Genomic DNA, 56557 nt, shown 5'->3' with positions numbered 1-56557 from the left:
CTGACCCGTGTCGCGCCGCGCGACTGCACCACGGCGAGAATCCGCTGCCGCCTGAGATCGACCGGTTCGCGCATGATGGTGGCCCCCTCGCAACCCGCTGTTCGTTTGAGTGTTTTTCTGAACGGTTCGGCGGCAGCATAACCAGGGGACCGGGGGCGGGGTCAGCCCCCGGCGGACTCGGGTTCCGGCGGGAGCGTGTCGAGAACGATGCCGAAGTGCTGGTCGTACGCGGCGAGCACGGCGGCGTCGGTGTCGAGGGTGCGTTGTGTGCGCTGTCCGGCATCCGTCGTCGTGAGCGTATGACCGCTCAAGGTGATGCGTCCGGTGTCGGTGGGGCGTGAGCAGACCAGGGACTGGGTGAAGTGCGAGGCGGGGGAGGTGCGGTGGTACCAGGAGCCCGCCTCGAAGTCCCGCAGCTCACGCGGTCGCTGGTCGAGCAGGTACTGCGGGCTGCCGTCCTGGAGCACGAGCAGATCGCCGTGCGCGGCGTCCTCGATGCGGAAGACGCCGCCCGGGTCCTGCTGCTCGCCGCGCTCGTCGTACACCAGCGGCTCGGCGCAGAACGCGCCGAAGCCGACGTCCGCGAGCCGGTCCGCGCCGTCCGCCGTGCGCACGCGCAGCGCCATGTGGTCGTAAGGGATGCCGGGCCGGCCGTCCTTGCCGACCACACGCGCTTGCAGCAAGGTCACGGTGAAGCCGAGGGCATCGAGGAGCTCCGCGAACGCCCCGTTCAGTTCGTAGCAGAAGCCGCCGCGGCGCCGGTCGACCACCTTGGCGACGAGCGCCGCCGGCTCCAGGACGACCTCCTCGCCCCTGTGCACCGACAGATTCTCGAACGGCACCGACCACAGGTGCGCCCGGTGCAGCGCGCGCAGCGCCCCGGCGGTCGGCGCGGCGGGGCGCTCGGCCCCGATGCGGTGGAGGTAGGCATCGACCCGGCTGTGATCCATGGGACCAGTGTGGCGGACGCCCGGTGTGCCGGGGCCCGACGTCAAGGGGATGTGTCGTGCGGATCCAGGTCGTAGATGCGCTCAAGCAGCCACGCCTCGTTGCCCGCGAGGCCCGCTCTGCGCAGCGCTTCGTCCGCCTCGGCGATCGGCACGGCGAGCACCGAGGCGGTCGCGGGCGGCTCCGAGCCGGAGAGCGCGGCGCGCGCGGTGTGCAGCAGCCGCAGACAGGCCTGCGCCGCGGCCAACTCGTGGTGCTTCGCCGATCGGCCGTGTGTGTCGAGATTCCAGGTTCCCTGCATGACACCACTCTTGCGCACGGGTCTGACAATCCCTCGCCAATGGGGCGGGACTAGGCTCGCGTGCGGTTGAAGAGTCCATCGAAAACGGGTCCAGGACCTACGGAGACGAGGAGGAACGCACTCGTGTCATCGCACGCACTGCCGCTGTTCGATCCCGCGGCGGGGCAAGGCGCGCGGCAGTTCGCCGAGTTGGGGCTCGCCCTCGTCCTGTCGACGCTGATCGGCGCCGAGCGCGCCGTCCAGCAGAAGAGCGCGGGCCTGCGCACGCACACGCTCGTCGGCGTGGGCAGTGCCCTGTTCATGGAAGTCTCCCAGCACGGCTTCAACTCCCTGCTGGGCATGGACGGCGTCGCTCTCGACCCGTCCCGGGTCGCGGCGCAGATCGTGTCGGGCATCGGATTCATCGGCGGCGGGCTGATCTTCGTGCGGCGGGACGCCGTCCGGGGCCTCACCACGGCCGCGACCGTCTGGCTGACCTGCGCCATAGGGATGGCCTGCGGCGGCGGACTGCCGCTTCTCGCGATCGCCGCGACGGCCTGTCACTTCCTCGTGGTCCGGGGCTATCCCTGGGTGAGCCGCCGCATCCCGGCCATGACCGCCGAGCGGCGCACGGGGCTGCATCTCGCGTACGAGGTGGGCAGCAGCGTCCTGACGCGCGTTCTGGAAGAGTGCACGGGCCGCGGTTTCCGCGTCCTCGAAGTGCGCACCGACCGCACCGACTGGGACGGCGGTTCGGGCCGGCGGGGCACCATCGCCGTCCGGATGGAGATCGAGGGCGCGGCGGAGGTGCCGGGCCTCGTCGCGGTGCTGGCCGAACTGGACGGGGTGCTCGACGTCGCGTCGCTGGAGACCGCGGCGGACGAGTAGCGGGGCCGCCGGCCGGGGACGGCGATGACGGTGCGGCCGCGCAGATCCGGCGTGCCGGGAGCACCGCCGAAGGGGGCCCCGCCGTCGTCGGAGCCCCGATACGTGTCATGGTCACTCATGCGCGCACCCTGACCAGGCACGCGCGGGCTACCGCCGGGTGAGGTTCAGCCGCAGCCCCTGGGGCATCAGCGTCAGCCGCTCCGTCACCTTGAGCCGGTAGGCGGGCTCGGGCCGCAGGTCGTAGCGGCGCAGCAGCAGACCGAGCACCAGCGTGGCCTCGTGCAGCGCGAACTGGCGCCCGATGCAGGCCCGCGCACCCGTCCCGAACGGTTTGAAGACATGTCCCGGCCGGGCCCGCACGGCCTGCGGCGCGAACCGGTCCGGGTCGAAGGACTCCGGATCGTCGCCCCACGCCACCGGGTCGCGGTGCAGCATCGTCGTCAGGACGAGCGCCCAGGCGCCGCGCCGCATCGGATGGGTCCCGCCGAGCGTCGTGTCGGATACCGCCTCGCGCGCGAACGCGGGCGCCGTCGGCCACAGCCGCAGCGACTCGTCGAGGACCCGCCGCAGATAACGGAGCTTGGCGACCTGCTCGTACGCGGGTACGTCCACGGCGCCCCAGACCCGGTCGACCTCCTCCCGCGCCGTCGCCAGCACGCCGGGGTTCTGCGCGAGGTAGTGCAGGGCGAACGAGAGCGCGCCGGACGTCGTCTCGTGCCCGGCCACCAGGAACGTGATGACCTGGCGGCGGATGTTCTCGGGCGCGAGCCGCTCGCCCGTCTCCGGGTGCGCCACGTCCAGCATCCGGTCGAGCAGATCGCCGGGGCCGCCGCCGGAGGCACGGCGCGCGGCGATCACGTCGTCGACGGTGCGGTTCAGATAGGCGCGGTCCGCTGCGTTGCGCTTCTCCGCGCCGCGCTGCAGTGCCGAAAGGAGCGGCGGCACCACGTTCCGGCGCTGTGCGAACGACAGCGCGCCGACCATGGCGGTCACGAACGGATGCAGCTTCTCCCGCTCGAAGGACCCGAAGTCGTGCCCGAATCCGGTGCGCGCGATCGTCTCCAGGGTCAGCTTGGTCATGTCGCCGGGGACGTCCACCGAACGGCCCGCGGCCTCGCTCGCGTCCCACGCGTCCGTCAGCTGCCCCGCCACGTCGAGCATCAGCGGGTGATAGCCCTCCATCGCCTCCCGGCTGAACCCGGGCGCCAGGATGTCGTGCGCCAGCTGCCAGTTGGGCTCGCTGTTGTACGCGGTGAACAGGCCGTCCCCGGCGAGAGGGCGCAGATTGGCGACGCCGAGACCGACGTGCTTGGCGAACCGCGACTCGTCGGCCAGCTCCGCCGCGAGCTGCGCACCCCACACGAAGACGATCTCCTTGCCGAACGCCTTGCGGCGGAAGATCGGCCCCAGGTCGGCGGCGATCCGCATGGAGTCCTGCAACGGCGTACGGACATTGGCGCCCACGACATCACCGATGAGCGGCACCCGGTGCGGCGGGTGCGGGATCCGGTCCAGGCGCGGCCAGCCCTGCTCGGCACTGCGAAAGCCCCGAGGCAGCGTGGCGCCGGCCGACTGTGTCATCTGAGCCATCGAGCCCATCTCCCCTGCGCCACCGATGGATTGAGGCACCGAAGGCAGCTTGTTAGACGTGGATTCAATAATGCGCCTCAGTGTGCGGCTGTTATTGAACTCACGTCAAGTAAGCAGCCGTTCGTCCAGTAGGGTGCGGCCATGACGGCAGAGCGGACGACCCGGCGCAGAATGAGCACCGAGCAGCGCAGGGAGCAACTCCTCTCCGTGGGCGCCTCGTTGTTCGCGCAGAGTCCGTACGACGACGTGTGGATCGAGCGGGTCGCCGAGATCGCGGGCGTCTCCCGCGGGCTCCTCTACCACTACTTTCCGAACAAACGGGACTTCTTCTCCGCGGTCGTGCGCCGCGAGAGCGAACGGATGCTGCGGCTGACCGCCGCGGTGCCCGGCATTCCGGTGCGCGAACAGCTCGGCGCGGGGCTCGACACCTTCCTCGGCTATGTCGCCGCGCACGCCGAGGGCTTCCGCGCCTTCCATCGCGCCGAGTCCGCGGGCGACCCCACCGTGCGCGCCGTCTACCGCGACGGGCTCGCCGCGCAGGAGCAGCAGATCCTGGCCGCCCTCGCCGCCGACCCCGAGATCACCGGCACACTCCCGGAGCCGGCCGCGCTGCGCCTGGCCGTGCGCGGCTGGCTCGCCTTCCTCGTCGCCGTCTGCCTGGACTGGCTCGACGAACCGGAACTCACCCGCGAGCAGGTCCGCGACCTCTGTGCGCGGGCGCTCCTGGGCGCGCTCTCGGGCGGACTGTGAGGTCGTAAGGAAAACTTGCAAGGCTTCCTGTCTATCTCCTACGGTGGAGACATGTCAGGAACGCAGGGACCCGCAGCACCCGAGCCGCCCGGCGAGCGCGTCGCCGCCGATCTCGCCACCATCGTCGGCCGGCTCTCACGGAGGCTGCGCACCGCGTCGCCGGACAGCCTGCTCACCCCGACCCAGCGCACCGTGCTGGCCCGCCTCGACACGGACGGTCCCGCCACGACGGCGGCACTCGCCCGCTCCGAGTACGTGAAACCGCAGTCGATGCGGCTGACCCTGGGCGCCCTGGAGGAGCGCGGCTTCGTCGCCCGCACCCCGGATCCGACCGACGGGCGGCAGTCCGTCGTCTCCATCACCGACGGCGGCCGCGCCACCCTCGACGCCGTCCGCGCGGCCAAGCACAGCTGGCTCGCCCAGGCCCTGGCCGCCGAGTTCGACCCCGCCGAGCGCCGCCTCATCGCCGAGGCGATCGTGCTGCTCGGCCGGCTGGTGGAGCGGTGAGCGGTGACATAGCGGCGACGGCCACCACCGCACCCGCCCCCACCGGCGGCGGATTCCGCGCCCGCCTCACCGCGCCCCTCCTGCTGGGCTCGGTCCTCAACCCGCTCAACACCACGATGATCTCCACCGGCCTGGTGGCGATCGGGCACCACTTCGGAGTGGGTGCCGCCGACACCGCGTGGCTCATCTCCGTGCTCTACCTCGCCAGCGCCGTCGCCCAGCCCGTGCTCGGCAAGCTCGCCGACGCGCTCGGCCCGCGCCGCGTGTTCCTCACCGGCCTCGTCGTGGTCTGCGCCTCCGGCCTCGTCGGCATGTTCGCCACCGCCTTCGGCTGGCTCGTCGTCTCCCGCCTGCTGCTCGGCATCGGCACCTCGGCCGCGTACCCCGCCGCGATGGCCGTCCTGCGCGACGAGGGCCGCCGGGTCGGCCGCCGCCCGCCGCGACCCGTCATGGCCCGGCTCTCCTTCGCGGCGCTCGGCAGCGCGGCCGTCGGCCCCACGCTCGGCGGACTGCTCGTCACCGTCGTCGGCTGGCGCGGCATCTTCGCCGTCAACGTCCCGGTGTCCGTGATCGCGTTCTGCTGCGCCGTGCTGTGGATCCCGGCCGACCCTCCCCGCGGCACGGACGGCGAGCCCGCCCCCAGGCTCGCCCTCGACCCGCTCGGCATCGGCCTGTTCTCCACGGCCCTGACCGTCCTGGTCTTCTTCCTCCTCGACCTGTCCCACCCCCTGTGGTGGCTGCTCGCCCCGTTCGCCGTGCTCAGCGCCGCCCTGCTGTGGTGGCAACTGCGCTGCCGGACGCCCTTCATCGACGTGCGGATGCTCGCCGGGAACGGACCGCTCGCCCGTACCTACCTCCGGCACGGCCTGAGCTATCTGCTCATCTACTGCGTCATGTACGGGTTCACCCAGTGGCTCGAGGAAGGCCGCGGCTACTCCTCCGGGCACACCGGGCTGCTGATGCTCCCCATGTCGCTCGCCGCGCTGGTCTGCTCCTTGATCGGCGCCCGCACCAAGGGGATCCGCGCCCCGCTGATCGTCGCGAGCGCACTGCTGACCGCGGGAGCGGCCCTGCTCGCCTTCGTCTCCGGTGCCACACCGCTGGCCGTGCTGCTCCTCGCGGGCGCCTGCTTCGGCATCCCGCAGGGCCTCATCGGCACCAGCAACCAGGCGGCGGTCCAGGAGTACGCGCCCGCCGCAGACATCGGCGCCGCGGCGGGCCTCCAGCGCACCGCCCAGTACATCGGAGCCATCACCGCGTCGAGCCTGATCGCGCTCGCCTACGGACAGCGCGCCGACGACGCGGGACTGCACCTGATGGCGACGGTCTCGGCCGTCCTCGGCGTCCTGCTCGTCGCCCTCACCGTGACGGACCGGGCGCTGCGCAGACAGCGGTGAGCGCCTCCGCCCTCCGTCACCCGGTGAAGAAGAGGCCGCCCGTCGGCTCCTGGTGCCCGTCGGCCTGGTGCCAGTAGTCGCGGGTCTCCACCACCAGACCGTCCGCCCGGAACCGTACGAACACACACCCGGCCAGCGTCGTGGGCCTGCCGTCCTCCTCGGCGAGCACCCGGAACTCGGCCACCGCGACCGGCCCGGGACCCACCACCGGCGCCGCGAACCGCACCTCCACCGGCAGCTCCTGCGCGAACGACCACCGCAGGTAGTCGGCCAAAGCGTCCCGCCCGCGATGCGGCTCCCGGAACGGCATCGACCGGTGCACGCAGTCCGGCGCGTACAGGGCGAGCAGCGCCGCCACGTCGTGCCGCGCCCAGCCGTCCTGCCACACCTCGACGAACCGGCGCGCGGCGGCCCCGGCGCTCTCGTTGTCCATGCGCTGCTCCCGGTGTCGCCCCCGCCGTCCCGTCGCCCGCCACAGTAGCGGGGGAACCGGAGGGAGCCGTCCGGTGGCGGGTCCGGTGCGGTAGTGTGACCGGGCCCCACTGCGCCACGAGGGAACGAGGAGGTGAGCCCGATCTTCGCTGTACCAGGTCAGGAGCTCCCTGCTCGCGCCGCCCGCCACGACCGCTCACGCTGAGCCGGTCCGCCGCGCGACGGCCGGGAGCCCCGTCGGCGTCCCGAGAGGTCACACCACACCCATGTCGCTCCCCCCGTCACCCGAACCGCCTCCACCCGCCTTCCTGGTGTCCGCGCTGCGCGCCGCCGGCTGTGTCTTCGCCGAGGACGAGGCCCGGGTCCTGCACGGCTCCGCCCGCGACCACGCCGAGCTGACCGCGATGGTGGAGCGGCGGACCGCCGGACTCCCGCTGGAGCACGTCGTCGGCTGGGCCGAGTTCTGCGGGCTGCGGATCGCCGTCGACCCCGGGGTCTTCGTGCCGCGCCGCCGCACCGAGTTCCTGGCCCGCCAGGCCCTCGCCCGTACCCGGCCCGGCGCCACCGTCGTCGACCTGTGCTGCGGCACCGGCGCCGTCGCCGCCGTCCTCGCCGCACGCGCCCCGGGACGGTTGCACGCAGCCGACCTGGACCCGGCCGCCGTCGAGTGCGCCCGCCGCAACCTCGCCCCGCTGGGCGGCGAGGTCCACGAGGGCGACCTCTACGACCCGCTGCCCGCGGAGCTGGCGGGCCGGGTCGACATCCTCATCGCCAACGGCCCCTACGTCCCCACCGGCGACCTGCCGCTGCTGCCGTCCGAGGCCCGCGACCACGAGCGGCAGCTCGCCCTCGACGGCGGCAAGGACGGCCTCGACGTGCTGCGCCGGGTGGCCGAGCAGGCGCCGCGCTGGCTCGCACCGGGCGGCCGGCTCTTCGTGGAGACCAGCGAGCGGCAGGCCGACACCGCGCTGGCGGCGGTACGCTCCGCCGGCCTCGCGGCCCGTCTGGTCGAGGACGACGACCTGTACGCCACGGTCGTCGTCGGCACCCGTCCGGCGCGCTGACCCCGGCTCCGCGCAAAGGCGTGGTCCCGGTACCCGGAGTGCTCCGGGTACCGGGACCACGGTGGGGGAGGCGACGGCCTCACGTCCGTGCCCGAGCGGTCAGGTCCCGTACGAGACCTTCACCTTCTCGAACCCCAGTGAATGCAGCAGCCCCTCCAGCATGTCGGTGGTGTTGCCCTCGGCGCGGCCCGTGAGACCGCTGTCCTTCGCGGCGTCACCGATGTGCCGGGCGGCCAGCTTGCGCACCGCCTTCTCGTCGTTGGGGTTGTCCGAGAACAGGTCGCCGAGCCGGTCGAGCAGCCCACGCTGCTTCGACACCGCGTAGGACCGGTCCGTGTCCAGAGCGGGCTTGCCGAGCTGGGCGTGCGGCAGATGCAGCGTCGCCGACGTGCGGTCCTTGTTCACCTGGACGTCTCCGGGGTCCACCTTTCCGAGATCGACGTACGCGTCGACGGTTCCCGCCCCGATGTACAGGGTCCGGGTCCCGCGGATCGCGTCCGGCAGGTACTTCGTGTCCTTCTCCAGGTCGACGACGACCTGGAAGTTCCCGGATGCGGCGTCGTAACGGCTCATGTCCCGCACCGACTTGAGCAGCGCGGGACCGGACCGGTCGTGGGTCTCGGTGCCGAAGAAACCGTCGAGACGGTTCATCAGGCGCAGCCCGGTGGCGACGAGCGCCACCACGACGACAACCACGACGGCGGCCTTCGCCCACGGGGGGAGCGCAGCAACAGCCCTCGGCTTCATGAGGGAAACCTCCTTCCCATGGAGCCCGAGTTCCCGCGACGGACCCAGATCACGCCTGTCGCGGTGCCGCCTTCCCGGAGCAGGTTCCCCGATGGAGCGGTTCGTACGAAAGGTCCCGCGGGCTGCGCGTGCCGCTTCGGTCGTGCCCCTGCCGCCGTCCTGACCGCGCGGGGTCACCTCCGTACGGGCCGGTCGCCCGACACCCGGGACCACCAGACGCCTTCGCCGTGGGTGAGTCCCGGCAGGGCCGGCTCGATCTCCCGCACCGCGCGCGCCGTCAGCTCTCCGGTGATCAGCCAGGACGTGTCGCCGCCCGTGATCCGCCCGAACTCGGCGCCCAGGGAGGCGAGGTGGGCGCTCACCGGGGCGAGCGCGTCCAGGGGGACCTCCGCCTCGAAGGTGTGCACGGGCTCGAAGACCCGGGTGCGGGCCCGTTCCAGGGCCCGCCGCAGCACGAGCGCCGTCACCGTGCGGAAGTCGCCCGCCACGCTCACCGGTGAGTCGAAGCCCGAGCGGATCAGGGTGACATGACAGTCCGTCACCGGCCAGCCGAACGGTCCGCCCGCGCCGAGCCCGGCCCGCACCGTGTCCTCGACGGCCTGGTGGAACGCCCGGGGCAGGGCGCCCAGTTCGGTCTCGTACGTGAAGACGCGGCCGGATCCGGGCGGCCCCGGCGCGACCCGCAGGCCGACGGTCGCGGGCAGCCCGGTCGTGCTGCGGTGCCCCATCTCCTCGACGCTCTCGCCGCTGCCCACCGGCCGCTCCACGCACCGGATCCGGCTCGGCTCGAACACCGCCTCGATGCCGAACTCCTCGGCCAGCGTGGCCCCCAGAACCTCCTTCTGTACCTCCCCGTACAGCAGCAGCCCCGTCGCGCCGGCGGCGGCCGGACGGGCGTGGATCAGCGGATCCTGGTCGGCGAGGTCGAGCAGGGCCGCGCGCAGCGCCGCACCCTGTCCGGGGCGCACGGCCCGGGCGACGGTCTCCAGCGTGGGCGGCGCGAACCGGGAGCGGTCGCCGTCGGTCCGGCCGAGCCGGTCGCCGACCCGGATGCCCGCGACGCCCCGGACCTCGGCGATCCGGCCGGGCCCCGCGACATCGCCCTCCGCCCCGACGACCCGCAGCCCGGTGAGGCGCGCGGGCACCGACTCGGTGCCGCCGTCGGCGTCCCGGCGCAGGAACGTCACCTTCTGCCGGGCCCGCAGCTCACCGTCGTACACGCGCAGGCTGCCGACGCGTTCACCGGCGGGTCCGCGCCGCACCGCGAAGACGGTCGCGGCGGGCGGCGCCGACGTGTCGGTCCCGCCGGACGCGGGCAGGAACTCGAGGATGGCGTCGACGAGTTGCCGCACGCCCTGGCCGCCGAGCGCGGACCCGAACAGCACGGGATGTGCCCGGCCCTCGGCCGTCCGGGCGACCAGCGCCCGGCGCAGTGCGTCGGGGGTCGGCGGCGGCCCGTCGACCAGCGCGGCAAGGACCGTGTCGTCCACCTCCGCGAGGGTTCGGGCCGCCGCGTCGTCCAGGTCCCGGTCGGTGACCTCGGCGCGAGGGGTGCCCGCGTGGCGGACCCGGGACAGCGGGACCACGTACGGGGTGAGTCTGCGGCGGATGTCGTCGAGCAGCGGGCCGGTCCGCGCGCCCGCCCGGTCGACCTTGTTGACGAACACGAGCGTGGGCAGCCCGAGCCGCCGCAGCGTCCTGAGCAGCACCCGGGTCTGCGCCTGCACGCCCTCCACCGCGGAGAGCAGCAGCACGGCCCCGTCGAGCACGTCGAGGGCGCGCTCCACCTCGGCGATGAAGTCGCTGTGGCCCGGGGTGTCGATGAGGTTGATCTGGGTTTCGCCGACGGTGAACGCGGCGACGGCCGAGCGGATCGTGATACCGCGCCGCCGCTCGATCGTGCCGGTGTCGGTGCGGGTGTCACCGGCGTCGACGCTGCCGAGCCGGGCGATGGCACCGGTGTCGAACAGGAGCCGCTCGGTGAGGCTGGTCTTACCGGCGTCGACGTGGGCGAGAATGCCGATGTTCAGGGTGGTGCGAACCTGCGGGGTCTGCATGGAAGGTCGAGTCCTCGAGAATCGTCCGGCGTGGGCGCTGAACTGCTTCGAGGAATCGGCGCATTCCGTTCTCCTGCTCAGGTGAGGGCTGTGACCCGGCCATACTGCTCACCTCGCCGGGGGAGCGCGCAACTCATTTTCCCGGCGGCTCGAACCGGCGTACGTAGCGCTTCTGCCACGGGGTCTCCACCGCGTGCGGGCTGTAGTGGCGTCGCACGTACGTCACCGCCTCGGGTGCGGGGACGCCGTCGAGCACCGCGAGGCACGCGAGCGCCGTCCCGGTCCTGCCGCGCCCGCCCGCGCACGCCAGCTCCACCCGCTCGTCCACGCTGCGCCGCCACGCTTCGGCCAGCACTTCGCGGGCCCGCCCGCGGTCGGCCGGCAGCCGGAAGTCCGGCCAGCGCAGCCAGGTGAACTCCCATTCGGTGGGCGGGGGTTGCTTACCCAGCAGATAGACCCCGTACGAGGGGTGCGGGCCGGGCGGCAGCGGTACGCGCAGCCCGCGTCCCCGCACCAGCCGCCCCGACGGGAGACGAAGGACGCCCGGCGCGTCCGGATCCCAGGTCATCGCGCGTCCCGTGCGGCCGAGAGCAGGAACGCCGCCAGCCTACGGGCGCGCCCGAACGCGTCGGGGAACACGTCGAGGCCGTCCGAGACGAGCGCGCCCTCGTGCAGCAGCATCAGGGAACGCCCCAACTCCCGTGCCGCGTCCGGCGACACCTCGTGTGCGAGGCGGATGAAGAGGTCCAGCATCCACTGCTTCTGGCCGGTGATGACGGCGTACGCGGGGTGGGCCGGATCGCTGATCTCGGCGTGCGCGTTGACCATGCTGCAGCCCTTGCCGCTGTGTGCGGCCATCCACTCCCGTGACGCGTCGAACACCGCCAGCACCCGCTCCGTGGGGGTGAGAGCCACCGGATCGTGGTGTCCGGCCAGAAAGGCACGCCAGCGGGCGTCCCGGGTGGCCAGGTAGTCGACGACGATCTGCTCCTTGGAGCCGAACCGGTCGTAGAGCGTCTTCTTCGTGACCCCCGCCTCGGCGGCGATCAGATCGACGCCCACCGCGTGGATCCCGCGCTCGTAGAACAGCCGCGACGCGGTCTCCAGGACCCGGCGCGCGGCGGGGGTGAGATCGGGGCGGTCCGGATCGACGGCCGAGGCGACGTGCGGGGCGGAGGGGGCCGGCGGGACAGGCATACCGCAAGACTATACCGATCTGTATAGTCGCGGTCATGGTGCTGAGGTAAACAGATCTGTCTACCCGTCTTCGCCGTCCCGCCCGCTGCCGTCCCGAGGTGGTGTCCCGACCATGAACGTGTTGCTGTCCATCGGCTTCGTCCTGACCTGGAGCTCCGGTTTCATCGGGGCCAGACTCGGCGCCGCCGAGGCGAGCGCCGTGACCACCCTCATGTGGCGGTTCCTGCCGCTGGCCCTCGTGCTCGCCGCCGTCGGGGGACGCCGGGCGCTGCGCGAGCTGACCGCGCGCGGCCTCGCCCGGCAGGCCGTCGTCGGGGCCCTCTCGCAGAGCGGGTATCTGCTGACCGTCTACTACGCCATCCAGCTCGGCGTCTCCAGCGGTACCACCGCTCTCATCGACGGCACCCAGCCCCTCGTGGCGGGCGCCCTCGCCGGGCCGCTGCTGCGCCAGTACGTCACGGCACGCCAGTGGGCGGGCCTCTGCCTCGGCCTCGCCGGCGTCGTGGTCGTCACCACCGCCGACGCGACCGCCGTGACAGGGGTGCCCCCATGGGCGTACGGCATTCCGTTCCTCGGCATGATGTCGCTGGTCGCGGCCACCTTCGTGGAGAGCCGCTCGACCACGCGGGTCGAGCCGATGGTGGGACTCGGCGTGCACTGCGCGACGAGCGCGGTCGTCTTCACACTCCTCGCCGTGACCACGGGGAACGCGACGCCGCCCGCCGCGCCGTCCTTCTGGCTCTCCCTGGTCTGGCTGGTCGGCCTGTCCACCTTCGGCGGGTACGGCCTGTACTGGATCGTGCTGCGCCGCGACGGCCTCACCCGCGTGAACACCCTGATGTTCCTGATGGCGCCGGTCACCGCCGTGTGGGGCGCCCTGATGTTCGGCGAGCCCTTCGGGGTGCGGACCGCGCTGGGCCTGGCCCTCGGACTCGCCGCCGTGGCCGTCGTCCGGCTAGGAGACCGTGGGCGGGACCAGGTGCCGGTTGGGGCGGATCGCGGCCTCCGCGAGCTCCGGGACCTCGGCGACGACGACACCCGCCTGCGCCAGGACACCGATCCCGTCGGCGCCCGGCACGAACGTGTCGGGTTCGCGCCAGGCGGTCACCACGCGTCGTACGCCCGCGTCGACGATCAGCCGCGCGCACGGCTTCGGCCGTGAGGCGCGGCGGGCACACGGTTCCAGGCTGCTGTAGACGGTGGCCGCCACCAGGCGCGGATCGTCGACGGGGAGCTTGGCGAGCGCGGCCTCCTCGGCGTGCACGACGGGGTCACCGCCCTCCCGGGAGTGCCCCCGCGCCAGCTCCGTGCCGTCGGCCGCGACCACCACCGCGCCCACGCTGAACGCCGTCCCCGACGGCGGGCAGTCCGCGGCCAGGTCACAGGCGAGGCGCAGCCAGTGCCGGTCCGCCGCCGTGGGCACGTCCGTGGCGCCGGGCACCGTCGGCGCGTACCGCGTGACGATCACATCGCCGACCCGCTCCGTGCCCAGGACCCGCATCCGGCTGCGCGGTCCGCCCGGATAGGCGCCGGGACCGAACAGGCGCGGCGCGTCCGGCTCGCCGACCACCAACGGGGCGACGGCGAGCCGCAGTTCGTCCGCGAGGCCCAGCTGGAGCAGCTGGGTGTGCACCCGCGCCCCGCCCTCGACCATCAGCCGCCGCACGCCGCGTCCGCCCAGATCGTCCAGGAGCGCCGCCCAGTCGACGGCCGCCCCCAGCGCCACCACGTGCGCCGCGTCGCCGAGCCGGCCGCGGGCGACGGCCGCGCCCCGGTCCGTGGAGTAGACGAGGCGCTCGCCGCCCGTCGTCCAGAACGGATCACCGGGGTCGAGTCGGCCCGATCCGCTGACCGTCACCTTCAGCGGGAACGCGGGCCGCCCGGCGGCGACCCGCTCCGCGCGGCGCGCCTCGGAGTTGACCAGCAGCCGGGGCCGGTCCGTGCGCAGGGTGCCCGCGCCGACCAGGATCGCGTCGCTCGCCGCGCGGACCGCGTCGACCCGGTCGAAGTCCTCCGCACCGGACAGGAGCAGCCGCCCCTCTCCGGTGTCGTCGAGGCACCCGTCGAGCGACACGGCGGCGGACAACAGCACATGAGGGCGGGGCATGGCGACTCCGTGACCAGGCGGAACGTACCCCCCGACCCTACCGAGGGGACGGCGGTGTCCCGTCACCGAAGGGCCGGCCGCCGAGCCGCTCCCGCCCGTGCGGGGCGGCCCAGCCCGACGGGTCGGGGCCGAGCGGCACGATCCCGGTCGGATTGATCCCGGTGTGCACCTGGTAGTAGTGCCGCTTGATGTGGTCGAAGTCGACCGTGTCGCCGAAGCCCGGCGTCTGGAACAGATCCCGCGCGTACGCCCACAGCACCGGGTCCTCGGTCAGCTTGTTGCGGTTGCACTTGAAGTGACCGTGATAGACGGCGTCGAACCGCACCAGCGTCGTGAACAGCCGGACATCCGCCTCCGTGATCGTGTCCCCGACCAGGTACCGCTGCCCGGACAGCCGCCGCGACACGATGTCGAGCCGGCCGAACACATCGCCGTACGCGGCGTCGTACTCGCTCTGCTTGGTCGCGAACCCGGCGCGGTACACGCCGTTGTTGACGTCCTGGTAGATCTCCTCCATGACGTCGTCGATCTCGTCGCGCAGCGGCTCCGGGTACAGGTCGGGGGCGCCGGGACGGTGCAGTGCCGTCCACTCGGTCTCCAGGTCGAGGGTGAGCTGCTGGTAGTCGTTCGTCACGAGTCGCCCGGACGGCACGTCGACGATCGCGGGCACGCTGACCCCGCCCGGACTGTCCTTCTCGCGGGCGTCGTAGGCCTCGGCGAGATAGCGGATGCCGAGCACCGGGTCGCGGCCGTCGGGGTCCAGCGTGAACCGCCAGCTGCGGTCGTCCTGGATCGGGTCGGTGACCGCGAGCGACAGGGCGTCCTCCAGGCCGAGCAGCCGCCGCACCACCAGCGCCCGGCTCGCCCAGGGGCAGGCCAGACTGACGACGAGCCGGTAGCGGCCCGCCTCCACCGGCCAGCCGTCCCGCCCGTCGGCCGTGATCCGGTCGGCGAAGTGACTGCGGGAGCGTGAGAAGCCCTTCTTGCCGAGCGAGGCGTTGCCGTCCATGAGACATCTCCCTGAAGAACCGGAAACGGACGTCCACGAGCCTGCCCGGGAAACGCGGGACGTACCACCGATGCGGCAAGAGGCGACGCCCCGTGCGCGGTGAGAGGCTGGAAACGGCTCATGGGACGCCCCGGACACCCCGGATCCCTCCAGAACGCTTCGGACCGCGGAAGGCGTGCGCGCATGACGACCCTGACCGGCGACTACCTGACCCTCGACGACGGCCGCCCCGCCGTGCGCCTCACCCGCACCTACCGGCGTCCGGTCGAGAAGGTCTGGAGCTACGCGAGCGACCCCGCCGAACTGGCCCGCTGGTTCCCCTCGACGTTCGAGGTGGACGAGCTGCGCCCCGGAGCCGTGATCCGCTTCTACGACGACCCCCACCTGCCCGAGTCCACCGGCACCGTCCTCGCCGCCGACGCCCCGCACCACCTCTCCTACACCTGGGGCGCCGACGAACTCCGCCTCGACGTCGAACCGCTCGGCGACGGCGACACCCGGCTGACCCTGATCAACGTGCTGGAGCGCGCCGACACCGCGGCCCGCAACGCGGCGGGCTGGGAGGTCTGTCTGCACGCCCTCGACGCGGCCGACCGGGGTGAGGCGGAGGCGCCGTCGGGGCCCGCCTGGAAGGAGCTGTACGACGCCTACATCGTGGCGGAGTTCCCGTCGGGCGCGCCGGTCCCCGGCCTGGACGACGCCACCTGAGGCGGCCACACCCCGGGCAGCAGAATGCCCGACGCGTAGGCGCGCGCGACCAGTTCCGTACGGTTCGCCGCGCCCCACCGATGGGACAGCCGCCGCAGGTGGTACGTGACCCCGTCCGTCGTCAGCCCCGTCTCGCGCGCCGCCCGCGCGGTCGTCGCCCCCGCCGCGAGCAGCGCCAGGATGCGCTCCTCGTTCGGGTGCAGCGCCTCGGACGGCGGTGACGGCGCCACCGGATCGACCGTCGGCGCGGCGATGCGCAGCATCACGAGCAGATCCGGCAGCGCGTCCGGGGCGTCGCTGACCGGGTCGACGATCAGCTCGCCGTGGCGCCGCGCGCCGTGCGTGTCCCGCCAGGTCACGGACACCGTGTAGCGGGAACGACGGCGCAGCTTCAGGGCCTCGGCGATCCGCTCCACCTGGGTGGCGTCCAGCGGCGGAAACAGATCCAGCATGTCCCGGCCCTTGAGCCGGCCCGGTGTGGTGCCCCATTCGGCGGCCAGCGTCGCGTTCGCCAGACGCACGGAGCCGTACGGATCGCACACGGCGACCGGCATCGGGATCCGGTCGAACAGCACCATCGCGCGATTGCGCCACACCACCGCGTCCACGGACCACCACCTCCCGCCGGGCATGTCACGGACCGGCGTCCGGCACAACCCCGGCACGCCGTCGGTCACTACACAATCATGTAGTGGACCTGCGACGACCGGCGGGGGAGCGGCAGCAAGCTGGAAGCTCCGATCCACCGCTCCGCGAAAGGCAGTTGTCGCACCATGCCGCACAACGCGCTGCTCCCGCCGCCCCCCACCGACGGCCTTCCGCTCATCGACATCTCCGCCACCGGCCCGGGTCCGGCCCCGCTCCAGCAGGTCATGGGCCTGATGCGGGAACACGGCCCGGCGGTCGTGCGCCGACTGCACGGCCGCGACGCCCTGTTCGTCGCCGACCTCGACCTGGTCACCGAAATCGCCGACGAGGACCGCTTCGCCAAACACGTGGGCCCGGCCCTGCAGAACGTACGGGAGTTCGCCGCCGACGGCCTGTTCACCGCCTACAACGACGAGCCCAACTGGGCCCGCGCCCACGACATCCTGATGCCTGCCTTCGCGCTCGGCTCCATGCGCGCGTACCACCCGGTGATGTACCGCGTCGCCCGCCGCGTCATCGACAGCTGGGACCGCGCGGCCCGCGACGGCAGCCCCGTCGACGTACCGGGCGACATGACCCGGATGACGCTCGACACCATCGGACTCGCGGGATTCGGCTACGACTTCGGGTCCTTCGACAGCGCGGAGCCCCACCCGTTCGTCGAGTCGATGGTGCGCTGCCTGGAATGGAGCATGAAGCGCCTCGCCCGCGTCCCCGGCGGGGACCACGCGGCCGCCGACGCGGCGTTCCGCACCGACGCCGACCACCTCGCGCAGGTCGTCGACGACGTCATCGCCGCCCGCGTACGAGGCGCGGCGGCCGGCGACGACCTGCTCGGCCTCATGCTGAGCGCCGCACACCCCCGGGACGGCTCCACGCTCGACCCGGCGAACATCCGCAACCAGGTCATCACCTTCCTCATCGCCGGACACGAGACGACGTCCGGTGCGATGTCCTTCGCCCTGTACTACCTCGCGAAGCACCCCGCGGCCCTCGACCTCGTCCGCCGGGAGGTCGACGGCCTGTGGGGCGACACCGCCGACCCCGAGCCCGGCTTCGACGACATCGGGCGCCTCACCTACACCCGGCAGGTGCTCAACGAGGCGCTCCGGCTGTGGCCGACGGCCGCCGCCTTCAGCCGGCAGGCCCGCGAGGACACCCTCCTCGGCGGACGCATCCCGCTGCGCGCCGGGCAGGGCGTCACCGTTCTCGCGCCGATGCTGCACCGGCAGCCCGTCTGGGGCGACAACCCCGAGGGCTTCGACCCGAACCGGTTCACCCCCGAGGCCGAGGCGGCCCGCTCCGTACACGCCTTCAAGCCGTTCGGCACCGGTGAACGCGCCTGCATCGGGCGGCAGTTCGCCCTGCACGAAGCCACCATGCTGCTCGCGATGCTGGTGCACCGCTACCGGCTGCGCGACCACGCCGACTACCGGCTCACGGTGAAGGAGACCCTCACCATGAAACCGGACGGCTTCACCCTCACCCTCGCCCCGCGCACCCCCGCCGACCGCCGCCACGGCCCACTGCCCGGCGCGGGTATCGCCGCCGGTGCCGAACGGGCGACCGAAACCGCCGAGTTGCCGGTGCGCGTGCGGCCCGGAACGAGCGCGCTGTTCCTGCACGGCAGCAACTACGGCACCTGCTCGGGACTCGCCCGGCAGCTCGCCGACGAGGCCGGAGCGCTGGGCTGCACGACCGAGGTCGCCCCGCTGGACGTCTACGCGGGCGCCCTGCCCACGGACCGCCCGGTGATCATCGTCGCCGCGTCCTACAACGGCCGTCCCACCGACGACGCGCGCGCGTTCGCCGCCGCCCTCGACGACATCCCCGACGGCGTCGTCTATGCCGTGCTCGGTGTCGGGGACCGCAACTGGGCCGCGACCTATCAGCACGTCCCGACCCGCATCGACGACCGCCTCGCCGCCGCGGGCGCCGACCGCCTGTGCGAGCGCGCCGCCGCCGACGCCTCCGGCGACCTGAACGGCACCGTGCGCACCTTCACCGCCCGGCTGCGCGCCGCCCTCCTGGAGCGCTACGGCGACCCCGACGCCACCGGCGCCGCACCCGCGCCCTCCGCGCCGTACGAGGTCCGCGTCCTGACCGGCGGCCCGCTCGAAGCGGCCGCCGCCCGGCACGGCCTCGGCGAGCTGACCGTCACCGAGTCCTACGACCTGACGGCGGCCGGACACCCCCGCGCCAAGCGGTTCCTGCGCCTCGCCCTCCCCGAGGGGACGACGTACCGCACCGGCGACCACCTCGCCGTGCTTCCCTCCCACGAACCCGCCCTGGTGGACCGGGCCGTGGCGGCGCTCGGCCTCGATCCGGAGACCCTGCTCGACCTGCGCGACCACCGGCCCGGGCGGACCGGACTCGCCGTCGACCGCCCGCTGACCGTGCGCGAACTCCTCACCCGGCACGTCGAGTTGCGCCACCGGCCCGCCCCTGACGCGGTGGCCGTGCTGGCCGCCGGCAATCCGTGCCCGCCCGAGGCGGCCGCCCTGAAGGCGCTCCCGGCGGACGATCCGCGCACCTTCGTCGAACTGGTCGAGGACCACCCGGCGCTGCGCGGCGCGCTCACCTGGCCGGCACTCCTGGACGTGCTTCCGCCCCTGCGGCCGCGCCACTACTCGATCTCCTCCAGCCCCGCCACGGGCAAACCGGGACACATCGACCTGATGGTGTCCGTCCTCGACGCGCCGGCCGCATCCGGCCGCGGCCGCCACCGGGGTACCGGCTCCACCCATCTCGCCGGACTGCGGCCCGGTGCGGTGGTCCTCGGCCGCGTACAGCCGTGCCGCGACGTCTTCCGCATCAGTCCCGAGGCGCCCGAACCGGTCATCATGGTCGCGGCCGGCACGGGCCTCGCCCCGTTCCGCGGCGCCGTCGCCGAGCGCGCCGCCGGGCTCCCGCCCGCGCTCGTCTACTTCGGCTGCGACCACCCCGACCGCGACTTCCTGCACGCCGACGAACTGCGCGCGGCGGACGCCGCGGGGGCGATCTCGCTGCGGCCCGTCTTCAGCGAGGCCCCGGTCGACGGCCACGCTTTCGTACAGCACCGCATCGCCGCCGAGGCCGCCGAAGTGGGCCGGCTGCTGGACGCCGGGGCGCGGGTGTACGTCTGCGGCGACGGCGCCCGCATGGCGCCCGGGGTGCGGGCTGCCTTCCGGGCGCTGTACCGGGAGCGCACGCCCGGCGCGGACGAGAGCGCGGCCGAGGAATGGCTCGCCGGTCTCGTGGCCGAGGGGCGCTACGTGGAGGACGTCTACGCGGGCTGAGGACCTTGGCCGAAGCCTGACGTAGCGGGATCGTCACAGAGGGCCCAGAATCAGATACATGTCCTTTATGTCCGCGGGTGTGACGTGGCTGGGACTGGGCCTGACGGTCGGTGTGGCGGGCCTGGTGACCTACGGTCTGGCGACCTTGCCGTGTTCGGCGACGGTCCGCCAGGAGGATGCCGAACTCGTCTGTCGCCCCGCCCGGCGCCTGGCGCTGGGTCTGGGAGCGCTGGCGGTGTCGGCGGTCGTGGTCGGGACGGTGCTGCTGGTGTTCGCCGTCACGGACTTCCGCTGAGGCCCTCCGGGCCGCCGCACGGACGGCCCGAAGGGATGTGCTCAGCCGGCGTCAGGCGCCGTCGCCGCCCCCGTAGGGGCGGGTGATGACCTCCATGCCGTGGCGCACGGGATCCATGAAGTAGACGCCACGACCGCCGTCGTTGTGGTTGATCTCGCCCGGCTGCCTGCCGTGCGGATCGGCGTAGTAGGTGATTCCGGCGTCCTCGATGCGCTGGAAGATGCCGTCGAACTCCTCCTCGGTGACGAGGAAGGCGTAGTGCTGCGTCACGATGGACTCCGCCGGGATCGACGCGAAGTCGAGGGTGACGCCGTTGCTGAGTTCGAGGGCGATGAACGGGCCCCACTCGGCCCCCACCTCGAGACCGAGGATGCGGGCCAGGAACTCGGCCGACTCCCGGTTGTCCCGGGCGTGGACGATGGTGTGATTGAGCTGGACGGACATGGTGGATTGCCTCCAGAAGGCAACTCCGGCACCTCCATGCCTCACCCGGTCGGTGACCGGCACGCGATGCGGCCGGGAGTATAGGCACATCCCGGTGCGCCCGGCCACCGACGGGGCGGAGCGGTCAGTCCAGGGCCAGTTCGGGGTTGTACATGTCCAGCCAGAGCGCCAGGTCGAGCGTGCGCTCCAGACCGCGCCGCGACGCCTGGGTGATCTGCGGGGCCTCGCGGTGCGCGGCCCGGTGCACCCGGTCGCGGTCGACGAGGTCGAAGACCCGGTGCGAGGGGCGCGCCAGCAGGTCCTTGGTGTGGTCCTGGAGCGCGATCGCGTACTTCGGGTCCTGCGTGGAGGGGTACGGGCTCTTCACCCGGTCGTACACCGACTTCGGCAGCACGTCCGCCGTCGCCTCCCGCAACAGGGACTTCTCCCGGCCGTCGAAGGACTTCAGGGCCCAGGGCGTGTTGTACACGTACTCGACGAGCCGGTGGTCGCAGAACGGCACGCGCACCTCCAGGCCCACCGCCATGCTCGCCCGGTCCTTCCGGTCGAGCAGCACCCGCACGAAGCGGGTCAGGTGCAGGTGGCAGATCTGCCGCATCCGGTACTCGAAGTCGCTCTCGCCGTCGAGCCGCTGGATGCCGCGCACGGCGCCCGCGTAGTTGTCGGCGACATAGCCGCCCAGGTCGAGACGGCGCGCGAGGTCCGGCCGGAGCACGTCCGCGTCGTCGCCCATGTGCCGGCCCATGCTCACCAGCCACGGGAAGGTGTCCGCGGCGCGCGCCTCCTCGTCGAAGAACTGCAGATAGCCGCCGAAGACCTCGTCGGCGGACTCGCCGGACAGCGCGACCGTCGAGTGCTCGCGGATCGCCTTGAACAGCAGATACAGCGAGGCGTCCAGGTCACCGAAGCCGGCGGGCAGGTCACGGGCCCGGATGACCCGGGCGCGGACCTCGGGGTCGGCCAGTGCGTGCGAGTCCAGCACGATGTCGCGGTGGTCGGTGCCGGACGCCTTGGCCACGTCGTGCACGAAGGGGGTGTCGGGCGTGCCGCGCAGCTCGTCGGCGACGAAGTTCTCCGCCTGCCCGAGGAAGTCGACGGCGAAGCTGCGCACCGTCTCGCCCCGCCCGGCCAGCTGCTGCGCCGCGATCGCGGTCATCGCCGAGGAGTCCAGGCCGCCCGAGAGCAGCGTGCAGCGCGGGACGTCCGAGACGAGCTGGCGGCGCACGATGTCGTCGAGCAGCTCACGCACCGTGGCGATGGTCGTGTCCCGGTCGTCGGTGTGCGCCTTCGTCTCCAGCGTCCAGTACGCGCGTGCCCGCAGCCCGGACCGGTCCACGGTGACGACCGTGCCCGGCTCGACCTCGTGCATCCCGTCCCACACCGCCTGACCCGGAGTCTTCACGAACGTGAAGAGCTCGCGCAGTCCCTCCAGGGAGACCCGGCCCCGGGCGAGCGGGTTGGCGAGGATCGCCTTGGGCTCGGAGCCGAACAGGACGCCGTCCGGGGTCTCGTAGTAGTAGAAGGGCTTGATGCCCATCCGGTCGCGGACCATGACGAGCCGGTCGACGCGGCCGTCCCACACGGCGAACGCGTACATGCCGTTGAGCCGTGCGGGCAGCTCCTCGCCCCACTCCAGGTAGCCCCGGAGCACGACCTCGGTGTCCGAGTCGGTCCTGAACCGGTGCCCCTTGGCGGCCAGTTCGGAGCGCAGCTCGGTGTAGTTGTAGGTCTCGCCGGAGTACACCATCGCGACCGTGCCGCCCGGTGTCTCCACGGTCATGGGCTGCCGTCCGCCCGGCAGGTCGATGATGGCGAGCCGGCGGTGGCCGAGCGCCGCGGGGCCGTCGATCCACGTGCCGCGGTCGTCGGGGCCACGGCACTCCATGGTCGCCGTCATCGCATCCAATGTGTCGTGCGAGGTCCGCAGGTCACGGTCGAAGGAGACCCAGCCGGTGATGCCGCACATATGCTTCCTCCCGCTTGCCGTTCCGCCGTGTCGCTCCGGTGCGGCCCGTGTGACCTGCGGGAAAGCAGGGGTGAATGCCATCGGGCCGAATCGGTTGTACACGGCATCTATATGTCGAGCGTGTGTCATGGCGGCGGGGCCGGTCAATGTGCCCGTAACGCGGCGAACGGGGTCACCCCGTCGGTTTCGGCCGTGCGTCAAAAAGGTAAAGCGACTGGTTCCCTTAGCAAATCCGCAGTGTGCGGAGTTGTGGATGATGGTTGCCTTGGGCGACCGAGTAGATCCGGCCAACGGCAAAGATTTGATCAATCCTCAGATCCAGCCGCGGCGCTGCGCGATCACACCCGCCTGGAACCGGTTCGCCGCGCCGAGGAGGTGGTGCAGACGGCTCGTACGGCGGCGCATGGTGCGTACCGACCACCCCAGCTGCCGGGCGATCGCCTCGTCCTTCAACCCGCTCACCAGGAGCGAGAGCATCAGCCGGTCCTCGGCGTCGAGCGGGCCCTCGGCGGGCGCGTCGAGCGGCTCCGCCACCCGCCAGCACAGCTCCCAGTGGTCGATGAGGAGATCGAGCAGCGCCGACGGACGGATCACGGCGGCCCGCACCTCGGACGACAGATCCAGCGAGAGCGGCATCAGCGCCACCCGGTCGTCGGCGATCGCCAGCTTCACCCGCAGCCCCGGCAGCACCCGGGCCTGCTCACCCAGACCGACCAGGCGCCGGATGTCGTCGAGGACACCCGGCCACTCCAGCGCCTCGGGCGCGTACACCGCCCGATAGGTGAGGCCGTCGGCGAGCGAGGTCTCCTCGACGGGGTTCGCCGTCGTCAGCGCGTAGGGCGGCCGGTCGAGTGTGCGCACCTCGTCGCGGGCCTCCTGCTGCAGGCGTACGAACCAGCGGCCCAGCGCCTCACTGCCGTGCACGACCTCCACCTGCTCGCCGCCGTCGTGCCGCCCGGCCGTGAACAGCCGGGACAGCTCGGCCGCGGTGGACCGGACCCGGTCGAGCTCGGCCGCGCGCGTGCGGACCAGGGCGTCCACGGCGTGCTCGGGATCGATCGCCGCGTACCGCCGCCGGGTTCCGGACAGCCGTCCCACCAGACCCAGGTCGTGCAACCGGTGGAGCGCGCGGCCCACCCGGTCCGCGGAGCACGCGAGTTCGTCGGCGAGTTGTCCGGGGGAGGCCGCCTCGCGGGAGAGCAGGGCGCGGTAGACGGCCTCGTCGAAGCGGTCGACGCCGACCGCGGAGAGCTGTTCGGTCATGCCGGGATCCTGGCCCATGTGTGCCACCGGCAGCAATGGGCCGCCGAGATCCGTTGTGCGCGCCTGCTCCGCCCGACTACCAACTCCCAACATGGGCAACCACATACGACTCACCCGTCTCGCTCCCCGCGGTGTGCGAAGACCTCTGCATGCCGTGCTGACCGCCGCCGTGCTCGGCGGCCTCATGTCGGCGACCGCCGTCGCGCAGGCCGCGGCCACCCCCGCGCGCACCCGCGTGATCGTCGAACTCGACGGGGCCACCGCTTTGGCGGCGCCCGCGGGCGCCGCCCGTGACGCACGTGCCGCCGATGTCCGTGCGGCGCGCGAGCGCATCGACACCCGGCAGGACGCGGTCGTCGGGGCCGCGAAGGACGCGGGCGCCGCCCCGAAGTCCGTACGCCGCATGGGGCTTGTCCTGAACGCGGTCTCGATGACCGTCGACGAGGACACGGTGTCCCGGCTGCGCGCCCTGCCCGGGGTCCGCGCCGTCGTCCCGGACACCCGCATCAAGGTGCAGGCCACCGAAGCCGCACCGGAGCAGGAGCTGGTCAACCTGCCCCAGGTGTGGGAACGCTCCGCGCCCGGCGGTACGAAGGCCACCGGCAAGGGCGTCACCGTCGCCGTCGTCGACTCCGGCGTGGACTACACGCACCCCGACCTCGGCGGCGGCTTCGGCGAGGGCCACAAGGTCGTCGGCGGCCACGACTTCGTCAACGGCGACGACGACCCGATGGACGACAACGCCCACGGCACGCACGTCGCCGGGATCATCGCGGCCGAGGCGGCCCGCCCGGGCGGCGTGACCGGCGCGGCGCCGGACGCCGAACTCCTCGCCTACAAGGTGATGGACGCCGACGGCTACGGCGACACCTCCACCATCGTCGCCGGCATCGAGGCGGCCATCGACCCGGCCAACCCGCACCGCGCCGACGTCATCAATCTCAGCATCGGCGGCCCCGGCGACGGCACCGACCCGCTCGGACTCGCCGCGAGCGCGGCCGTTGACGCGGGCGTCGTGGTCGTCGCCGCCGCGGGCAACGACGGGCCGGGCCCGTACAGCGTCGGATCGCCCGCGGCGGCCCGCGGTGTCCTCGCGGTCGGCGCCTCCACCAGCGGCATCGCCGTGCCCGAACTCCGCCTCGCGGGACAGCGCGAGACCCTGGAGACGTACCGGGGACTGGTCTCCGCCAACCCGCCGAGGCGGCCGGTCACCGGCGCGCTCGTCGACATCGGCCAGGGCAGCGCCGACGACTGGGAGAAGGCCGGCGACGTCCGCGGCAAGATCCTCCTGTACGCCGCGCCGCCCGCGCGCACCGAGGGCGACACCGTCTACGCGGAGGATCTCGCCGTCTACGAGGAGGCCGAGAAGCGCGGCGCGCTCGCGCTGATCGGCGGTGTCGGGGGCGGCGGCGGACCCGTCGTCGCGCAGCAGCCCGGCGACGGCGTACCCGTCGCGTCCGACAGCGGACGGAGCCTGAACGGCTCGGGCGGCGATCTGCGCATGGACCGTCTCGTCGTCATCGGCGTCGACAGCGTCCAGGCCCAGGAGCTCACCGAACTCGCCGCCCAGGACGCGAAGCTGACCCTGTCCGGCCGCGACTCCACCGACGAGATCGCCTCGTTCTCCTCGCGCGGCCCCGACCAGAACCTGAACCTCAAGCCCGATCTCGTGGCCCCGGGCGTGGAGATCCGCTCGACCGTGCCGACCTCGATGGTGTCCTCCGGTACCTGGCGCATGTCCGGTACGTCGATGGCGTCACCGCTCGTCGCGGGCTCCGCCGCGCTGCTGCGCCAGCTCAGGCCGGAGAGCACCCCGGCGCAGATCGGGGCCGGTCTGACCGGAACGGCCCACCGCCTCAAGGGAGTCGACGCCATCGCGCAGGGCGCGGGCCGGCTCGACGTGGCCGCCGCGGCCGACGCCGCGCTGACCGCGTCCCCGGCCGCCGTCTCGCTCGGCCTCGCCGACATGGGCGGCCCGCGCGTCACCGGAACGCGCACCGTCACCTTGCGCAACGGCTCCAGGAAGACCGTCAGCGGGACGGTCTCCGTCGACGGCGACGCGGCGCGGGTGAGCCCCCGCCGGGTCACCGTGCGCGCGGGCGGCTCGGCCACCGTGCGCCTCACCGTGGACGCCCGCCGTCCCGACACGACCGTGCACTTCTCCGGCGCGGTCACCGTCACCGACCACGGGGACACGCTCCTGACGGTGCCGTACCTGCTCGAAGCGATTCCGCTGTACGTCGACGCGACGCCCGACCCGTCGTCCGGCGCGAGCACCGCGTACGTCTACACGCCCACCGCGCTCACCGCGCCGCCCGCGCTCACGGTGGATCCGCCGAAGGGGCGCACGTACACGAAGACGACCAAGGCCACCGGGGACCCGCACTACTTCGCCGTCGTCCTGGACGGACCCGACCCCGGCACCTACCGCGTCACGGCGCGCGCGAAGGCGACCGGTGGGCAGCACCAGTACGGCACCGGCGGGTTCGAGGTCACCTCGCCCGACGCGCACGGCACCGCGTGGCGGCCCGTCGGGCCCAACAGCGCCGACGGCCGGGTCACCCTGGCGTCGAGCGACCCGAAGCAGGCCGTCATGACCCAGTCGGGCAAGCCCGGCGCCTGGCTCACCACCGACGCGGGCAGGACGTGGGCGGAGCGCGCCCGCACCCCGTTCGTGGGCGCCGCCACCAACGAGCCCTCGATCGTCGTGGACGCCCACGACTCCAGCCGCTGGTGGTCGGCGATGCAGGCCTTCTCGTGGTCCGTCGGCAACGGAGGCATCCTGCGCACCACCGACAAGGGCCGCACCTGGGAGCGCCTGAACGCCCCCGACCTGTCCTACAAGAACCTGGTCAGCGACGCCGACAACCGGGTCCTGGTGGCGCAGACGGACGAGGGCGCGCTCCTTGTCAGCCGTGACGACGGCGACAGCTGGCAGACCGAGGAACTCGGGCTGCCGGCCGACGTCTACGGCGTCGCCATGGGCGGCGACGACCTGTACGTCTGGGCCGGACGCGCCGTGTGGGTGGTGCGCGACATGGTGGGCGGTGGACCGAAGAAGGCCGAGCGCGTCTACGCGGCGGCCACCGACGGCAGCCAGGCGTTCGCCGGGTTCTCCGCCGACGACCAACTGGTCGCCGTGAAGATCCTCGGCAAGGGCGGCGGCCTGTTCATCAGCTCCGACGGAGGCCGCAACTGGGGTGTCGGACAGGGCGACGGCCGCGGCCTCGTCACCGTCAGCCGCGGCGAGATCCTCCTCGACGACTCCGACGGGAAGACCCGCCTCAGCAAGGACGCGGGCGCCACCTGGCAGGAGATCGGCAAGCCGAACCCGGGCACGGTCCTGTACGACTACGACCGCTGGGCCGACGGCAGCTACACCGTCAGCGCCGCCTCGGCGGGCATCTACCGTGGCGGACAGAGCGGTTCGGGTCAGCGGCGGATCGGTGTGCAGGGCGAGAGCGTGCCCGCGCTCGCCGTGGCCGACGGATCGTTGCTCGCCGGGACGAGCGTCGGCATGTACCGCACCGCGCTGCCGGCCGCCTCGCCCGAGTGGGGCCCCGGAGAGCACGAAGGCACCACCGGGACGCAGGTGACGGCGATCCAGCCGTACGCCCGCGACAGCAGGATCGTGTGGCGCACCTTCGAGAGCCTCGCCGGGCTCTCCGTGCAGAAGAGCACGGACGGCGGCCGTACCTGGGAGGAGCGGGGGCAGCTCGACGGGAACACGCTCGCCCTGGTCGTCGACCCGCGCGACCCCGACCGGGTCGCCGTCTCCTACGCTCGCATCGACGGCCCCGGCGTCTACACGACGGCGGACGGCGGCGAGCACTGGAAGAGCCTGCGCAAGAACGACGAGTACCGTGCGCTGGCCTTCGACCCGGGCCGTGCCGGACGGCTCTGGCTCGGCGGATACGGCGGCCTGTCGTACTCCGACGACTTCGGCAGGACGCTGACCAAGGCGGCCGACGGCGCGGTCTCCGCGCTGGGCGCCGACGGCTCCCGGCTGATCGTCGGCGGTCAGACGCTGCGCTGGTCGTCCGACGGCGGCCGCACCTTCCACACCGCCGACCACGGCGCCCTGCGCATCCAGGTCTCCGGGATCGTCAAGGCCGGCGGCGCCTGGTACGCGGGAACCACCGGACGCTGGATGCCGGGTGAAGTCCCGTACGGGGCCCGAGGCGTTCTGAAGTCCACCGACGGCGGCCGCACCTGGCACAACGTCTCGGGGACGCTCCAGAACACCGACGTCCTGTCGATGGCCGCGACCCCGGACGGACGCGGCCTGTACGTCGGCACACAGCTGGGAGGGGTGCACCGGCTGACGCTGAAGTGAGCCGGGGAAGGGGGCCCGTGCGAGGGGAGGGGCCCCCTTCCTCACTTCCCGACTTCCTCACGTCCCGCTTCAGTCCGTGGTCTTGAGGTCCCCGTCGAAGGTCGCGGCCGCCAGGCCGAAGGACAGGGTCATCCCGACGCCCGACGTGACCGAGATCGCCCGCACGCCCGTCGCGACGTCCCGGACGAGCAGCGGTCCGCGGGGGCTGCTCGCGTACACGCCCTGCCAGCGCTCCGTGACCCGTACCTCGCGCACGCCGAGCACCCGGGCCGCCTCGCGCAGCAGCAGCGCCGAGACCGCCTCGTCCTGGAACGGGATCTCTGTCGCGTCGTACGCGTGCGAGTCGCCGACCAGGACCGTGCCGTCGGGCAGCCGCGTGAACATCACGTTGGCGACCACGTCCAGCAACTCGGGACTGTGCGCGGTCACTTCGGCCCGCAGCGCGCTCGCGGAGGGAGTCGCCGTGAACGCGTCGTAGCGCAGCATCGAGGTCGCCGTGAGCACCGCCGCGTCCGTGCGGAACGCCTCGGGTGCCGCGATCCGTGCCATCGAGAGGCGGCACCGCTCGATGCCGTGCGCCTCCGCCTCGGCCGGGTGCAGCCGGTCCAGGTCGTGGCCGACGCAGAGCAGCACCCGGTCGCCGTGGACGTCGCCGCGGGCCGTGTGCACGACGCCCTCCTCGACCCCGGTGACGTTCGTGCCCCACACCACCGTCGCCCCGGGCTGCTCCGCCAGCCAGGACGCGAGCCGGGGCGCCGCCTCGCGCGGGTTCACCCGCAGGTCGGCCGGGAGCAGGGCGCCGCCCATCAGGTCGTCGCGCGCGTCCGCGGACCGGCCGAGCGCGTCCGCCACCTGGTCCCGGGTGCGCAGTCGCACCGCGTCCGCGCCACGCGTCCGGCGCAACTCCTCCAGGACCGCCAGCTCCGTCGCCGAGCGGGCCACCACCAGGGCGCCGGCCTCCGGCGCCCAGAGTCCCGCCCGCCCGGCGGCGTCCAGCCAGCCCGTGCGCGAACGCTCCGCCAGGCCGAGCAGGTCGCCCTCCTGTGCGGTGATGCAGCAGTGCCCGAAGTTCCGCACGGAAGCGCCCACCGGGCGCCGGTCCCGCTCGACGACCGTGACGCTCAGGCCGCGCCGCACCGCCTCGACGGCGTGGGCGAGCCCGACGATGCCGGCGCCGACCACGACGAGGTCGCTGCGTCCGCGCGGCAGGTCCGTGGCGGGGGAGAGTGCTGTTGCGATGCTCATGCCGACCAGCCTGCGGAGACGTGGCCACCCACAGCAAGAGCTGTCTATACAAGTTTCCCGATTGTTTACCGGCTGGAGATCAAGCGGCCCCTTGTCCTGTTCGGTGCGGAACTGCAAGACTCAAGTTGTGAAGACAAGTGCGGAGAGCGGGCCGCTGCACCAGCGGCTCGGCGCCGAGTTCCGGCGCCGGATCGAGGCGGGGGAGTGGCCCGAGGGCCGGCCCGTGCCGAGCGAGGCCCAGCTGTGCGAGGAGTTCGGCACCTCGCGCGGGCCGGTGCGTCAGGCGCTCGCCCAGTTGCGCGCCGAGGGACATCTCGTGGGCGGCCGGGGCAAGCCGCCCGTGGCCCGCAGGGTCACCCCGTCCCAGCCGTTCGCCTCGCTCATGTCGTTCACCCAGTGGGCCCGTTCCATCGGCCGCGTCCCGGGCCAGTTCACCGTCGAGGTCGCCCGCCGCCGAGCGGGAGCGGAGGCGGCGGCCCGCCTCGGCCTCGACGAGGGAGAGCCGGTCGTCGACCTGATCCGGCTGCGCAAGCTGGACGGCGTCCCGGCGATGGTGGAGCGCTCGACGTTCCTGCTGGACGCGGGCGTCCACCTGTTCGCGGTCGACCCCGACGCGGGCTCCGTCTACGAGGCCCTCATCGCCCGGGGCGTCGACCTGCACCACGCGCGCCACACCATCGACGCGATCGCCGCGGGATCGCAGGACGCCGACCTGCTGGGCGTCGAGATCGGGCAACCCCTGTTGCGCGTAAGGCGGTTGGCGTTCACCCGCGACGGCACGCCCGTCGAGTACGCGGACGACCGCTATCTGCCCGCGATGGCCACGTTCACCATCGAGAACACCGTCGGGGGCCGCACCGTCGCGGCCCGGGAACGCACCGACGACGCTTCGCCCCACCCCACGCTTCCCCACCACACGCCTAAGGACACCCAGTGATCGAACTCGCCGTCTTCGACATGGCAGGAACGACGATCGAGGAGCACGGCGCCGTCTACGAGGCGCTGCGCCACGCCGTCGAGGCGACGGGCGTCACCGTCGACCGGGCCGACCTCCAGACCTGGATGGGCACCGACAAGCGGGAGGCCATCGCCGCGCTCGTCCGCATCGGCGGCGGCACGCCGGACGCGGAGCTGGTGGAGCGGCAGTACGAGGTCTTCCGCACGTTCCTCAAGCAGCGGTACGAGGAGGTGCCGCCGGAGCCGATCGCCCACGCCGACAAGGCGTTCGACGAACTGCGCGCCCGCGGCGTCAAGATCGCGCTGACCACCGGGTTCAGCGACGACGTGGCGCTGCCGCTGCTCGCCTCGCTCGGCTGGTCCGTCGGTGAGGGCGGCAATCTCGACGCCGTCGTCACCTCCGACGAGGTGCGCCGGGGCCGCCCGGCCCCGTACATGATCCACCGGGCGATGGAGAAGTGCGGGGTCCTCGACGTGCGCACGGTGCTCGTCGCGGGCGACACCGCCGTCGACCTGGAGGCGGGGACGCACGCGGGTGCGGGTGTCGTCGTGGGCGTGCTCACGGGCCAGCTGACCCGTGAGCAGCTCGAAGCGAACCCGCACACCTACGTGGTGGACAGCGTCGCGGACGTCCCCGGCCTGCCGGAGACCGCTAGCTGAGCGCCGCGTCGACGATGGCCTGCGCCTCGCTCTGCACCTGGGCGAGGTGCTCCGGCCCCCGGAACGACTCGGCGTAGATCTTGTACACGTCCTCCGTGCCGCTGGGCCGCGCCGCGAACCACGCGTTCTCGGTGGTCACCTTCACGCCGCCGATCGCCGCGCCGTTGCCCGGCGCCTCGGAGAGCCGGGCTGTGATCGACTCGCCCGCGAGGGTGTCCGCCGTGATCGCGTCGCCGGTGAGCTTCGCCAGACGGGCCTTCTGCTCCTTGGTCGCCTTCGCGTCGATGCGCGCGTAGGCGGCGCCCGACGCACCGTGCTCGGCGGCGAGTTCGGCGTAGTACACCGACGGCGTCCTCCCGGTCACCGCGAGGATCTCGGCGGCGAGGAGCGCGAGGAGGATGCCGTCCTTGTCGGTGGTCCACACGCTGCCGTCCTTGCGGACGAAGCTCGCTCCGGCGCTCTCCTCGCCGCCGAAGGCAACGGACCCGTCGACGAGCCCGGGCACGAACCACTTGAACCCGACGGGGACCTCGACGAGCTGCCGGCCGAGCGAGGCGGCGATCCGGTCGATCACGGCGCTCGACACCAGCGTCTTGCCGATCGCGGCGGACGCCGACCACTGCGGCCGGTGGCTGAACAGGTAGTGGATGGCGACGGCGAGATAGTGGTTGGGGTTCATCAGACCCGCGTCGGGCGTGACGATGCCGTGCCGGTCCGCGTCGGCGTCGTTGCCCGTCAGCAGGTCGTAGTCGTGGCGGCGGGCGAGCACGGAGGCCATCGCGGGCGCCGACGACGGGTCCATCCGGATCTTGCCGTCCCAGTCCAGCGTCATGAACCGCCAGGTGGGATCCGTCTTCGGGTTCACCACGGTCAGGTCGAGGCCGTACAGCTCGGCGATCCGCGACCAGTAGTGGACGCTCGCCCCGCCCAGCGGATCGGCGCCCACGCGCACGCCCGCGGACCGGATGGCGTCCACGTCGATGATGTCCTTCAGGTCCTCGACGTAACGCTCGCGGAAGTCGTACGGCTCCCAGGCCGAGTCGTCACCGGTGGCCGCCTGCCAGTCGGCGTCCTCCAGCAGCTCGTTGGCGCGGGCGGCGATCCACGCGGTCGTCGTGGAGTCGGCCGGACCGCCGTGCGGCGGGTTGTACTTGAAGCCGCCGTCGCGCGGCGGGTTGTGGCTGGGCGTGATCACGATGCCGTCGGCACGCTCCGGGCCGCTGCCCGCGGTGCGGTTCCAGCGCAGGATCGCGTGGCTGAGCGCGGGCGTCGGCACGAAGTCGCCGTGCGCGTCGGCCATGACGCGCACGCCGTGCGCCGCGAGCACCCCGAGCGCCGTCTTGAGCGCGGGCCCGGACAGGGCGTGCGTGTCGGGGCCGATGAACAGCGGGCCGGTGATGCCCTCGGCCGTGCGGTGCTCCACGATGGCCTGGGTGATCGCGGCGATGTGCTTCTCGTTGAAGGCGCCGTCGAGGCTCGAGCCGCGGTGGCCACTCGTGCCGAAGACGACACGCTGCTCGGGGCGCGTGACGTCCGGCTCCCTCGTGTAATAGGCGTCGATGAGGGCGTCGATGTCGACGAGGTCGTCCGGCCTGGCGGGGGTTCCTGAGCGGTCAGTCATGGAAGTATTTTCCCACTCGTGTCCGTGGGGCCCGGCCGGACCACCTCGTTTTTTCCTGTGGGTTCAGGCTTCCATCGTCAGCGCGGCGAGGGCGGCCGTGATGTCCGCCTCGGACGCCTCCTTGGTGACGCCGAGCGACGACAGCAGCCCCGTGCCGTTCTCCTGCTCCAGCAGCGCCAGCAGGATGTGCTCGGTGCCGATGTAGTTGTGGCCCAGGCGCAGCGCCTCGCGGAACGTCAGCTCCAGGGCCTTCTTGGCCTCCGCGTCGAACGGGATCAGGGCGGGGGACTCGCCGGCCGCCGCCGGCAGCCGGTCGGCGGCGGCCTGCCGGACGGTGTCGAGCGGCACGTGCTGCGCGAGGATCGCCCGGGCGCCCAGGCCGTCCGGCTCGCGGAGCAGTCCGAGGACCAGGTGCGCGGTGCCGATCGTGGTGTTCTTCGCGGCGTGCGACTCCTGCTGCGCCCCCACCACGACGTTGCGCGCGCGAGCGGTGTAGCGGTTGAAGCCCTGGCTGGGGTCGAGGTCGTTCTCCGAGCCCTTCGGCACGAAGCGCTTCTGCGCCGCCTGGCGCGTGACGCCCATGCTCTTGCCGATGTCGGTCCAGGAGGCGCCGGAGCGGCGGGCCTGGTCCACGAAGTGGCCGATGAGGTGGTCGGCGATGTCGCCGAGGTGGTCCGCTGCGAGGACCGCGTCCTGGAGCTGGTCCAGGGCGTCGGTGTGGACCTTCTTGATGGCGTCGATGAGGTCGTCGAGGCGGACGGACGAGGTCATGCCCGCGGGGTTCACGGCATCCGATGGATTCGTCATGAGGCAACCGTAGGTTGACAGTGCAGGGGTGTCAACCTCCAGTTGACACCCCTGCCGTGCTGTCGTCCTACGGGAGCTGGTTGATCTTGAACGTGGACGTCGTGTTGCGGACGTCCACCGCGTTGTCGCTCAACTTCAGGTTGTGGAAGGTCACTTCACCGACCGCCGGACCCTGCCCGGCCTCCGGCATCTCGTTCGCCCACAGTCCGAACCCGGACTTGGCGTCATAGGCGTCGCCGCTCTTGTGCGCGCCCGAGATCGTGACGTCGGTCAGGATCGTGTCCTTGATCGGGAACTGCGGCTGGCCTCCCACGTAGTTGGTCTGGAACATGATGCCGCTGTACGTCGGGTCGAGGATGTCCACGTCGTTGACGCGGATGCCCTGGAACACCTTGGACGCCGAGAACATCCAGATCCCGGGGAAGGTCTGTCCGCCCCAGAAGTGCCCGCCGGAGCGGATGATCGAGGTGTTCTCGATGGCCGTCGGACCCGTGCCGAAGCCGTTCATCGGGTAGCCGAAGTCCAGCGAGCTGATCGTGACGCCCGAGTAGACGAGTGTGTCCGCGATGAGCATGTTGCGGAACGTGTTGTCGTACCCGCCGTAGACCGCGATACCGGCGGCCCGCCAGGTGAGCAGCGACGTCAGGTTCTCGTACACGTTGTTCTTCTCGTCCGCGCCGCCCGAGTCGATCGCCGAGAACAGCGCGAAGCTGTCGTCACCGGTCGAGCGCGCCTCGTTGTTCACGACGTGGTTGTCCGTCGAGCCGTTCGTCATGTTGACGCCGTCGGCGAACGTGTCCCGGATCCGGGAGTTCTTGATGGTGACCCGGTCGGTGTTGGCGCCCCAGTACAGGCACACCGTGTGCTCGTTCCAGATGTCGTCGATGGTGATGTCGGCGACGTTGGAGAAGTCGAACACCTTGCCGGGACCGTCGATGCGCGAGGTGTAGTTCCCGAAGAAGGAGAAGTGCGCGAACGTCGATCCGTTGGCGCTCGCTTCCGCGCGGAAGCCCGCGTCGGTGTTCTCCTGCGACGACGGTGTGTGGAACCGGGTGTACCAGGGACCGGCGCCGACCACCTTCACGGCCTTGCCGTACACCTGGAACTTGTTCGACGTCTCGTAGTCACCGGCCGGCAGATAGACGCCGACGAGCTTGCCCGTCGTGTCCATCCGCACCTTGTCCAGGGCGTCCTGCACGGCCTGCTGCGAGAAGCCGGTGGGCACGGTGTACGTGGCCGGGTCCGGGTTGGCCAGCTGGGTGGCCTCCTCCAGGTTGACGTAGTCGATGGTGTACGTGGATCCGTTGGCGGCGTCCTTCTGCAGCCGGATCTTGCTCCCCTTCGGCACCGTCGTGCCGAGCAGCAGGTTCGCCTCGTCGTAGATGTGCCGCGGACCGCCCGCGCTCGGCGTGTTGCCGGGCCCGGTCTCGTTGCCGTACAGCCACGCGTACTTCGACGTCAGGTCGATGGCCTTGAGGAACGTGCCGTTGACGTAGACGTTCAGCGTGGAGTTGGTCCCGCCGCCACCGGCCGAGTCCGGCATCGAGAAGCGGGTGACGAGGGTGTTCGTCGGCGCCTTCGTCGTCCACTCGACGTACGAACCGGTCGAGCCGAGGGTGACGGCCTTGCGGCCGGACGCCTCGCCCGCCAGGTCACCGACCGTGCGGTTCGGACCGACGGGCTTCGCGCCGCCGCCCGCCGTGCCGTCCTCCGCCTCGTACATGTCGTACGGCATGCTCGCGCCGCGACCCACGAACAGCGGCTGCGACGAGGTGTTGTTGGCGCGCTTGACGGCCAGCTCGTTGGCGTCGTCGGCGATCACCGTCTTCACCGTGAACTTGCCCTTGCCCGCCGTCCAGGTGCCCAGCTTGACCGGGTCCGTGGTGCTCCCGGCCGCGATCGCGCCGCTCGCCGAACCCGTGAGCGTCTTCACGACCGTGCCGTCGGAGTCGGTGACCGTCAGCGTGACGCCGTGTGCCGCGGTCGAACTCGCCTGGTTGCCCTGGTTCTTGATGGCGACGGTGAAGTTGACCGTGTCGCCCTCGGCGGGCGCGCTCGGCGACCACGCCACCGGCGAGGCCACCAGGTCCGCGCTGGTCACCGGCTTGACGACCAGCGAGGTCGGACTCGTGTAGCTGTTGTTGCCCTCGTTCTGCTCGATCACGAGCCCGCTCGGGTCGACGACCGCGCCGACCGTGTACGTGCCCGCGTCGCGCGCCCCGATGTCCGCGCTGACGGTCGCGGTGGCGCCTGCCGCGAGCGCGCCCACGGAAGCGGTGCCGACCTTCTGCGAACCGAGCAGGAAGTCGAGGTCGGTGGCGTCGGCGGCCTGCGTGCCCGCGTTGCGGACCGTCGCCGACAGCGTGATCTTGTCCGACTCGACCGGCGCGTCCGGCTTCGTGATCCCGGTGACCACGAGGTCCGGGTTGGGCGCCGGGGTGCCGAGAACCTGGAACTCCGCGACCTGCGCGCCCGAGGAGCCGGAGTTGGCGGTGATGGAGAGGCGCACGTCCGCGACGCGGCCGCTCAGCGGGATGCTCACCTTGTTGCCGCTCGCGGGGGAGAAGGAGTAGTCCTTCGCCGCGACCAGCGTCGTGAAGCCCGACGCCTTCTGCTCCCGGCCGAGCACCTCGATCTTCTGCGTCCGCGCCGACCAGGCCGCGTCCGGGTTGAGCTTCACCACGACGGACGACAGGTCCGCGTTGGAGCCGAGCTTGACCGTCAGCGTGCCCGGGTACGCCCCGGCGGCGCCCTCCCAGTAGGTGCTGGTGTCGTCGTCCACCGCGTTCTCGGCGACGTAGGTGAAGGTCGACGACGAGGCCGTCACCGGCTTGCCGACGGCCAGGTTCGCGTCGTTCGACGTGGAGCCGTTGCGTGTCACGGAGTTGCTAGCCGCCGACACGTTGCCCGCCGCGTCCTTCGCCCGCACGGTGTACGTGACCGTCGCCGACTGCGGCTGCGTGTCGGTGTAGGTCGTGACGTCACCGGCCACGGACTTCAGCAGCTGACCGTTCGCGTAGATGTCGTAGCCCGTGACCTTCACGTTGTCGGTCGAGGCGCCCCAGGTCAGCTTGACCTGGCCCGCCGTCGCCTCCGTGAACGCCAGGTTCGACGGCGCGGTCGGTGCCTGCGTGTCGCCCGAAGCCCCGGTCCGCGTCACGGAGTTGCTGTTCGCCGACTGGTTGCCCGCCGCGTCCTTGGCCCGCACGAAGTAGGTGAGGGTGGCCGACGCGGGCTGGTTGTCCGTGTACGTGAGCGTGTCGCCGTCGACCGAGGCGCGCAGCTGGTTGTTGGCGTAGATGTCGTAGCCGGTGACCTTGACGTTGTCGGTGGCCGCCTTCCACGTCAGCTTGATCTGCCCGGTCGCGGGCTCGGTGTAGGCGAGCGAACTCGGCGCGGACGGCGCCGTCGTGTCCCCGCTCGTCGGCCCGTACACCTCCAGCTCGGAGAGCTGCCCGGCCTGCTGCACGGTGTTCCCTGTGACCTTCACCCGTACATAGCGCGTCGTCACCGTGTTGAACGACAGCGTCTGGGCCTGCCCGTTGGTGGCGTTGAACTCGTACGCCTTCGACGCGACGAGATCCGAGAAGTCGCTGCCGTTCGTGCTGCCCTGCAGCGTCAGCGTCTGCGACCGGGTCTCCCACGTCGACGGCAGCCGCAGCACCACCCGGTTCACCTGCACCGACGAGCCCAGGTCGACCTGGATCCACTGCGGCAGCGCGTTGTTCTGGCTCTCCCAGTAGGTGGCGGCGTTGCCGTCACCGGCGTTCGCCGCCAGATACGTCTGCGTCGTCGAGCTCGCGGTGAACGTGCGGCCGCGTGCCAGGTTCGCCGACGAGTCGCTGCTGCCGTGCACCTCCAGCTCCGACAACTGGGCCGACTGCCAGCCCGAGTTGGCCGTGATCGCGACGCGCACGTAGCGGGTCTGCGTCGCGCCGAACGAGATCGTCACGGTGTTCGACGACCCCTGCGCGAAGGAGTACTGCGCCGACGCCTTCAGGGTGTCGAAGGTCTGCCCGTCCGCGCTGCCCTGGACCGACAGCGTCTGCGTGCGGCTCTCCCACGCGGCCGGCAGTCGCAGGACCACCTCGTCGACCCGGGCCGCCGTGCCCAGGTCCACCTGCACCCACTGCGGGAAGTCGGAACCCGAACTCTCCCAGTACGTCGAGGCGTTGCCGTCCGAGACGTTCGCCGCGCCGTATTCCGCCTTGGCGCTGCTCGCCTTGGCGGTCGCACCCGCGGCGAGATTCGGCCCGCCCGCGGCCTGCGCCGATACCGCCGGAAGACCGAGAAGCGCCAGGGTGAGGGCGAGCACCGTCACCGCGAGGGCACGCATTCCACCCCCCGCTCTTCGTCTGCCGGATCTCGGCACGAACTGTCCGATCATGACTCCCCTGTCCCCGCGCCCGTCGGCGCGGTGAAGCGAGTGAGGCGAAGGATCACCATCGCGTTCTTGCATTCAGTTGTTGGAGAATTGCAGAGTGATGTTGTGGAGTCCACCGTTTGCGCAGAGGGAGTTGCGATGAGGGAGAATCCACGACCATGCCCCACGCACAGGCGGCCGACGGCGCCGCGCTCCACTACGACGTACGCGGCAGCGGCGCCCCGCTGTTGCTGCTGTCCGGACAGTCGAACAGTCACCGCTGGTGGGACTCGGTGCGCGACCGGTTCGCCGCGCACTTCACCACCGTGGTCATGGACTGGCGCGGCACCGGCGAGAGCGACGCCCCGGACACCGACACGTACAGCACGGAGAATTTCGCCCGGGACGCCGTCGCCGTCCTCGACGCCGCCGGTATCGACCGCGCCCATGTCTACGGGACGTCGATGGGCGGCCGTGTCGCCCAGTGGCTGGCCGCGGACCGTCCCGCCCGCGTCGACCGCCTCGTCCTCGGGTGTACGTCACCGGGTGCGCCGCACGGCGTCGAGCGCGGCCCCGCCGTGCGCAAGGCCCTCGCCGACCCCGACCCGGACGCGGCCCGCGCGGCCCTCCTCGACCTGATGTACACGCCCGCGTACACCGCCGCGCACCCCGGCCCGTTCCACACCCTCGGCGACCCGGCGATGCCCCCGCACGCCCGCCGCCGTCACCTGCGCGCCAGCGCCCGGCACGACGCCTGGGACGCCCTGCCGCGGATCGCCGCGCCCACCCTCGTCCTGCACGGCACCGACGACGACTTCAATCCCACGGCCAACGCGCCGCTGCTGGCGGAACGCGTCCCCGGCGCCCGGCTGAGCCTGATCCCCGGCGGCCGGCACGCCTACTTCGAGGAGTGCGCCGACGTGGCAACGCCCCTGGTCACCACGTTCCTCGGGGGCTCCTGACGGCCCCGGATGCCGCGCGGCGGCGAACTCCGTAGGCTGCCGGTGGCCCGAACACCACGGAGGAGTACGACATCATGCCCGCCGCCCACGTCACCCTCGCCGACGTCCTCTCCGCCGCGGACGCCGGCGCCACCGGAGCGCTGTGGCGCCTCGACGGCGCGGCCCGGCAACTGGACGCCAATCTCGTCCGGCTCCGCCCCGGCAGCCGGGGCACGCCGCACGTCGAGCCCGACCTCGACGTGCTGCTCCTCATCGTCGAGGGCGGCGGAACGCTGTGGCGGGCGGGCGCGGAGGAGGAACTGTCGCCGGGCACCCTGCTGTTCGTGCCGCGCGGCGAGGGGCGCGCCGTCAGTGCGGGCGACGACGGGCTCGCCTACCTCACCGCGCACCGCAGGCGGCCCGGCATGACCATCCGCCGGGCCGCCGCCCCGGTCACCGCGGAGGGCGGCGAGGCGCCTTGTCTGCTGCCGCGTGTCTGCGAGGACTGCGGCCGGGTCACCGACGATGCCGCCGCCCGGTACTGCGCCCGGTGCGGCAAGCGCTTGCCCGGACAGGACCAGGGGCGGACTTCAGGCCTTACTTGAGACGGCGCGTTCACGCCAGACGGAGCTGTTCGCGACAGCGGCTCCGCGACGCCGCAAGGGGCTCGACGCGTCGCCGCCGTCACTTTTCGCCACTGATTCAACACACAATGTTACCGAAAGCCGGGGGTGCGGGATGAGATCCCGGCCGCCGCGCGGCAGACTCTGGCCCGCGGCGGCCGCTGCCGACTCCCGGGCCGGCCGTCAGAGGTGGGGGAGCACCACCGGGGAGTCCGGGCGTGTGGGGCGCGCGGACTCCCCGCCCCCGGGCGGGTCACCTCACGCCGACGGCACGGTGTCCTCGAACGCCTTGCCCGCCGAGCGGTAGGCGGCCACCTTCGCCGCCACCTGGGCCGGGGTGAGCACCTGGTCCTTGACGTGCAGCACGTAGTCGACCTGCTCGTCGTAGGCGCGTGCGCTGGTGCTCGTGTTGCCGGCCAGGTCGATCAGCCACTGGTTGAAGTTGATCGACATCGGCCGCTCCGGCAGGTACGCGGCGTCGTGCGTGCCGAACAACTGGCCGTCGACGTAGTAGTGGATGGAGCTGTTGTCGATGGTGAGCACCAGGTCGTGCCAGCCGTCGTAGCTCCGCCGGCCCTCCGTGTGCTGGTTCACCGCCTGCCACGGATCAGGGTTGTAGGTCTCCCAGGACGTCGTGTAGAGGATGTTCGACGGCTCGCCCCAGCCGCCGTTGGGCAGGTACTCGAAGTCGTACTCGGCGTAGTCGTCGGCCATCGGCGCCTTGAGGTCGTTGATCGTGAAGAACGTCTGGACGAGGTGGTCCCCGTCGGGCCCGCTCTTCGGCGCGTCCGCGAACTTGACCCTCGCCGCGTAGGTGCCGTTCTTGAACTTCGTCGCCTTGGTGAGCACTTCGGTCTGCTTCGTGCTCTCGCCCGTGCCCGCGGTGGACGTCTCCAGGTTCATCACGGTGTTGCCCGACACGACCGGGAACGTCACCTTCTCCGGCGCCCAGGTGGCACCCGGCACACCGGGCCCGCCGGAATTGGAGCGCACGCTCCAGCCGTTGGCCGCGATCCGTGGGTCGTTGTACGCCGTGTAGGAGAAGTCGTCGAAGAGGGTCGCCCCCGCGCCCGGCGGGTCGGTCGGGTCCGTCGGATCGGTGGGGTCCGTCGGATCGTTGCCCGCCGGGGCCGTGCCCCACACCGTGGCGCCCTTGAGCTGCGCCGTCACCTTCGACCAGTTCCCGTACGCGGTCTGCGCGGCGCCGAACGAGTAGTCGTCGGCCTGGTTCAGCGGCTGCCAGTCGGCGCGGTAGAAGCGCAGCTGCATGTCGCCCGTGTCGGCGCCGGCCGCGAACGTTCCCGCGTCGGACGTGAAGCCGATCTCCAGGTACCGGTCGGCCGTCGCGGTCGGGTGGGCGAGGGTGCCGAAGGTGCCGGTGATCCGGGCGCAGCCCTTGACCGCCCAGGAGCAGGCGAAGTGATAACTCGCGCTCGCCGAGTCGGACTTGAAGTAGTAGCGCAGTTTGACGTCGCTCAGGGCGACTCCGGAGGAGCCGGTGTTGCGCACCTTCAGCCAGGGCTCCGCCTGATCGCTGCCGGTGCTGCCCGTGTGGTACTGCACGCTCAGCGCTCCGTCGGCCGCGGCGGCGCCCTGCGGGAGCGCGAGCAGGCTCGCGCAGCCGAGCGCGGCGGCGACGGCGCACGCGAGCGCCGTGCGCGTACGGGGAGACGTGGTCGTCCTGTTCGTTCTGGGGGTCGTTCTCATGACTGTTCCCTTCCGGAACGGTGGGGGTCGGGGACGTACGGGTCGAGCGGCCCGTGCCGCACGCCGAGTGCGGCGAGCCGGGCGCCGTGCGCGCCGAGGCGGGCACGGAAGTCCTCCCAGGACGGGGAGCCGTGCCAGGCGCGGTCGGCGAGCGCGGACAGGCGGGGGAAGACCCTGCGGTCGATGTGGTCGACCGTGGGGGCGTACTCGGTCCACAACTGCGCCTGCACACCGAGCAGGTGACCGGCAGTCTCCGGATCCGTCGGCGGCTCGTGCTCGTGCACCGTGCGCACCCCGACCACCAGGCCCGGCTCCGCGTGCGGCTCGTCGGGCGAGTCGGTCTGCGCGTAGTCCAGGTACGACGCGCGGTGCTGGCAGCTGATCACGGGGTGGCCGCGCTTGAGCGCGATCCGGGTGTGCTCGGGGTCGCGCCAGGACATCACCGCGAACTCCGCGGGCAGCCCCTCCCCGGTCTCGGCCCACACCACCGGGACGCGTCCGCGCCCGACGAGGTGGGCGCCGATCCGGCCCAGGAACCAGTCCCGCAGCGCGTCCGTGTGCGCCAGCCCCTCGGCGGCGGCCCGGGCCCGGGCCGCCGGGCTCGCCGCCCACTCGGTGGTGGGGCACTCGTCGCCGCCGATGTGGATGTGCCGCGACGGGAAGACGTCGGCGACCTCGTCGAGCACGGTGCGGCAGAAGTCGAGGACCGGCTCGTGGACGCCGAACACCGTGTCGCACACGCCCCAGAGCGGCCACACGTCGAGTCGCCGGCCGGGGACGTTGCCGAGCTCGGGGTACGCGGCGAGCGCCGCGCGCGCATGGCCCGGCATCTCGATCTCCGGTACGACGGTGACACCGCGGGCGGCCGCGTAGGCGACGAGGTCTGTCAACTCCGCGGTGGTGTAGGCCCCTTCGTGCGGGACGGGACCGGCGCGCCGTCCGCCGACCTCGGTCAGCAGCGGATACGCGGCGACCGGCATCCGCCACCCCTGATCGTCGGTGAGGTGCAGATGCAGCACGTTGAGCTTGTGCAGGGCGAGCAGATCGACGGTGCGGCGCAGGACGGACACCGGCTGGAAGTGACGGGCCACGTCGAGCATGAAGCCCCGCCAGGCGTGCCGGGGCACGTCCGTGATCTCCACGCAGGGCAGCCGCCACGCGATACCCCGTCGGCGTGATCCGGAAAGGGCTTCGAGCGGCAGAAGTTGACGCACCGTCTGGATTCCGCGCAGCAGCCCGGTGACGTGCGCGGCGCGCAGGAGGACCGCGTCCGGGGCGACCGTCAGGCCGTACCCCTCGGCGCCCAGACCACCGAGATCGGGATCGAGCGCGAGCACGAAGGAGCCGTCGGGGGAGACGGGCAGCGGCAGCCCGGTGGCAGGGGCGAGGAGGGTGCGGAGCAGATCGGCGGCGGCTCCGGCGCCGGGGGAGACCCGGACCGCGGTCTCGTCGGACAGGGTGAAGTGACCGGGCCGATGGGTGAGCTGGGTGGGGAGCGGGACGAGTGCGGGCAGGTGTGCGGGCACGGGGGAACCTCCGAGGCGAGGGGGTCAGCCCTTGACGGCGCCGGCCGCGAACCCCGACGTCACATGCCGCTGGAGCAGCAGGAAGATCGCCAGGGCGGGCAGCGCGAACAGGGTGGAGGCGGCCATCGTGGCGCCCCAGTCGGTGCCGAACGTGTTGTGGAACGAGGACAGCCACACCGGCAGCGTCCGGTGGTCCTGTTCCTTGATGATGAGGAAGTTGGCGTACGCGAACTCGTTCCACGCCGTGATGTAGCCGAACAGCGACGTCGCCATCAGACCGGGCGCGAGCAGCGGAAACGCGATGTGCCGGAAGGCGCCGGCCCGCGTGCAGCCGTCGACCTGCGCCGACTCCTCCAGCTCGGCGGGGATCGTCGCGATGAAGCCGCGCAGCACCACGATCGTGAACGGCAGCGTCATCATGAAGTAGACGAGGGTCAGGGTCGGCAGCCGGTCCAGCATGCCGGTGTCCCGCGAGATGATGTACACGGGGATGATCAGGGATTCCCACGGTGCCATCTGCGCGACGAACACCATCAGCATGAACTGCCGCCGCCCGCGCCAGCGCATCCGGGCCACGGCGAACGACGCGCCCAGAGCCACGAGCAGGGCCAGCGCCACCGCGCCGAGCGTGACCAGCACGCTGTTGCGCCAGAACAGCGCGAACCCGTCCGCGTCGATCGCCCGCCGGAAGTGGTCGAGGGTCCAGCTCTGCGGCAGCAGCTGAGGGTTCTCCGACTGGATGTCCCGGGACGGCTTGAAGGCGGTCGTCACCATCCAATACACGGGGAACAGGCACACGACGACGGTCACTGTCGCGGCGACGTTCAGCGGGAGGCGGCGCAGCGCCCGGGGCGTGCTCACAGCTCGGCCTCCTGACGGAACATCTGCCGGAAGTAGGCGACGAGCACCCCGGACATCAGCACCACCGTGATCATCGACGCGGCCGCCCCGAGGTCGTAGCGCTGTCCGGCGAGCGCTGTCTGCACCGCGTACACGGGCAGGATCGTCGTGGCGTCACCGGGGCCGCCGCGGGTCATCACCCAGATCTGCACGAACGCCTTGAACGTCCAGATCACTTCGAGCGAGACCACCAGCATGAAGATCGGGCGGACGATCGGCAGCGTGACCGAGCGGAAGACACGCAGGCCGGAGGCGCCGTCGATCCGGGCCGCCTCGTACAGCTCGGCCGGCACGGTGGTGAGCGCCGAGTACAGGGTGATCGCCGCGAACGGCACCGACTGCCACACGATGAGCGTCACCAGGATGGCGAAGGCCGCGGGCCCGTGCGCCAGCCACGGATAGCCGTCGAAGCGGCTGAACCCCAGACCGGTCAGCGCGTGGTTGACCACCCCGAACTCGGAGTGGAACAGCCACTGGAAGACCGTCGTCGCCGCGACTACCGGCATCGCCCAGGTCAGCACCAGCGCGCTGAGCACGGCGGTGCGCCCGAACCTGCCGAGCCGCTCCACCATGAGTGCCACCAGTGTGGCGAGCACCATGATGAGGACGACGTTGATCGCCATGAACAGGAACGTGCGGCGCACCACCGTCCAGAACTCCGGCGCGCTCAGCAGCGTCCGGTAGTTGTCGAACCCGGTGAAATGGGCGTCGCCGAGGATGAGCTGGCGCAGCCCGAAGTCCTGGAACGAGATCAGGACGGCCCGCGCCAGCGGATAGACCAGCAGGTACAACATGCCGAGCACGGCGGGTGCGACCAGCAGATAGGGCCAGACACCCGCCATGGTCGTGCGACGGGCCGGGCCGCGCGGCGTGCGCCGTGGCGGCCGGGCGAGAGGGCGCGGGGCGGTGCGTTCACGGACGACCGACACGGCGCACGCTCCTTTCGGACGGGAGAAGCCGGACAGGGGAGCCGGAGAGGCCCGCGGTCACGAACCGGAGGACATCGCCGAGGTGATGGCGTCGGACGCCTTCTTCGCCTCCCGCCTCGGATCCCCGCCCGCCAGCACGGCCGTCAGGTAGTCCTTGATCGGGTTCTTCGCCTCGACGGCCGCCCACCCGGGCGTGTTCGGCGTCGCGTGCCCGACGGCCGCGCCGACCGCCATGGTCGAGGCGCCCGGGTCCTTGGCGACGGCCCCGGCCAGCGTCGTCTTGTTCGGTACGTAGCTCATCGCGAGGGCGAGCTTCTTCTGCCAGGCGTCGCCGGTCAGCTCCTTGACGAAGGTGTACGCGGCGTCGTGGTGCTGCGACACGGTCGGTATGACGAGGTCCGAGCCGCCGGTGAACACCGCCCCGGGCGTGTCCGCGCTCTTGCCGGGGATCGGGAAGAAGCCCAGCTGGTCCTTGAGCTCGGGATTGTTCTGGGCGACCACCGCGGCGCCGCCGGGCACGCTGATGACCTGGGCGACCTTGCCCTTCGCCATCACCTCGGCCTGCGGGGGCTGCGCCTCGTCCGAGTCCTTGGGGCCCTTTCCGAGCGCCTGGAGCTTCTTGTAGAAGGCCATGGCGCGCAGGGCCTCGGGGGAGTCGAGGGCGCCCTTCCACGTCCCGCCGGACTCGGTGGCGAGGTCGCCGCCCTCGTCCCAGACGAAGCCCGACAGGGCGTACCAGTTCTGCCCGGGCAGATAGATGCCCTGCTCGGACCCCTTGTTGAGCTTGCGCGTCGCGGCGATCCACTGGTCGCGCGTCTTGATCTTGGTCGCGTCGACGCCGGCCTTCTCGAACAGGTCCTTGCGGTAGACGACGACGCGGTTCGCCGCGTAGTACGGGATCCCGTACTGCTTGCCCTCATAGGCTCCGGGCTCTGCGAGGCCCTTCAGCCAGTCCTTGCCGCCGAGATCGTCGACCTTGTCGCTCAGGTCCAGCAGGCCGCCGCTCTGCGCGAACTGGGCGACCTGCGTGTTGCCGGTCTCGATGACGTCGGGCGCGTCATTGCTGGCGAGGGCGGCCGTGACCTTCTCCCCGATGCCGTCCCACTCCTGGATCTGGACGCGCACGTCGATGTCGGGGTGCGCGGCCTCGAATCCCTTCTCGAAGTTCTTCTGGAAGGCCGCCGAGACGCTGTCGCGCATCAGCCACACATCGAGGCGGGTCCGGCCGCCGTCACCGGACCCGCCGTCGGCGGAGTCGGACGAACTACAGGCACTGAGCCCGGTCACCGCGACGAGCGCGGACACACCGGCGAGCAAGCGGAGCTTCACGGTTCACCTCTGGGGTGCCGGACCTGACCAGTTCTCCAACTGGTCAGGTGACCTCTGGTGGTGGAGAAAGCTGGCATAGACCACTGGATGCGTCAACCCCCCAGTTCAGCTTGGGTAGTTGTCGATCAACGGACTCGCGTGGTGAACTGGTCAGGTAACTGGTCGTACGACACGAGGGGGCGGGAGTGAACGCCGAGGTGAACGCAGGCACCCCGGGAGCGGTGCTCAAGCGGGAGCGGGTGCGCGACCACATCCTCGAACTCATCGAGTCGCAGGCCCCCGGAGACCCGATCCCCTCCGAGCGCACGCTCTGTGCCGCGCTCGGCGTCTCCCGGCCCACCCTGCGCGCGGCCGTCGGCGAACTCGTCGCCGCCGGCCTTCTCGTCCGCGAACACGGACGCGGGATGTTCGTCGCCCCGGAGAAGATCACCCAGGAGCTCGTCGCGCAGGAGCAGGCGCTGACGGTGCCCCAGGCCGCGGGCGCCTGGTCGAGCCGCCTCCTGGAGTTCACGACGATCCAGGCGGGCGCCCGCGTGGGCCGCAAGCTGCGCCTCTCACCGGCCGCGAAGATCGTGTACGTGGCCCGGCTGCGGCTCGTCGACGGCGCGCCCATGGCCATCGAGCACCTGCACATCGCCGCCGACCTCGTCCCGGGCCTCAGCGCGCAGGAGCTGGAGAACGGCGACCTGTACGAGCATCTGCGGGCCCATCACGACGTTCACGTCCGCGAAGCGACCCAGGCCATCGAGCCGACCGTCGTCAGCCGCGCGGAGGCCGACCTCCTCGACGTGCCGGAGCTCTCCCCGGCCCTGCTGTTCGAGCGGCTCACGTCCGACACCACCGGCCGGCCCGTCGAGTACGTCCACTCGCTCTACCGCGGGGACCGCTACCGCATCGTCTCCCGGCTCACCCTGGGGCCCACGGCCACCGCGGCCGAGCCGTCGGGGGCGGGGCACCACCCGGGCATCCCGCCCGGCGACTTCGCCCACCGCGACACCCTCGCCTCGTCCACCCGGGGCGACGTCCAGGGGCCCTGACCGGGGCGGGCCCGCCGCGCCGGTGCCGCCTGCGCGGTGTGCGGCCCGGCCCTGGTTACGGTTCCGCCATGGCCGACTACCGCATCGAAACCGTACGCAACGGCGAGCGCGACTGGACCGCGCGCAACGACCGGGGCGCCGAGGTCCGTATCGCCCCCGCCGACTCGGCGGGCGCCCAGCCGTCCTTCACCCCCGTGGAGCTCCTGCTCGCCGCGCTCGGCGGCTGCGGCGGCCTCGTCGTCGACCGCACCGCCCGCACCGTGCCCCACGACGACCTGCGGATCGTCGTCGAGTCGGTCTCCCGCCCCGAGGACGACGGCCGCGTCGGCACCGTCCGGGTCACCTATGAACTCGTGCTGCCGGAGGGTGACACGGCGGCGGCGGACACCTTCGAGCGTGGTGTCCGCCTGACTCACGAGAAGTACTGCACGGTCAGCCGCACGGTCGAGCACGGTGCCCGCGTGGAGGCCCTGGGGCCCGACGGGACGATGCTCTTCCTGGGCGGCTGACCGCTTGCGCCGTGGCTACGGCAGGCTGTGCACCTTCGGTCCGACGGAGTTGGACCACGCGCTGCCCGCCGTGGCGTCCCAGTTCGTGGACCAGGTCATCGCGCCGCGCAGCCCCGGGTAGGTCTTCGCGGGCTTGAACGAGCCGCATCCGGTGCCCCGCGCGAGGCAGTCGAGCGCGTTGTTCACCACGGACGGGTCGACGTAGCCGCTGCCCGCGCCGCGCGTGGACGCCGGGACACCGAGCCCGACCTGCGACGGGTCGAGGCCGCCCTCCAGCTGGATGCAGGCGAGCGCGGTGAGGAAGTCCACCGAACCCTGGCTGTAGACCTTGCCGTCGCAGCCGAGCATCGAACCGCTGTTGTAGTACTGCATGTTGACGACCGTGAGAATGTCCTTCACGTTCAGCGCCGTCTTGAAGTACTCGCCGGACGTGGACTGCATGTCGATGGTCTGCGGCGCCATGGTCAGGACGAACTTGGAGCCCGCCTTCGCCGCCAGGGCCCGCAGCGCCTTCGTCATGTAGGTGGAGTTGAGGCCGTTCTCCAGGTCGATGTCGACGCCGTCGAAGCCGTACTCCTGCATGAGCGCGTAGGCGCTGTTGGCGAACGCCGTCGCGGAGGCGTCGCTGTTGACCGAGATGCTGCCCTTCTCACCGCCGACCGACAGGATCACCGACTTGCCGGCCGTGTGCTTGGCCGCGATGTCCGCCTTGAAGTCGGCGGCGGAGGCGTAGCCGACGGCCGGGTCCAGGTTGAAGGTGATCTGACCCGGCGTGGTCGTCGCGTCGGCGAACGACACCGCGATGATGTCGTACTGCGAGGAGACGTCGCGGAGCTTCTGCACGGTCGCGCCGTTGTTGAAGTTCTGCCAGTAGCCGGTCAGCGCGTGCTTGGGCACGGTGCCGCCGCCGGGGTTCCCGCCCCCGGTCGCGGCGGTGCGCGCGCTCACGGCGGTCGACTTGGCGGACTCTCCGGCCGAGTTCGTGGCACTGACCTGGAAGCTGTACGAGGTGTCGGCGGTCAGGCCGGTGACCGTGGCGGAGGCGCCCGTGGTCGAGGCGACCTTCGTGCCGCCCCGGTAGACGTTGTAGCCCGTCGCGCCGGAGACCGGCGTCCACGACAGGTCCACCGAGGTGGTCGTGGTGGCGCCCGCCGCGAGTCCGGACGGCGTGCCCGGGATCACCACGGGGTCGCTGCCGCCGCCCCCGTCGGGGCCGAAGACGTTCACGTCGTCGACGTAGTACGCGCCCTGCCCGTACCAGCCGTGCATGTAGATCGTGACCGACGTGGTGTTCGCGCCGGTCTTGAAGCTGGTGGTCAGCTGCTGCCAGGACGAGGCGCCCGGCGTCCATGTGGACACGTCGGTGGTCCCGGTGCCGCTCGCGCCGAGGTACACGTAGCTGCCCTGGACCCAGCTGCTCAGGCTGTAGGTCGAGTTGGGCTTCACGGCGACGGTCTGGGTGCACTGGGCGGTGTCCTGGCCCGCCGGCGTGGCCTTCAGCGCCTTGGCGCCGCCGTGCACGGGGGAGGAGACGGTGGCACCGCTGCCCGCGGTACAGGTCCAGTTGCTCAGGTCCGACTCGAAGCCGGCGTTCTTGGCGACGTTGACGTCGGCGGCCTGGGCGGGAGCGGCGAGCGCGGTCACGCCGAGCGCGGCCGCCGAGGTGACGGCGAGCGCGGCGGCAAGGCGCCTGGGTGCGCCGGATCTGCCATGACGAGCACGGTCCACAGAATGCCTCCGGGGGAGAGGAGTAGGGCGGATGTGGACGACGGTGGCCACCGATGTCGTGCGCCAAAGTTGGTCCAGACCATTCGCGTTGTCAAGACCTCTGGAGGGACGAGGAGTTCGGGACGCACGAGAGCGGCGCCGGACGTGACGTCCGGCGCCGCTCGGAATGGGGCCCCGCGGCCCGGTGGTGAGGGTCCGTCAGAGCAGTCCCCGCACGTACGCCGCCTGCCCCACGTGCTGCAGATCGTCCGAGAGGACGCTCACCAGACGCACCCCCAGCGTCACCGGCGGATCCCAGCGTTCGTCTACGATCCGGTCCAGATCGGCGTCCGTGAGGCCGGAGAGGTGGCTCACGGTCTGCTCGTGCACCGCGTCGTAGTAGTCGAGGAGCAGGTCTCCGGAGGCGACGCGCACCTGGCCCACCTCCTTCGCCGTGTGCCCGTACCCGGTGTCCGTCTCCGCGAGCGGCAGATCGAAGCGCGCGGCCCAGCCCTGGGCGAGCCACACCTGGTCGGTCCCGGCAGCGTCGGCGACATGGTCGTCCTGCACACGCGTGAGATGCCAGATCAGCCAGGCGATGGAATTCGCGCCGTCGCCGGGACGTGCCTGCAACTGCTCCGGAGAAAGACCCTCGACGACCGCGTGTACCTCTTCCTTAATGCGGTTGTAACCGTCAATGAGTACGTCATGTGAGTGCATGGTGTGCAGTGTCGTCGACGCGGCGCCTTTCGGCCAACGGAGGCCGCGAATATGCCGGAAGACTGGCGTGAAAAGCGTGGTGACAGCGAGCGGCGAGTGCCGATACTCGACAAGTGGGACGGTTGAAAATTGTTCGGATTCGGTGGGCCGTGCCGGTCGGGAGACCCATTGACCGGCCGATCCCGCCGTACGGCTCGATTACTGATCACGCGCCACCGCGTAAGTGATCAATGGCGCCAGGCAATGGGGGAGATCGTGCACGACGAATTCCTGTGCCATGTCACCGCATACGGAATATGCGGCGGACAGCGCGTGGGTGTCCCGCTCGGCACCTACCGTGCCCCGACCCTCCCCCTCGCCCTGTGGTGGCTGCGCGACCGCGCCACCTGGATCGCCGAACGTCTCGACCCCCGGCCCGACCTGCCGCACCTGCCCGAAGGCGCCCTGATGCCGGTCGCGGCCGACGCCCCCGACGTGCCCTCCCTGCTGCGGGCCTGGTGCGCGGACACCGACCACCAGGAGCGCGTCGCCGAGGAGCTCGCCGGTGGGCGCCTCGTCCGGGTCGCCACCCGCGACGACACCACCGAGTACGAACTCCTCGCCGAGTCGGTCGACGCCCTGCGCATGGCCCGCACCGTGCCCTGCGCCGAGGCGCCGGTGCCCGCGTCGGTATGACCTGACTAATCGCCGACGCGGGTGAATGCGTGCGTGAGGTCGCGCGGGCCCGGGGAGTGTGGTCACGCACAGTGAGAACGACCACCTCGGGGCCGCCCACATGAAACACAGATCCGCATGCGCCGCCGCGCTCCTCGCCGTCGCGGCCGCACTCGTACCGGCCGCGTCCGGCGCTCAGGCGGCGAAAGGACCGGGACAGGTCTGTTTTTGGACCGAACCCGGCCAGCACGGCCAGGCCTGGTGCTATGCGCCACCCGGATACGCGGAGGCCGAGAACGGCACGCAGCGCCACGCCGCCTCCTTCGAATCCCGCGTGGGCCAGAGCGTCTACGCGATCAGCTACACCGTTTCCAACTGCCTCTACCGGGAGATCCGGCGCGACGACTACTCCGAGAACTGGGAGTGGGCCGGAAAACTCGACGGCGTCAGTGACAACACCATGGGGTGCGAGCGGGGCTGAACCGGCCATGATCCCCCGACCCCGCCTCCGGGCGCTCGCAGTCGTCACGGGCGCCCTGCTGCTCGCCGGCTGCGCGAGCCGCCCGACCGGACCCGCCCGCTCGCCGGACGACACCATCAGAGCCGCCCAGCAGGTGCTCACCGACCGTTGCCTGATCGACCGGGGGCTCGTCCCGCCCCGGCCCGGGCGGCACGCGAGGAGCGCGGCCGACGAAGAGCGCCTCGCCGACGCCCTGTTCGGCAGACCGCCCGCCGAACTGTCCCTGACCCTGGCGAACGGGATCCCCGTCCGCGCCCACACCGACGGCTGTCTCGCCACGGCCCAGCGCACGCTCTACGGCGATCAGAAGCGCTGGTTCCGGGTTTCGACCGTCGTCAACAACCTGGGGCCCGAAGCCGCCTACCGGCACAGCTCGCTCGCCGCCGTGCGCGAGCGCCACCGGGCCGATCTGACCGCATGGCAGGACCTGCGGTCCCATGCGCTCGACGTCTCCGCACGGATCCTGCGCAGCACCCCCCACACCACCGGAGGAACCCCATGAAGCATCCGATCGCCCTGCTCGCCGCCGCCGCTCTCGCCCTCGGCGGCGCGGCCGTCACCACCACCGCGTACGCCGCCCAGTGCCCCAGCGGCGAGTTCTGCGCCTGGACCGACGCCAACTACACCGGAATGCGCTGGAACTGGTCCGGCGACGACCGCGACTGGGAGCCCGGCATCCAGGACGAGGACTCCTCCTGGGCCAACCACGGCATCTCCGGGCCCGGCATCAAGGACCACGTCCAGGTCTACGAGAACCCCGGTCTGATCGGCCTCGGCACGGTCTGTCTGGCGCCCGGCCAGGAGATCCCCTACGACAGCTGGGGCAACGACAGCGGCGACTCGCACACCTGGAAGATGAAGTGCTGACACCGCACTGAGCCCCGACGTTCCGCGGGACGCAGGGAGATCAGAACGCGTCCGCCGTGTGCGGCAGCAACCCGGCGGACAGCGCGGCGTCGAGCATCGGCGCCGCGCCCGGCGTGTGCTCGGTGACCAGCCCCGCCGCCACCAGCGCGCGCACGGTCACCGATCCCATGAAGGCGCTCGCCAGATCACGCACCTCGAAGGACAGGTCCGGAGCGTCCCCGGTGGCAGCGTACGAGAAGCCGTCGGGGGACGCGATCAGCCGGAACGTCCCCTCGTTCGCGGGCAGTCGCGGATCGCGGACGTCGAGCACCACGTCCACCGGCGCGCTCCAGGAGCGCGCCGCCAGCGCCGCGCGGACGTCGACGAGCCGCACCCACAGCGCCGGGAACTCTTCCGTGATCCGCACCTGGTCCGGATCGCCCGCGAACAGCGTCAGCGGATCGTCCAGCGGCCGCCCCCAGGCCCGTACCCGGTCCGTCAGGTCGATCCCGGCCAGATAGCTCCACAGGGCCGCCGCGACCTGCGGGGAGTCGGCCTCCAGCTCGTCCAGCCGCACGAGGCCCTTCGCCTGCGACGCCGCGTCGCCCTGCTTCGTGCGGTAGATCGCGTACCCGGCGAGCGGCTCGCCGAGCACCACCACCCGGGCCGGGGAGAACTCGGCGTCCTCCTCGTCCTTGTCGGCCAGCCACTCCTCGCGCCACCAGTCCCGGCTGCGCGCCGGTCGCCCCGCCCGACGGGATCTGGTCCCTTCGAAGTACGGGCCGAGCACCTCGGGCGCGGCCGCCGCGTCGACCAGTCGCAGGGGGCGCGGATCCGGCGCGATGCGCAGGTCCAGCGGACGGCGCGCGTCGATCTCCACGGTGGTGCCGTACGTGCCGGGGCCGAAGCCGAAACGCCCGTAGATCGACGCCTCCGACGCCCACAGGGCGACCAGGGGCGCCCCCTGGTCCACGCAGCGTGCGAAGAGCTCGCGGATCATTCCCGACAGCACACCGCGTCGGCGGTGCGTCGGCGCCACGGAGACGAACGTCAGCCCGGGACAGGACAGTTCACCGCCGCCGGGCACGGAGAGCACGAAGGGGTGGGCGGCCGCGAAACCGACCAGCTCGTCCCCGTCGTACGCGCCGATCCGCAGGCAGCCGGCGAGCATCTTCTCGTGCTGGCGCTGCTTGTCGCTCTCGGGCTTCTCGTGGAAGACGAGGTAGGCGAGAGCCAGGGCGCGCGGGATCTCCGACTCGGGAGCGTCACGGAACTGGACAGAAGGCGCATTCATGATCATCCAGCCTAGCCGTGCGCCTGCACCCACGCGACCGGCGCCGGAAGTGACGTTCCGCCGCGACCCTCTGGGCGGCGGGGTCCTGGCCACCCGAGGCCGCGCGGCATCGGATTTCTCTGAGGCGCACACTTTCTTCCCGGCGTCGGCGGGTTCCGGATGCAGGCCGTCGCCGAATTTTTCTCAGACCTGCACCCGGACGAGTCCGAGGCGGACGCTGAGCCGCTGCATACCGCGCCGCGCGTGGCTCTTCACCGTGCCCAGCGGCCAGCCGGTGCGCTCGGCGATCTGCGGCTGGGTCAGATCCTCGTAGAACGCCAGACACAGCACGGTGCGCTGCTGCACCGGCAGCCGCGACAGCTCCCGGGTCACCACGATCCGGTCGAGCACCGACTCCACGGACGCCGTCTCGGCCGTGTGCCGGGAGGCCGCCAGATCGACCAGGGCCGCACGGCGGGCGCGGGCCGCGAGCGCGTCCGCGATCCGGCGCCGGGTGATGCCCGTCAGCCAGGCCGCCGCCGAGCCGAGTTCGGGCCGGTAGCCGGAACGGCCGCGCCACGCCGCGAGAAAGACCTGCTGCACCACGTCCTCGGCGTCGCAGGAGTTGCCGAGCGCCCGTCCGGCGAGCCGGTGGACCAGTGGCGACCACCGGCGGTACGCCTCGGCGAGACACGCCGGGTCACCAGCCGCGATTCCGTCCGCCAGGACGGCCTCCGAGGCTGTGCGCAGATCGGGTACGCGCTGCCGCACCGCTGTGCTCATCGATGTCTCGTCAACTCCTGGAAACGGTCGTGAACCCACCTCGTGTCGTCCATGACCGGGCGGACGGGCGCCACACCCGGCCGTGGCCCGGTCATCCTGGAAACGGCTTCGCCATCCGGGCAACCCGCATCGGTTGTGCGTCGTATCGTGAGGCGATGGACGAGGGGCGAGAGGCACGGCACGCGTTACCGACCGAGGAAGGCCCCGGGGTCACCACGGGAGCCCTCGCGCGACGGCTCGGAGTCTCCCCGACGACGCTGCGCAGCTGGGACCGGCGCTACGGTCTCGGACCCGTCCAGCGGTCGGCGGGGCGGCACCGCCGGTGGACGGACGAGGACATCGCCGTCGTCGAGGAGATGTGCCGGCTCACCACGACGGGCCTGCCGCCCGCCGAAGCGGCACGCCTGGCCCGCAAACGCCTGGTGACGGGTCCCGCCGCGCTCCCGCGACAGGGCCGGGCCGCCGCCGGAGCCCCCACCCCCGCCGCGCTGGAGCGGCTGACCCGGGGCATCTCCCGCGCCGCGACCCGGCTCGACTCACCCACCGTGCACGGCCTGTTCACCGACGCCGTACGGGCCTACGGCCTGGTGCCCACCTGGCAGGACGTGATGGTCCCGGTGCTGCACGCGGTGGGCCGCAAGTGGGAGGAGGCCGGCGACCGCTACGTGGAGGTCGAGCACCTGCTGTCCTGGCACGTCTCCCGCACCCTGCACCAGGCCGTCCCCATCGCCCCGGTGACCGCGCTGCCGCCGATCGTGCTCGCCTGCGTACCCGCCGAGCAGCACGTGCTGCCCCTGGAGGCGCTGAGTGCCGCGCTCGGCGAACTCGGTGTGCCGCAGCGGATGTTCGGCGCCGCCGTGCCCGTCGAGGCGGTCTCCGCGGCCGTGCGCAGGACCGGGCCGCGCGTCGTCGTGCTCTGGGCGCAGGCCCGCTCCACGGCGAGCCTGCCCCTGGCCCGTCATCTCGCCGAGACCCACTGGGGCGTGCGCGGGGCCCGCGGCAAACCCGCCGTGATGCTGTGCGGCCCCGGCTGGGCGGGCCGCAGCGTGCGGGGCGCGCTCCGGCCGACGAGTCTGCCGGAGGCGCTGCTGCAGATCGGGCGGCTGTACCCGGAGATCAGTCGAGACCCCGTGCCCGCTTGAACCGGGCGAGGCCGTCCGACAGCTCGACGATCGGGTCGGGATAGTCGTACACGGACCGCTCCAGGCCCTTCAGCTTCCACGGCCGGTGCACCGCGCCGCCCTCCAGCCCGGCCAGTTCCGGAACCCAGCGCCGCACATAGGTGCCGTCCGGGTCGTACCGCTCGGCCTGCGCCAGCGGGTTGAGCACCCGGTTCGGCCGGCTGTCCGTGCCGGTGCCCGCCATCCACTGCCAGTTCAGCTGGTTGTTCGCCACGTCCCCGTCCACCAGCAGGTCCAGGAAGTGCCGGGCGCCCACCCGCCAGTCCACGTACAGCGTCTTGACGAGGAAGCTCGACGCGATCAGCCGGCCCCGGTTGTGCATCCAGCCCTCGTGCCGCAGCTGGCGCATCGCCGCGTCCACCACCGGATAGCCGGTACGGCCCTCCTGCCACGCCGCGATGTCCTCGCTCGCCGAGCGTGCGGTGCGCCAGCGGTCGCCCTGGGTGCGGTAGTCGGCGTGCGCCGCCGCCGGGCGCGCGGCGAGGACCTGGTGGTGGAAGTCCCGCCAGGCGAGCTGCCGTACGAACGCCTCCGCGCCCGGGCCGCCCGCGGAGCGCGCCCGCTGCGCCGCCTCCACCGGACCGATCGTGCCGAAGTGCAGATGCGGGGAGAGCTTCGAGGTGGCGTCGCCCGCCAGGTCGTCGTGCCGGTCCTCGTACGCGGAGATCCCCGACCGCAGCCACCCCGTGAGCCGCTTGCGGCCCGCCTGCTCGCCGCCCTCGGCGAGCCCCGGGGACACCCCCGGCACCTCGCTCCGCTTCGGCAGCGGCGCCGAGCCGACTCCCTCGGGCACCGCGATCGCGCGCGGCGCGCGCACCACGGAGCGGACCGGCTGCTGGTCCCAGTGCCGGTGGTATGGGGTGAACACGGCGAAGTGGTCCTTGCCCGCGGGCGCCACCTCGCCGGGCGGCACACAGGTCACCACCGCGTCGTGGACGACCACCTCACAGCCCAGACCCCGCAGTGCGGCGCGCAGCCCGTCCTCGCGCCGCCGCGCGTAGCGGCTCACGCCGCCCGCGAGGTGCACCGCGCACGCGTCGGTCTCCGCCACCACCTTCGCGACCTCGTCCGTCACCTCGCCGTCCCGCAGGATCAGCCGCCCGCCGCGCTCGCGCAGCCCCGCGTCCAGATCCCGCAGGCAGTCCGCGAGGAACGCCTCCCGGTTCGGCACGGTGAAGGCCGCGGCGTCGATCCCGCTGTCCCGCACGAACAGCGGCACCACCGCGTCGGATGCGTCGAGGGCGGCCCGCAGCGGCGGGTGGTCGTGCACCCGCAGGTCGGAGGTGAACAGGACGACACGGACACGCACGAACGACTCCCGGGGGACAGTGGACAGACGCCTTCGTCAGCCCTTCCCCGGCGGGCCCGGCACCGGATGCAGCGCTGAGCCGAACGGGTTTCCCCGCCCACGGGCCACGGACTGTGCATGTACGGAACACGAGCGGGCAGGCGAACAACAGGGACGGCGGAGCGCCACAGGGCGAGGGCGGTCCGTGAGAGTGCGACGGGTGGAGGTGCCGGAGAGATGCGTACAGAGGTGTTGCGACGGTTTTCCGCGGGAGGCCCGCGAGGGTCCTGGCCGGCCGAGGAGTACGCGGCGCGACTGCGTGCTCAGGGCCGTGCCGCGCGCGTGGTGATGGACCTGGAGACGGACGCGTTCCTGGTGGTGTCCGGGGACGCGGACCACTCCGGCTGAACAGGGGAGCGGGGGGGCGCCCCCCCGGGGGCGCGCCCCCCCCACCACACCCCCCCCCCCCCCCCCCCGGGGGTTTAGACGGGAGGCCGGGCCCCCCCCCCCACCCCCACCC

Annotated in this window: 50 protein-coding genes and 1 pseudogene (1 of these 51 cut by a window edge); 22 read left to right on the top strand and 29 right to left on the bottom strand. The window is 72.1% G+C overall.

From position 1 onward, the window contains the following. The 3 genes from ABT127_RS29065 to ABT127_RS29055 all read right to left on the bottom strand — a co-directional run. A protein-coding gene (locus tag ABT127_RS29065) for a substrate-binding domain-containing protein (RefSeq protein WP_351456176.1) crosses the window boundary here: on the bottom strand, positions 1 to 74 show its start. Its footprint begins 1042 nt before the window's first position; only the first 74 of its 1116 coding nucleotides appear in the window; it begins with the start codon at positions 72 to 74; its stop codon lies beyond the left edge, outside the window. Between the two features lie 87 nt (positions 75 to 161). Beyond that, complete coding sequence (locus ABT127_RS29060; protein ID WP_351456173.1) at positions 162 to 950, bottom strand: arylamine N-acetyltransferase family protein; 789 nt, start codon at positions 948 to 950, stop codon at positions 162 to 164. Positions 951 to 991: 41 nt separating this feature from the next. Next, positions 992 to 1249: a hypothetical protein gene (locus ABT127_RS29055; RefSeq protein WP_351456170.1), complete on the bottom strand. Its 258-nt coding sequence runs from the start codon at positions 1247 to 1249 to the stop codon at positions 992 to 994. A gap of 123 nt (positions 1250 to 1372) precedes the next feature. Between ABT127_RS29055 and ABT127_RS29050 the strand changes: the two genes are divergently transcribed. After that, positions 1373 to 2116 (top strand): MgtC/SapB family protein, encoded by a 744-nt coding sequence (locus tag ABT127_RS29050; RefSeq protein ID WP_351456167.1) that lies wholly within the window; start codon positions 1373 to 1375, stop codon positions 2114 to 2116. A gap of 147 nt (positions 2117 to 2263) precedes the next feature. Here ABT127_RS29050 and ABT127_RS29045 read toward each other — a convergent pair whose 3' ends face one another. Next, complete coding sequence (locus tag ABT127_RS29045; protein WP_351456164.1) at positions 2264 to 3706, bottom strand: cytochrome P450; 1443 nt, start codon at positions 3704 to 3706, stop codon at positions 2264 to 2266. 141 nt (positions 3707 to 3847) lie between these two features. On the opposite strand from ABT127_RS29045, the gene ABT127_RS29040 reads away from it, so the two are divergent. From ABT127_RS29040 to ABT127_RS29030, 3 genes are read left to right on the top strand one after another with little or no spacing between them, the layout of a single operon-like run. Then, on the top strand, positions 3848 to 4456 hold the full coding sequence (locus ABT127_RS29040; RefSeq protein ID WP_351456161.1) for a TetR/AcrR family transcriptional regulator: 609 nt from the start codon (positions 3848 to 3850) through the stop codon (positions 4454 to 4456). 51 nt (positions 4457 to 4507) lie between these two features. After that, positions 4508 to 4963, top strand: coding sequence for a MarR family winged helix-turn-helix transcriptional regulator (locus ABT127_RS29035; protein WP_351456158.1), 456 nt, complete (start codon positions 4508 to 4510; stop codon positions 4961 to 4963). Next, complete coding sequence (locus ABT127_RS29030) at positions 4960 to 6360, top strand: MFS transporter (protein ID WP_351456155.1); 1401 nt, start codon at positions 4960 to 4962, stop codon at positions 6358 to 6360. Before ABT127_RS29035 ends, ABT127_RS29030 begins: the two co-directional genes overlap by 4 nt. 16 nt (positions 6361 to 6376) lie before the next feature. On the opposite strand, the gene ABT127_RS29025 is transcribed toward ABT127_RS29030, so the two are convergent. After that, positions 6377 to 6793 carry a nuclear transport factor 2 family protein gene (locus ABT127_RS29025; protein WP_351456152.1) on the bottom strand — a complete coding sequence of 139 codons (417 nt, stop codon included), beginning with the start codon at positions 6791 to 6793 and terminating at the stop codon, positions 6377 to 6379. Positions 6794 to 7058: 265 nt separating this feature from the next. Between ABT127_RS29025 and ABT127_RS29020 the strand changes: the two genes are divergently transcribed. Beyond that, positions 7059 to 7856 (top strand): putative protein N(5)-glutamine methyltransferase, encoded by a 798-nt coding sequence (locus ABT127_RS29020; protein WP_351456149.1) that lies wholly within the window; start codon positions 7059 to 7061, stop codon positions 7854 to 7856. A 99-nt stretch (positions 7857 to 7955) separates the two neighbouring features. Here the strand turns inward: ABT127_RS29020 and ABT127_RS29015 are convergent, their stop codons facing one another. The 4 genes from ABT127_RS29015 to ABT127_RS29000 all read right to left on the bottom strand — a co-directional run bounded on the left by ABT127_RS29015 (position 7956) and on the right by ABT127_RS29000 (position 11857). Beyond that, positions 7956 to 8603 (bottom strand): DUF4230 domain-containing protein, encoded by a 648-nt coding sequence (locus tag ABT127_RS29015; protein WP_351456147.1) that lies wholly within the window; start codon positions 8601 to 8603, stop codon positions 7956 to 7958. Between the two features lie 173 nt (positions 8604 to 8776). Beyond that, positions 8777 to 10660: a tetracycline resistance ribosomal protection protein Otr(A) gene (gene otr(A), locus ABT127_RS29010; protein WP_351456144.1), complete on the bottom strand. Its 1884-nt coding sequence runs from the start codon at positions 10658 to 10660 to the stop codon at positions 8777 to 8779. Between the two features lie 133 nt (positions 10661 to 10793). Continuing rightward, positions 10794 to 11228: a protein-tyrosine phosphatase family protein gene (locus tag ABT127_RS29005; RefSeq protein ID WP_351456141.1), complete on the bottom strand. Its 435-nt coding sequence runs from the start codon at positions 11226 to 11228 to the stop codon at positions 10794 to 10796. Next, positions 11225 to 11857, bottom strand: coding sequence for a TetR/AcrR family transcriptional regulator (locus ABT127_RS29000; RefSeq protein WP_351456138.1), 633 nt, complete (start codon positions 11855 to 11857; stop codon positions 11225 to 11227). Before ABT127_RS29000 ends, ABT127_RS29005 begins: the two co-directional genes overlap by 4 nt. A 112-nt stretch (positions 11858 to 11969) precedes the next feature. On the opposite strand from ABT127_RS29000, the pseudogene ABT127_RS28995 reads away from it, so the two are divergent. After that, a pseudogene (locus ABT127_RS28995) lies at positions 11970 to 12857 on the top strand (DMT family transporter); the annotation flags it as partial. Here ABT127_RS28995 and ABT127_RS28990 read toward each other — a convergent pair. Together ABT127_RS28990 and ABT127_RS28985 are read right to left on the bottom strand one after the other, a co-directional pair. Beyond that, on the bottom strand, positions 12813 to 13964 hold the full coding sequence (locus tag ABT127_RS28990; RefSeq protein WP_351456135.1) for a dihydrofolate reductase family protein: 1152 nt from the start codon (positions 13962 to 13964) through the stop codon (positions 12813 to 12815). The pseudogene ABT127_RS28995 and the gene ABT127_RS28990 overlap by 45 nt on opposite strands. Positions 13965 to 14001: 37 nt before the next feature. Continuing rightward, positions 14002 to 14973, bottom strand: coding sequence for a glutathione S-transferase family protein (locus tag ABT127_RS28985; RefSeq protein ID WP_351456132.1), 972 nt, complete (start codon positions 14971 to 14973; stop codon positions 14002 to 14004). Between the two features lie 183 nt (positions 14974 to 15156). On the opposite strand from ABT127_RS28985, the gene ABT127_RS28980 reads away from it, so the two are divergent. Beyond that, entirely contained in the window at positions 15157 to 15681 is a 525-nt protein-coding gene (locus ABT127_RS28980) for an SRPBCC family protein (protein ID WP_351456129.1), read from the top strand. On the opposite strand, the gene ABT127_RS28975 is transcribed toward ABT127_RS28980, so the two are convergent. Continuing rightward, positions 15621 to 16313 (bottom strand): PAS domain-containing protein, encoded by a 693-nt coding sequence (locus ABT127_RS28975; protein WP_351456354.1) that lies wholly within the window; start codon positions 16311 to 16313, stop codon positions 15621 to 15623. The two genes, ABT127_RS28980 and ABT127_RS28975, sit on opposite strands and share 61 nt — an antisense overlap. A gap of 141 nt (positions 16314 to 16454) precedes the next feature. On the opposite strand from ABT127_RS28975, the gene ABT127_RS28970 reads away from it, so the two are divergent. Continuing rightward, the gene (locus tag ABT127_RS28970) at positions 16455 to 19607 is read left to right on the top strand and encodes a bifunctional cytochrome P450/NADPH--P450 reductase (RefSeq protein WP_351456126.1); all 3153 of its coding nucleotides are present in this window, start codon (positions 16455 to 16457) and stop codon (positions 19605 to 19607) included. A gap of 58 nt (positions 19608 to 19665) precedes the next feature. Next, on the top strand, positions 19666 to 19902 hold the full coding sequence (locus ABT127_RS28965) for a hypothetical protein (protein ID WP_351456124.1): 237 nt from the start codon (positions 19666 to 19668) through the stop codon (positions 19900 to 19902). A gap of 51 nt (positions 19903 to 19953) precedes the next feature. On the opposite strand, the gene ABT127_RS28960 is transcribed toward ABT127_RS28965, so the two are convergent. The 3 genes from ABT127_RS28960 to ABT127_RS28950 form a co-directional block, all read right to left on the bottom strand. After that, on the bottom strand, positions 19954 to 20346 hold the full coding sequence (locus ABT127_RS28960) for a VOC family protein (RefSeq protein ID WP_351456122.1): 393 nt from the start codon (positions 20344 to 20346) through the stop codon (positions 19954 to 19956). 124 nt (positions 20347 to 20470) lie between these two features. Beyond that, positions 20471 to 22312, bottom strand: a complete 1842-nt coding sequence (gene asnB / locus ABT127_RS28955; RefSeq protein ID WP_351456119.1) for an asparagine synthase (glutamine-hydrolyzing) — start codon at positions 22310 to 22312, stop codon at positions 20471 to 20473. Positions 22313 to 22624: 312 nt separating this feature from the next. Beyond that, the gene (locus tag ABT127_RS28950; protein WP_351456117.1) at positions 22625 to 23575 is read right to left on the bottom strand and encodes a helix-turn-helix domain-containing protein; all 951 of its coding nucleotides are present in this window, start codon (positions 23573 to 23575) and stop codon (positions 22625 to 22627) included. Between the two features lie 154 nt (positions 23576 to 23729). On the opposite strand from ABT127_RS28950, the gene ABT127_RS28945 reads away from it, so the two are divergent. After that, positions 23730 to 27911, top strand: coding sequence for a S8 family serine peptidase (locus ABT127_RS28945; RefSeq protein WP_351456114.1), 4182 nt, complete (start codon positions 23730 to 23732; stop codon positions 27909 to 27911). Between the two features lie 69 nt (positions 27912 to 27980). Here the strand turns inward: ABT127_RS28945 and ABT127_RS28940 are convergent, their stop codons facing one another. Then, positions 27981 to 29156, bottom strand: coding sequence for a TIGR03364 family FAD-dependent oxidoreductase (locus ABT127_RS28940; protein WP_351456111.1), 1176 nt, complete (start codon positions 29154 to 29156; stop codon positions 27981 to 27983). 127 nt (positions 29157 to 29283) lie between these two features. Here ABT127_RS28940 and ABT127_RS28935 point away from each other — a divergent pair, with 127 nt between their 5' ends. Continuing rightward, positions 29284 to 30093: a GntR family transcriptional regulator gene (locus tag ABT127_RS28935; RefSeq protein WP_351456108.1), complete on the top strand. Its 810-nt coding sequence runs from the start codon at positions 29284 to 29286 to the stop codon at positions 30091 to 30093. Further along, positions 30090 to 30773, top strand: coding sequence for a phosphonatase-like hydrolase (locus ABT127_RS28930; RefSeq protein WP_351456107.1), 684 nt, complete (start codon positions 30090 to 30092; stop codon positions 30771 to 30773). Before ABT127_RS28935 ends, ABT127_RS28930 begins: the two co-directional genes overlap by 4 nt. Here ABT127_RS28930 and pgm read toward each other — a convergent pair. From pgm to ABT127_RS28915, 3 genes are all read right to left on the bottom strand, one after another. Then, positions 30766 to 32394 (bottom strand): phosphoglucomutase (alpha-D-glucose-1,6-bisphosphate-dependent), encoded by a 1629-nt coding sequence (pgm, locus tag ABT127_RS28925; protein WP_351456105.1) that lies wholly within the window; start codon positions 32392 to 32394, stop codon positions 30766 to 30768. The two genes, ABT127_RS28930 and pgm, sit on opposite strands and share 8 nt — an antisense overlap. A gap of 63 nt (positions 32395 to 32457) precedes the next feature. Beyond that, a complete protein-coding gene (locus ABT127_RS28920) occupies positions 32458 to 33201 on the bottom strand; it encodes a Clp protease N-terminal domain-containing protein (RefSeq protein ID WP_351456102.1) in 744 nt (247 codons plus the stop codon). A gap of 67 nt (positions 33202 to 33268) precedes the next feature. Further along, positions 33269 to 37537, bottom strand: coding sequence for a discoidin domain-containing protein (locus tag ABT127_RS28915; RefSeq protein WP_351456100.1), 4269 nt, complete (start codon positions 37535 to 37537; stop codon positions 33269 to 33271). Between the two features lie 206 nt (positions 37538 to 37743). On the opposite strand from ABT127_RS28915, the gene ABT127_RS28910 reads away from it, so the two are divergent. Together ABT127_RS28910 and ABT127_RS28905 are read left to right on the top strand one after the other, a co-directional pair. After that, positions 37744 to 38526: an alpha/beta fold hydrolase gene (locus tag ABT127_RS28910; protein WP_351456097.1), complete on the top strand. Its 783-nt coding sequence runs from the start codon at positions 37744 to 37746 to the stop codon at positions 38524 to 38526. A 74-nt stretch (positions 38527 to 38600) separates the two neighbouring features. After that, positions 38601 to 39110: a cupin domain-containing protein gene (locus ABT127_RS28905; protein ID WP_351456094.1), complete on the top strand. Its 510-nt coding sequence runs from the start codon at positions 38601 to 38603 to the stop codon at positions 39108 to 39110. 276 nt (positions 39111 to 39386) lie between these two features. Here the strand turns inward: ABT127_RS28905 and ABT127_RS28900 are convergent, their stop codons facing one another. From ABT127_RS28900 to ABT127_RS28880, 5 genes are read right to left on the bottom strand one after another with little or no spacing between them, the layout of a single operon-like run. Further along, positions 39387 to 40835: a cellulose binding domain-containing protein gene (locus ABT127_RS28900; protein ID WP_351456091.1), complete on the bottom strand. Its 1449-nt coding sequence runs from the start codon at positions 40833 to 40835 to the stop codon at positions 39387 to 39389. Further along, positions 40832 to 42361 (bottom strand): beta-N-acetylhexosaminidase, encoded by a 1530-nt coding sequence (locus ABT127_RS28895; protein WP_351456089.1) that lies wholly within the window; start codon positions 42359 to 42361, stop codon positions 40832 to 40834. The genes ABT127_RS28900 and ABT127_RS28895 overlap by 4 nt, the downstream gene beginning before the upstream one ends. Positions 42362 to 42385: 24 nt before the next feature. Further along, positions 42386 to 43222, bottom strand: a complete 837-nt coding sequence (locus tag ABT127_RS28890; RefSeq protein WP_351456086.1) for a carbohydrate ABC transporter permease — start codon at positions 43220 to 43222, stop codon at positions 42386 to 42388. Next, positions 43219 to 44190 carry a carbohydrate ABC transporter permease gene (locus tag ABT127_RS28885; RefSeq protein WP_351456083.1) on the bottom strand — a complete coding sequence of 324 codons (972 nt, stop codon included), beginning with the start codon at positions 44188 to 44190 and terminating at the stop codon, positions 43219 to 43221. The genes ABT127_RS28890 and ABT127_RS28885 overlap by 4 nt, the downstream gene beginning before the upstream one ends. Before the next feature lie 57 nt (positions 44191 to 44247). After that, entirely contained in the window at positions 44248 to 45519 is a 1272-nt protein-coding gene (locus ABT127_RS28880; RefSeq protein ID WP_351456080.1) for an extracellular solute-binding protein, read from the bottom strand. Positions 45520 to 45716: 197 nt separating this feature from the next. On the opposite strand from ABT127_RS28880, the gene ABT127_RS28875 reads away from it, so the two are divergent. Both ABT127_RS28875 and ABT127_RS28870 read left to right on the top strand, forming a co-directional pair. Further along, entirely contained in the window at positions 45717 to 46556 is an 840-nt protein-coding gene (locus tag ABT127_RS28875) for a GntR family transcriptional regulator (RefSeq protein WP_351456077.1), read from the top strand. A gap of 68 nt (positions 46557 to 46624) precedes the next feature. Beyond that, positions 46625 to 47065 (top strand): OsmC family protein, encoded by a 441-nt coding sequence (locus ABT127_RS28870; protein WP_351456075.1) that lies wholly within the window; start codon positions 46625 to 46627, stop codon positions 47063 to 47065. A gap of 15 nt (positions 47066 to 47080) precedes the next feature. On the opposite strand, the gene ABT127_RS28865 is transcribed toward ABT127_RS28870, so the two are convergent. Beyond that, positions 47081 to 48793, bottom strand: coding sequence for a chitinase (locus ABT127_RS28865; protein ID WP_351456073.1), 1713 nt, complete (start codon positions 48791 to 48793; stop codon positions 47081 to 47083). Positions 48794 to 48991: 198 nt separating this feature from the next. Next, positions 48992 to 49492 carry a mycothiol transferase gene (locus ABT127_RS28860; protein WP_351456070.1) on the bottom strand — a complete coding sequence of 167 codons (501 nt, stop codon included), beginning with the start codon at positions 49490 to 49492 and terminating at the stop codon, positions 48992 to 48994. A 255-nt stretch (positions 49493 to 49747) separates the two neighbouring features. On the opposite strand from ABT127_RS28860, the gene ABT127_RS28855 reads away from it, so the two are divergent. The 4 genes from ABT127_RS28855 to ABT127_RS28840 all read left to right on the top strand — a co-directional run bounded on the left by ABT127_RS28855 (position 49748) and on the right by ABT127_RS28840 (position 51533). Further along, the gene (locus ABT127_RS28855) at positions 49748 to 50167 is read left to right on the top strand and encodes a hypothetical protein (protein WP_351456067.1); all 420 of its coding nucleotides are present in this window, start codon (positions 49748 to 49750) and stop codon (positions 50165 to 50167) included. A 100-nt stretch (positions 50168 to 50267) separates the two neighbouring features. Continuing rightward, positions 50268 to 50627 carry a hypothetical protein gene (locus tag ABT127_RS28850; RefSeq protein ID WP_351456065.1) on the top strand — a complete coding sequence of 120 codons (360 nt, stop codon included), beginning with the start codon at positions 50268 to 50270 and terminating at the stop codon, positions 50625 to 50627. Between the two features lie 7 nt (positions 50628 to 50634). After that, positions 50635 to 51168, top strand: coding sequence for a hypothetical protein (locus ABT127_RS28845; protein WP_351456063.1), 534 nt, complete (start codon positions 50635 to 50637; stop codon positions 51166 to 51168). Beyond that, positions 51165 to 51533, top strand: coding sequence for a peptidase inhibitor family I36 protein (locus tag ABT127_RS28840; RefSeq protein ID WP_351456060.1), 369 nt, complete (start codon positions 51165 to 51167; stop codon positions 51531 to 51533). Before ABT127_RS28845 ends, ABT127_RS28840 begins: the two co-directional genes overlap by 4 nt. A 40-nt stretch (positions 51534 to 51573) precedes the next feature. Here ABT127_RS28840 and ABT127_RS28835 read toward each other — a convergent pair whose 3' ends face one another. Next, positions 51574 to 52806 carry a GNAT family N-acetyltransferase gene (locus tag ABT127_RS28835; protein ID WP_351456058.1) on the bottom strand — a complete coding sequence of 411 codons (1233 nt, stop codon included), beginning with the start codon at positions 52804 to 52806 and terminating at the stop codon, positions 51574 to 51576. Positions 52807 to 52989: 183 nt separating this feature from the next. After that, positions 52990 to 53568 carry an RNA polymerase sigma factor gene (locus ABT127_RS28830; protein WP_351456055.1) on the bottom strand — a complete coding sequence of 193 codons (579 nt, stop codon included), beginning with the start codon at positions 53566 to 53568 and terminating at the stop codon, positions 52990 to 52992. A gap of 155 nt (positions 53569 to 53723) precedes the next feature. Here ABT127_RS28830 and ABT127_RS28825 point away from each other — a divergent pair, with 155 nt between their 5' ends. Then, positions 53724 to 54710 (top strand): MerR family transcriptional regulator, encoded by a 987-nt coding sequence (locus ABT127_RS28825; RefSeq protein ID WP_351456052.1) that lies wholly within the window; start codon positions 53724 to 53726, stop codon positions 54708 to 54710. On the opposite strand, the gene ABT127_RS28820 is transcribed toward ABT127_RS28825, so the two are convergent. After that, positions 54685 to 56058, bottom strand: a complete 1374-nt coding sequence (locus ABT127_RS28820) for a cryptochrome/photolyase family protein (RefSeq protein ID WP_351456051.1) — start codon at positions 56056 to 56058, stop codon at positions 54685 to 54687. The two genes, ABT127_RS28825 and ABT127_RS28820, sit on opposite strands and share 26 nt — an antisense overlap. Before the next feature lie 216 nt (positions 56059 to 56274). Here ABT127_RS28820 and ABT127_RS28815 point away from each other — a divergent pair, with 216 nt between their 5' ends. Further along, positions 56275 to 56445 (top strand): DUF8839 family protein, encoded by a 171-nt coding sequence (locus ABT127_RS28815; RefSeq protein WP_351456048.1) that lies wholly within the window; start codon positions 56275 to 56277, stop codon positions 56443 to 56445. The last annotated feature ends 112 nt before the right edge of the window (positions 56446 to 56557 follow it).

This window comes from Streptomyces sp. NPDC001904 (assembly GCF_040297005.1).
GTDB lineage: Bacteria > Actinomycetota > Actinomycetes > Streptomycetales > Streptomycetaceae > Streptomyces.
The sequence above is the reverse complement of the archived record's forward strand: the minus strand, read 5'-3'. Positions and strand labels throughout refer to the sequence as shown.

Excerpts from the sequence above, each read along its gene's own strand:
- ABT127_RS29060 (WP_351456173.1), bottom strand. The coding sequence starts at position 950 with ATGGATCACAGCCGGGTCGATGCCTACCTCCACCGCATCGGGGCCGAG.
- ABT127_RS29055 (WP_351456170.1), bottom strand. The coding sequence starts at position 1,249 with ATGCAGGGAACCTGGAATCTCGACACACACGGCCGATCGGCGAAGCAC.
- ABT127_RS29045 (WP_351456164.1), bottom strand. The coding sequence starts at position 3,706 with ATGGCTCAGATGACACAGTCGGCCGGCGCCACGCTGCCTCGGGGCTTT.
- ABT127_RS29040 (WP_351456161.1), top strand. The coding sequence starts at position 3,848 with ATGACGGCAGAGCGGACGACCCGGCGCAGAATGAGCACCGAGCAGCGC.
- ABT127_RS29035 (WP_351456158.1), top strand. The coding sequence starts at position 4,508 with ATGTCAGGAACGCAGGGACCCGCAGCACCCGAGCCGCCCGGCGAGCGC.
- ABT127_RS29025 (WP_351456152.1), bottom strand. The coding sequence starts at position 6,793 with ATGGACAACGAGAGCGCCGGGGCCGCCGCGCGCCGGTTCGTCGAGGTG.
- ABT127_RS29020 (WP_351456149.1), top strand. The coding sequence starts at position 7,059 with ATGTCGCTCCCCCCGTCACCCGAACCGCCTCCACCCGCCTTCCTGGTG.
- ABT127_RS29015 (WP_351456147.1), bottom strand. The coding sequence starts at position 8,603 with ATGAAGCCGAGGGCTGTTGCTGCGCTCCCCCCGTGGGCGAAGGCCGCC.
- ABT127_RS29005 (WP_351456141.1), bottom strand. The coding sequence starts at position 11,228 with ATGACCTGGGATCCGGACGCGCCGGGCGTCCTTCGTCTCCCGTCGGGG.
- ABT127_RS29000 (WP_351456138.1), bottom strand. The coding sequence starts at position 11,857 with ATGCCTGTCCCGCCGGCCCCCTCCGCCCCGCACGTCGCCTCGGCCGTC.
- ABT127_RS28990 (WP_351456135.1), bottom strand. The coding sequence starts at position 13,964 with ATGCCCCGCCCTCATGTGCTGTTGTCCGCCGCCGTGTCGCTCGACGGG.
- ABT127_RS28985 (WP_351456132.1), bottom strand. The coding sequence starts at position 14,973 with ATGGACGGCAACGCCTCGCTCGGCAAGAAGGGCTTCTCACGCTCCCGC.
- ABT127_RS28980 (WP_351456129.1), top strand. The coding sequence starts at position 15,157 with ATGACGACCCTGACCGGCGACTACCTGACCCTCGACGACGGCCGCCCC.
- ABT127_RS28975 (WP_351456354.1), bottom strand. The coding sequence starts at position 16,313 with ATGCCCGGCGGGAGGTGGTGGTCCGTGGACGCGGTGGTGTGGCGCAAT.
- ABT127_RS28970 (WP_351456126.1), top strand. The coding sequence starts at position 16,455 with ATGCCGCACAACGCGCTGCTCCCGCCGCCCCCCACCGACGGCCTTCCG.
- ABT127_RS28965 (WP_351456124.1), top strand. The coding sequence starts at position 19,666 with ATGTCCTTTATGTCCGCGGGTGTGACGTGGCTGGGACTGGGCCTGACG.
- ABT127_RS28960 (WP_351456122.1), bottom strand. The coding sequence starts at position 20,346 with ATGTCCGTCCAGCTCAATCACACCATCGTCCACGCCCGGGACAACCGG.
- asnB (WP_351456119.1), bottom strand. The coding sequence starts at position 22,312 with ATGTGCGGCATCACCGGCTGGGTCTCCTTCGACCGTGACCTGCGGACC.
- ABT127_RS28950 (WP_351456117.1), bottom strand. The coding sequence starts at position 23,575 with ATGACCGAACAGCTCTCCGCGGTCGGCGTCGACCGCTTCGACGAGGCC.
- ABT127_RS28940 (WP_351456111.1), bottom strand. The coding sequence starts at position 29,156 with ATGAGCATCGCAACAGCACTCTCCCCCGCCACGGACCTGCCGCGCGGA.
- pgm (WP_351456105.1), bottom strand. The coding sequence starts at position 32,394 with ATGACTGACCGCTCAGGAACCCCCGCCAGGCCGGACGACCTCGTCGAC.
- ABT127_RS28920 (WP_351456102.1), bottom strand. The coding sequence starts at position 33,201 with ATGACGAATCCATCGGATGCCGTGAACCCCGCGGGCATGACCTCGTCC.
- ABT127_RS28915 (WP_351456100.1), bottom strand. The coding sequence starts at position 37,537 with ATGCGTGCCCTCGCGGTGACGGTGCTCGCCCTCACCCTGGCGCTTCTC.
- ABT127_RS28910 (WP_351456097.1), top strand. The coding sequence starts at position 37,744 with ATGCCCCACGCACAGGCGGCCGACGGCGCCGCGCTCCACTACGACGTA.
- ABT127_RS28905 (WP_351456094.1), top strand. The coding sequence starts at position 38,601 with ATGCCCGCCGCCCACGTCACCCTCGCCGACGTCCTCTCCGCCGCGGAC.
- ABT127_RS28900 (WP_351456091.1), bottom strand. The coding sequence starts at position 40,835 with ATGAGAACGACCCCCAGAACGAACAGGACGACCACGTCTCCCCGTACG.
- ABT127_RS28870 (WP_351456075.1), top strand. The coding sequence starts at position 46,625 with ATGGCCGACTACCGCATCGAAACCGTACGCAACGGCGAGCGCGACTGG.
- ABT127_RS28860 (WP_351456070.1), bottom strand. The coding sequence starts at position 49,492 with ATGCACTCACATGACGTACTCATTGACGGTTACAACCGCATTAAGGAA.
- ABT127_RS28850 (WP_351456065.1), top strand. The coding sequence starts at position 50,268 with ATGAAACACAGATCCGCATGCGCCGCCGCGCTCCTCGCCGTCGCGGCC.
- ABT127_RS28845 (WP_351456063.1), top strand. The coding sequence starts at position 50,635 with ATGATCCCCCGACCCCGCCTCCGGGCGCTCGCAGTCGTCACGGGCGCC.
- ABT127_RS28840 (WP_351456060.1), top strand. The coding sequence starts at position 51,165 with ATGAAGCATCCGATCGCCCTGCTCGCCGCCGCCGCTCTCGCCCTCGGC.
- ABT127_RS28835 (WP_351456058.1), bottom strand. The coding sequence starts at position 52,806 with ATGAATGCGCCTTCTGTCCAGTTCCGTGACGCTCCCGAGTCGGAGATC.
- ABT127_RS28830 (WP_351456055.1), bottom strand. The coding sequence starts at position 53,568 with ATGAGCACAGCGGTGCGGCAGCGCGTACCCGATCTGCGCACAGCCTCG.
- ABT127_RS28825 (WP_351456052.1), top strand. The coding sequence starts at position 53,724 with ATGGACGAGGGGCGAGAGGCACGGCACGCGTTACCGACCGAGGAAGGC.
- ABT127_RS28815 (WP_351456048.1), top strand. The coding sequence starts at position 56,275 with ATGCGTACAGAGGTGTTGCGACGGTTTTCCGCGGGAGGCCCGCGAGGG.